A 56921-nucleotide genomic window follows, 5' to 3' on the forward strand; every position below is an offset into this window, starting at 1 on the left:
TCGCCCCGACAGAGGAGTATGTGAGCACAATGGCTCAGGGCACCGTGAAGTGGTTCAACGCCGAGAAGGGTTTCGGCTTCATTGCGCAGGAGAACGGCGGCGACGACGTCTTCGTGCACTACTCGGCGATCCAGACCCAGGGCTACAAGTCCCTGGACGAGAACCAGAAGGTCGAGTTCGACGTCACCCAGGGCCCGAAGGGCCCGCAGGCGGAGAACGTCCGCCCGCTCTGACGTCGTCCGGCCTCACCGCCGGTCGTCGACGAGGCTCCGCTCCCTCCGGGGGGCGGGGCCTCGTCCCCTTTTTCGCCTCCTCACCCGTGCGGGGGTGGTCGGGAGGGCGGCCTGGACTAGTCCCCTCCGAAAGGAGCGGTTTGTCGCCGCCGGACGTGGGGCACTCTGGGTGGGATGACGACGAGCGAGCGGAACGAGGCCAGGGTGCAGGACCAGTTCGACGTGTCCCTCGAGGACTCCGACCTGCTGGGCGAGGTGGAGCTGACCACCTCGCTCATCATCGCGGCGTCCGAGACCGACGAGCACCTCACCCAGGAGCAGATCGACGAGCTCCTCGGCCTCGAGGGCGGCGAGTAGCCCGCTCCGCACGGCTCGACCCCCATGCCGCCCGACCGGCCCCGACGCGTCCGCGTCGGGGCCGGCTGCATGTCGGGGTACTGCATGTCGGGGTACTGCATGTCGGGGCGATGGTCCCGCCGCTGCGGGGGCGTGCGCCCTTGTCTGCATACGGTAGGGGGGTAACCTATCCAGCATGGTCCAGGACGCCGCGCACACCGCCGCACTCGATCCCGAGCTCGACCCCGACCACCACCACGGGTACCTCCAGGCCAAGGAGGACTACCTCAAGCGGCTGCGTCGCATCGAGGGGCAGGCACGCGGGCTCCAGCGGATGGTCGAGGAGGAGCAGTACTGCATCGACATCCTCACGCAGGTCTCCGCGATGACGAAGGCCCTGCACTCGGTCTCGGTGCGGCTGCTCGAGGAGCACATGAACCACTGCGTCCTCGGCGCCGCCCGCGCGGACGAGCAGGCCGGCCGCGAGAAGGTCGCCGAGGCGATCGAGGCGGTCGCCCGCCTCGTCCGCTCCTGAGGCCCTCGACCGGGGGCACCCCCGTTCCACCAGCACTTTCATCAGCACGCTCCTGAGCCAGGCGCAACGAAGCTCCGCACAGATCCAGGAGGACCCATGTCCACCAGCACCTTCCACGTCACCGGCATGACCTGCCAGCACTGCGTCGCCTCCGTCACCGAGGAGGTCTCCGAGCTCCCCGGCGTCACGGACGTCGCGGTCACGCTCGACGACGGCACGCTCGTCATCACCTCCGCCCAGCCCCTCGACCGCGACGCCGTGAGCGGCGCCGTCTCCGAGGCCGGCTACCAGCTCGTCTGATGGGCTCGGGCACCACACCGTCCGTCGAGCCCGTCACCGGCGCCCAGGTCGACCTGGCCCTCACCGGGATGACCTGCGCGTCCTGCGCGCACCGCATCGAGCGGAAGCTGACCAGGCTCGAGGGCGTCACGGCCACGGTCAACTACGCCACCGAGACCGCCCACGTCACCGCGCCGGTCGGCTACGACCTCCAGCGGCTCCTCGACACCGTCGAGGCCGCGGGCTACGGCGCGTCGCTGCCCGAGCCGGAGGCGGAGCCCGCCGACGGTGACCCGGTGCTGGCCGCGCTGGCCCGCCGCCTCACCGTGAGCGCGGTGCTCACGGTCCCGCTCGTGGTCGTCTCGATGGCGATGCCGCTGCACTTCCCGGGCTGGCAGTGGCTGGCCCTCGCCCTGGCCGCGCCCGTGGTCACCTGGGGCGCCTGGCCGTTCCACCGGGCCGCCGTGCTCGGTGCACGGCACGGCGCGACGTCCATGGACACCCTCGTGAGCCTCGGCGTCACCGCCTCCACCCTGTGGTCGCTGGCCGCGCTCGTCACGGGCGCGCACCTCTACCTCGAGACCGCGGCCGTGCTCACCACCTTCCTGCTCGCGGGCAGGTGGCTGGAGCGCCGGGCCCGACGGTCCGCCGGCGCGGCGCTGCGGGCGCTGATGGAGGCCGGGGCCCGCGAGGCCACGCTCCTCGACGGCTGGGCGGCGGGGGCTCCGGGGAGCACGGCGGACGCCGTGGAGCGCACCGTGCCGGTCGCCGAGCTCGCCGTCGGCGACGTCGTGCTCGTGCGCCCCGGCCAGCAGCTGCCCACCGACGGCGTGGTGCTCGAGGGCGCCTCGGCGATCGACGCCTCGGTGGTGACGGGGGAGTCGGTGCCCGTCGACGCCGGCCCCGGCGACGAGGTCGTCGGCGGCACCCTCAACGTGGGCGGGCGGCTGGTGGTCCGCGCGACCGCGGTCGGCGAGCAGACCCGGCTCGCCCAGCTCGCCCGCATGGTCGAGGAGGCGCAGACCGGCAAGGCCGCCGCCCAGCGGCTCGCCGACCGCGTCTCGGGCGTCTTCGTGCCCGTCGTCCTCGTGCTCGCGCTCCTCACGCTCGTCGCGTGGCTCGTCCTCACGGGGGACGCCGGCGCCGCCGTCTCCGCGGCCGTGGCCGTGCTCGTGGTGGCGTGCCCGTGCGCGCTCGGCCTGGCGACCCCCACGGCGCTGGTCGCCGGCACCGGCCGGGGCGCCCAGCTGGGCATCCTCGTCCGCGGGCCCGAGGCGCTGGAGGCGGCCCGGGCCGTGCAGGTGGTCGCGCTCGACAAGACCGGCACCCTCACCACCGGCCGGATGAGCCTGGTCGGGGTCGTCGCCACCGGCGCCGAGCCCGTCGAAGTGCACCGGCTGGCGGGCGCGCTGGAGTCCTCGTCGGACCACCCCGTCGCCCGCGCGATCGCGGAGGACCGTCCCGTCGACGGCGCCCGCGTCACCGACTTCGCCGACCGCCCCGGCGCGGGCGTGGTGGGCACCGTGCTCGAGCCCGACGGCGCCGCCCGGCGGGTGGTCGTCGGCCGCCCCGAGCTGCTCGAGCGGGAGGGCCTGCGGGTCCCGCCGGTCCTGCACACCGCGCTCGACACCTCGCGCGAGCAGGGCCGCACCGCCGTCCTGGCGGGCTGGGACGGGCAGGCCCGCGGGCTGCTGGAGGTCGCGGACACCGTGCGCGAGGGTGCCGCCGAGGCCGTCACCGAGCTGCGCCTGCTCGGCCTGCGCCCCGTCCTGCTCACCGGCGACCACGAGACCGCCGCGCGGGCCGTCGCGCTCCAGGTCGGCATCACCGACGTCGTCGCCGGCGTCGCGCCCGAGGAGAAGGTGGACGCCGTCCGCCGGCTCCAGGCCGACGGCAGCGGCGTGGCGATGGTCGGCGACGGCGTCAACGACGCCGCCGCGCTCGCCACCGCCGACCTCGGCATCGCCATGGGCACCGGCACGGACGCGGCCAAGCAGGCCGGCGACCTCGTGCTCGTCCGCGGGGACCTCGCCGTCGTCCCGGACGCCGTGCGCCTGGCCCGCCGGACCCTTGGCACGATCCGCGCCAACCTGTTCTGGGCCTTCGGCTACAACGTCGCCGCGCTGCCCCTCGCGGCGCTCGGCCTGCTCGACCCGATGATCGCCGGCGGCGCGATGGCGCTCTCCAGCGTCTGCGTCGTCGGCAACAGCCTGCGGCTGCGCACGTTCCGTTGAGGAGGGCCCGCTGAGCCTGTCCCGGGCGGCCTCCGCCGCCCGGGCGGCTCAGCGGCAGGCCGCGAAGAGCACGGGGCCGGTGGAGACGTCGGAGAAGAACGTGCCGTCGACGGGGCTCAGCAGCAGGGTGGCCACGTCGTCGTCCACGGCGGTCTCCTCGACGTTGAACCGGTCGGTGAAGCTGCCGCCCTGGCCGGGGGCGTCCCCCGAGGCCAGGGTCGTGCGGCTGCGGGCGTTCGCCTCGGCGGTGTCGGAGTCGGTGAAGCCCATGGCGACGAGGACGTCGGTCGGGTCCGTGCCGCTGCCCGAGCCGTCCATCGTGGCCATCGCCCAGCCGGTGAGCGGGTCGACCCCGCCGGCGTCCGCGACGAGGCCGTCCGCGGTGGCCTGGTCGGAGGAGTCCGCCTGCGCCATCGAGAGCTCGGTGCAGGCCTGGTCGCCCGTGAGCAGCGAGACGCTGAGCGGGTCGCCCGCGTCGTCCAGCGCGGAGACCACGTCGGTCACGCCCTGGGTGTCGCTGCCGGCGGCCGCGTCGGCGGCGTCGAGCGCGTCGGCGAGGTACTCCCGGTTGTCGCTCGCGAGCACGAGGCCCGCCTGCTCGTCGAGCGCCACGTGCGCCAGCTGCGAGCTGCCCTCGAGCCCGGTGGAGTCCTCGAGGGCCGCCAGCACGTCGTCCCCGCCCACCCAGACGCCCTGGGTGCGGTCGGACGGCGCGGTGTACCCGGCCGCCTCGAGGTCGTCGGCGAGGCCGGCGTAGACGTCGTCCTCGGTGCCGGACTCCACGCGGACGATGTCGACGACGCCCTCCTCGGACTGCGCCAGCACCTCCCACTCGGCGGTCAGCGGCGACCAGCCGAACGAGTGCAGCAGCAGCGGCGCGGCCTCGGTGAGCCCGGACTCCGAGGTGAGGTCGGCGTCGTAGCCGTCGTCGAGGAGGGTCTTGAGCGCGGCCCTGTTCGTGCCGGTGACGCCGAGCCGGTCGCGCACCGCCGACCAGTCGGTGAAGGAGTAGCGCTGGGTGTCGGCCGGGGCGAGGGCCACGGCCTGCGCGAGCGGGGTCGACTTCGGCGCGAGCTGCGTGACGGCCACGAGGACGCCGACCACCACGACGAGCACCAGGAAGGCCAGCGCCGGGGGCGGCAGCGAGAGCAGGCCGCGGCGGCGCTTCCCCTCGGGCGCGGTGGGCGCCGGCGTGCCGCTCGGCGGCGTGCTGGGCGTCGACGGGCGGGGCGTCGACGGGCGGGGCGTTGACGGGCGGGGCTGGCTCCGCGGGCTCACGGGTGGGCCTCCTGGGTCGGTGGGGTGCTCGGGGTGTGAGACTACGGTCATGGAGCGCAGGCAGCCGCGACCCACCACTCGTGACGCGGGCGACGGCTCGTCCAGGGAGGTGCTGGCCGCCGGCGGCGTGGTCTTCCGCAAGGGCGGCGAGGTGCTCCTCGTGCACCGGCCCAAGTACGACGACTGGTCCTTCCCCAAGGGCAAGGTCGACCCCGGCGAGCACCCGCTGGTCACGGCGGTGCGCGAGGTCGAGGAGGAGGCCGGCGTCCGCGTGCGCCTCGGCGACCGCCTGCCCGACCAGCTCTACCCGGTGGCGGCCGGCACCAAGCGGGTGCACTACTGGCAGGCCCGGGTGCTGGGCGACGACGACGTGCGCGGCTACCGGCGCGGCAACGAGATCGACGAGGTCCGCTGGGTCCACCGCTCCGAAGCGCCCGCGCTGCTCACCCACGAGCGCGACCGTGCGCTGCTGCGCGACGCGGTGCCCGGGCGCAAGCGCACCACCCCGCTCGTCGTCCTGCGGCACGCGGCCGCGCGCCCGCGGGTGGAGTGGGACGGCGAGGACCGCCTGCGCCCCCTCCACGTCACCGGCTCCGCCCAGGCCGACGCGCTCGTGCCGGTGCTGGGGACCTGGGACGTCCAGCGCGTCGTCACGTCCTCCTCGACCCGCTGCGTGCGGACCGTCGAGCCGTACGCCGCCGCGCGCAGCCTGCGCCCCGAGGCCGTCGCCGGCCTGAGCGAGGAGGGCTCCACGCGGGACGACGTCCAGCGGCTCGTCGCGCGGGCGGCCCGTGAGGCGGTCGCGGACCGTCGTCCTACCCTGCTCTGCTCGCACCGGCCGGTGCTCCCGTGGGTGCTCGAGGGGCTGGGGCTGCGCCAGGTCGTGCTGGCGCCGGGCGAGCTCGTGGTCGCCCACCTGCGGGCCACCGACGGCCCGGCCGAGGCGCTGGAACCGGGTGGTCCGGTGCCGCCGGAGGGCGTGCGGGTCGTGGGTGTCGAGGTGCACCGGGTCGACTGAGGGGTCGACTGAGAGGCCTACTGAAGCGACCGCTTCGGCGAGGGAGTGACCTGGGTCACGCCTTCCCTGAGTGCTTGCTGATTGTCAAGCCGTTCCTGGGCGAGTTCATCCTCCGTCCTGGCGATCTTTGCTGCCGCGTAGATCAATCGCCAGATCGGGTTCACCCGTCGTTCACCGAGGGCCCCAGAACGCTTCACCTGGCCTCCTTAGCGTCCACGGCGCAACGCAGCATCCATCGAGCTTCTCAGGAGTACCTGAAGTGAAGACCACCTTCCGCCGCGCCATCGTCCCCGGTGTGGCCGTTCTCGCCCTCGCCCTCACCGGCGCGTGCTCGGCCGGCAACGAGTCCTCGGACACCTCGAGCGACAGCAGCGCCAGCCTCTCCGGTGAGCTGGACGGCGGCGGTTCGTCGGCGCAGCAGGCCGCCCAGGGCGCCTGGGCCGTCGGCTTCCAGTCCTCCAACCCCGACGTGACGGTCAACTACGACCCGGTCGGCTCGGGCGGTGGCCGCGAGGGCTTCATCTCCGGCGCGTACGCCTTCGCGGGCTCCGACGCCTACCTGACCAACGACGACGGCGAGCTCGACGCGGCCAACGAGAAGTGCGGCGGCGCCGCCATCGAGGTCCCGGACTACGTCTCCCCGATCGCCGTCGTCTACAACGTCCCCGGCGTCGACGACCTGAACCTCTCGCCCGACACCCTCGCGGGCATCATGTCCGGCGCGATCACCCAGTGGGACGACGCGGCCATCAAGGCCGACAACCCGGACGCCGACCTCCCGAGCGAGCGCATCAATGCCGTCCACCGCTCCGACGAGTCGGGCACCACCGAGAACTTCACCGACTACCTCACCGCCGTCTCCCCGGACGTGTGGGACGCCGGTGTCGTCGAGACCTGGCCGAAGGGCTACGGCGGCGAGGGTGCCTCCGGCACCTCGGGCGTCATCAGCACCGTGTCCGGCTCGGACTACACCATCGGCTACGCGGACGCCTCGCAGGCCGGTGACCTCGGTGTCGCCAACATCGGTGTCGGTGACGAGTTCGTCGCCCCCTCCGCCGACGCGGCCGCCAAGATCCTCGACGTCTCCTCCGAGGCCGACGTCGCCACCGACACCCAGCTGGTGTTCGACCTCGACCACACCACCGAGGAGTCGGGCGTCTACCCGATCGTGCTGACCTCGTACTTCCTGGCCTGCCAGACCTACGACGACGCCGACACCGCCGCCATGGTGAAGGCCTACGCCGAGTACATCCTCTCCTCCGACGGCCAGCAGCAGGCCGCCTCCGAGGCCGGCTCCGCGCCGCTCTCGGACAGCCTGTCGCAGAAGGCGCTGGCGATCGTGGAGAAGATCGGCTCCTGATCACCCCACCGAGAAGGTGACGCGAGGGGCCTGGACCGGCAGCATGGGTCCAGGCCCCTCCGCGCGGGGTGACGTGCCCCGCGCCGAACGCCCCTGAACGAGACCAGGAGAGACCCGGTGTCCATCGCTGACCCCGAGACCGAGATCCCGCCGCCGCTCGGCACCACGAGCAAGGCGGGCGATGCCGTGTTCCGCGGGCTCGCCACCGCCTCCGCCAGCGTGATCCTGCTGGCGCTGGCCGGCGTGGCCGCGTTCCTGCTCGCCCAGGGCCTGCCCGCCCTCGACGGCACGGGCGCCCAGGCGTACGGCTTCGACAACATCTGGGTCTACGTCGGCCCGCTGCTCTTCGGCACCCTGCTGGCGGCCACGATCGCGCTCGTCTTCGCGGCCCCGCTGTCGCTGGGCGTCGCGCTGGTGATCAGCCACTACGCGCCGCGCCGGGTCGCGAAGGGCCTCGGCTGGGCGATCGACCTGCTCGCCGCGATCCCCTCGGTGATCTACGGCCTGTGGGGCATCGAGTTCCTGGCCAAGCAGCTCGTGCCCGTCTACATGTGGCTCGAGGCGCACCTGTCGTTCATCCCGCTCTTCGCGGGCCCCGTGCCGACCTCCGGTCGCACGATGATGACCGCCGGCCTCGTGCTGGCCGTGATGGCGCTGCCGATCATCACGGCCATCTGCCGCGAGATCTTCGCCCAGACGCCGGTGATGCACCAGGAGGCCGCCCTGGCCCTCGGTGCCACCCGCTGGGAGATGATCCGGCTCGCCGTCTTCCCCTACGGCCGCTCCGGCATCGTCTCCGCGGTGCTGCTCGGCCTGGGCCGCGCGCTCGGCGAGACCATGGCCGTCGCGCTCGTGCTCTCCCCGAGCATCGTGGTGAGCTTCAACCTCATCTCGGCCGAGGGCGGGGACTCCTCCTCGACCATCGCCGCGAACATCGCGCTGAACTTCGGCAACGCCTCCGGCTCGAAGATCGACACCCTCATCTTCACCGGCCTCGTGCTGTTCGTGATCACCTTCGCCGTCAACTTCCTGGGCCGCTGGATCGCCGCCCGGGGCGTGAAGAAGGGCTGACCCCGTGACCAACCTGTCCACCGCGCCCACCAGCAGCGACATGGCGCCGCTCCAGAGCGGCCACCTGCCCCGGTTCGCTCCCCTGGCCGTCGGTGTCCTCGCGGTCGCGGTCGGCGTCCTCGTCGGGGGCATGGCCCTGGGCGGCGGCGTCGCCGGTGCCCTCGTCCTCGGCTGGCTCACCATGATCGTCGTGCTGCCGCTGTGGTCGCGCGTCGTCGAGGGCGGTCGCAAGGCCAAGGACCGGCTCGTCACCGTCGGCGTCTGGAGCACCTTCGGCCTGGCGATGATCCCGCTGGTCTCCCTCACCTGGACCGTGGTCAGCAAGGGCTACGGCGCCCTCACGCCCACGTTCTTCCAGAACTCGATGCAGGGCGTCCTCGGCTCCGGCGGCGGCATCTACCACGCGCTGATGGGCACGCTCATCGTCACCGCGGTGGCCACCCTGATCTCGGTGCCGATCGGCGTCCTGACGGCCGTCTACCTCGTCGAGTACGGCAACAAGAACCTCTTCTCGCGGGTCATCACGTTCCTCGTGGACGTCATGACCGGCATCCCGTCGATCGTGGCGGGTCTCTTCGCCTACGCCCTCTTCCAGATCTTCTTCGGCCCCGGCGTGAAGATGGGCTTCGCGGGCTCGGTGGCGCTCTCGGTGCTGATGATCCCGACCGTCGTCCGCTCCTCGGAGGAGATGCTCAAGCTGGTCCCCACCGACCTGCGCGAGGCGGCCTACGCCCTGGGCGTGCCGAAGTGGCGGACGGTCGTGAAGGTGGTCCTCCCGACCGCCGTCGCCGGCATCGTCACCGGCGTGACCCTGGCGATCGCCCGCGTCGCCGGCGAGACCGCCCCGCTGCTGCTCACCGCCGGCCTCACCACCAGCCTGAACTTCAACCCGTTCGAGGGCCGCATGACGACCCTGCCGGTGTTCATCTACTCCTCGATCCAGGCGCCCGGCCTGTACGTGGACGAGATGACCTCGATGGCGTGGGGCGCGGCCCTCGTGCTCGTCGTCATCGTCATGCTCCTCAACATCCTCGCCCGCGTCGTCGGCAGCGTCTTCGCACCCAAGTCGGGTCGCTGAGGCTCCCCTTTCACCAGGAATCAAGGACACTCCACTCATGGCCAAGAGCATCGACGTCTCCGACCTCGACATCTACTACGGCGACTTCCTCGCCGTGCAGGGCGTGACCATGTCCATCAAGGCGCGCGCGGTCACCGCCCTCATCGGCCCGTCGGGCTGCGGCAAGTCGACCTTCCTGCGCTCGCTGAACCGCATGCACGAGGTCATCCCCGGCGCCCGCGCCGAGGGCAAGGTGATGGTCGACGGCCAGGACCTCTACGACGCGGACGTCGACCCGGTGGCCGTGCGCCGCGAGATCGGCATGGTCTTCCAGCGCCCCAACCCGTTCCCGACGATGTCGATCTACGAGAACGTGCTGGCCGGCAAGCGCCTCAACGCGACGCGGCTGAAGAAGTCCGACGCCGACGACCTCGTCGAGAAGTCGCTGCGCGGTGCCAACCTGTGGTCCGAGGTGAAGGACCGCCTCGGCAAGCCCGGCATGGGCCTCTCCGGCGGTCAGCAGCAGCGCCTCTGCATCGCCCGCGCGATCGCCGTCGAGCCGCAGGTGCTGCTCATGGACGAGCCCTGCTCGGCCCTCGACCCCATCTCGACCGCCGCGATCGAGGACCTCATCCACGAGCTGAAGTCCGACTACACGATCGTGATCGTCACCCACAACATGCAGCAGGCCGCCCGCGTCTCCGACGACACCGGCTTCTTCAACCTCAAGGCGACCGGCGAGCCCGGCCACCTGGTCGAGTTCAACCCGACCAAGAAGATGTTCACCAACCCCGACAACGAGGCCACGGAGTCCTACATCTCCGGTCGCTTCGGCTGAGCCGCCGCCCCGGCGCCTGATTCACGGCTGATCCTCAGGCGCCGGACGCTCCCCGCGGCCGCGTGACGCCCCTAGCGTGGGGGCGTCCGTGACGCCTGACGCTGGAGCGCACCCATGCCCGACACCGCACCCTTCACCCTGGTCGACGCCGAGACCGAGCGGCTGCTCTTCGCCCTCGCCCGCCGGGAGCGGCTGGCCCGCGACACCGGCGACTTCGACGGCCTCCTCGGGCTGTACTGGCCGGGCTCGCGGGTGCGGGTGACCTGGTACGACGGCCCCGTCGAGGGGTTCGTGGACGCCTCGCGAGCCTCCGTGAAGCCCGGGAAGGTGGCGGGCTTCCACACGATCGACCCGGTCCGCGCGGAGGTGGCCGGCGACCGCGCCCTCACCGAGAGCCGCGGCCAGGTGCTGCTGCGCCCGCCGGTGGAGGGCGTCGAGTGCGACCTCGTCAGCTGGTGCCGGTTCGTCTCCGGCTACGAGCGGCGTGCCGGGGAGTGGCGGATGGCCTGGTTCGACAACGTCTACGTGAAGGACGTCGTGGTGCCGACCGTCCCCGGCACCGCGCCCGTCACCGACGCCGCCCTCCTGGCCGGCGCGCGGCCGTCCTACCGCTGGCTGACCTACACCAACGTCCGGCGTGGCATCGAGGTCCCCGCCGACCTGCCCGGCGACGACCGCCCCGACCTCGTCGCCGCCTTCTGGGCCGACGCGCACGCGTGGCTGGCTGGCGGCTGAGGCGGGGATAGTCCCTGACCAACGGACCCGATTTCGGGGCGAATTCCGGTCCGTTCGTCAGGGACTATCTCTGCTCCCGGCTCCGCCTGTGGAGAAGGGTGGCGGGCTGCCGTGCCACGGGCAGACCTGTGCCCATGCGGGAGCAGCGGGACACGGTGGGGGTGGCGCACGGGGCGGTGGCCCCGCGACGCATCGACCCGACGGGGGAGCGCGGTCCGACCAAGAGCCAGGCGGCGGGGCGGCACTGGCGGCGGACCGGCAAGGGGCTGTACGTGCCGGCGGCCGTCGTGCTGACACCCGAGCAGCGGATCGCCGAGGTCGGCGCCGGACTGCCGGCGCGCGGCGCGGCGGTCACGGGGTGGGCGGCGCTGCGGTGGCGAGGCGGGTCGTGGTTCGGGGGCCTGGACGCCGGGGGCGACCCGGTCCCGGTGCCCGTCGCGCAGCGGGCTCGTCTGACCCGTCCGCGGCCCGGGCTGCGGCTGTGCGAGGAGCGCCGGGACCCCGGTTCCACCGAGCAGGTGGACGGCGTCCCGACCACGGCGGCCGTGCAGGCGCTGGCCTGGGCGGTGCGGTACGCGCCGACCCTGGCGGAGGCGGTGGTCGCTGCCGACATGGCCCTGTTCGACGACCTGCTGTCGCCGCACGAGCTCGCCGAGTGGGTCTGGAGCCACCCCTCCTGGACCGGCATCGCCCAGGCTCGGACGGTGCTCGGGCTGCTCGAGGAGAACAGCTGGTCGCCGCAGGAGACGCGGATGCGTCTGGCCTGGGTCGATGCCGTGCCGGGCGCCGGGCTGGTCGCCAACCGGCCGGTGTTCGACCTCCACGGCCGGCACCTGGGCACGCCCGACCTGCTCGACCCGGCTGCGGGCGTGTGCGCCGAGTACGCCGGTGACGTCCACCTGACCCGCGAGAGGCGCTCCGAGGACCTGCGCCGGATCGACCGGCTCCGCGCGGCGGGGCTGCGGGTCGTGGACGCCGTGGCCGGCGATCTCGGGCCGCGCGGACCGCTCGGCGCCCGGCTGCGCAGCGCGTACGCGGACGCGGTCGGTGCTCCGGCGTCCGCGCGTGCCTGGACCCTCGAGCCGCCACCCTCCTGGTGCCTCACGCACACCGTGGCCCGGCGCCTGGCCCTGACCCCCGGGGAGCGAGCAGTGTTCCTCCGCTACCGCCGCCCTGTCGATCTGCGGAGGACGGGATAGTCCCTGACGAACGGACCCCTGATCGGGCCAAAACGTGGTCCGTTGGTCAGGGACTATCCCGCTGACACGGGACTCAGGCGAGGCCGAGCACCCGGAGCAGCAGGTACAGGACGGCGGAGAGCAGGGCCGCGCCGGGGAGGGTGAGCACCCAGCCGGTGGCGATGGTGCGGACGATGCCCCACCGGACGGCCGAGAGGCGGCGGGTGGTGCCGACGCCGATCACCGCCGAGGTGATCGTGTGGGTGGTGGAGACCGGGGCGTGCAGGGCGGCCGCGGAGTACATGACGGCGGAGGCGACCGACTCGGCGACGAAGCCTCGGGCGGGGTCGAGGTCGATGATGCGCCGGCCGAGGGTGCGCATGATCCGCCAGCCACCGGCCCAGGTGCCGAGCGAGATGGCGGTGGCGGCGGCGAGGACGACCCAGGTGGGGATGTGGTCGAGGGAGGCGTACCCGCCGACCGAGAGGGCGAGCACGATGACGCCCATCGTCTTCTGGGCGTCCTGGAGGCCGTGACCCAGGGCCATGGCGGCGGCCGAGACGGTCTGCGCGACGCGGAAGCCCCGCTGGGTCGGGCCGGGCGCGCGGTGGCGGAACGCCCACATGACGCCCACCATGACGGCCATGCCGAGGCCGAAGCCGACCAGCGGCGAGAGCACGAGCGGCAGCACGACCTGCTTGCCGATGAGGGCCCAGTGCACCACCGAGCCGCTGGCCAGGGCGGCGCCCACGAGGCCGCCGACCAGGGCGTGCGAGGACGACGAGGGCAGCCCCCGCCACCAGGTGAGGACGTTCCAGGCGATCGCGCCCAGCAGCGCGCACAGCACCACGAGCAGCCCGTGCGCGGGCGTGCCGCCGGGGGTGACGACGCGGGCGATCGTGAAGGCCACGGCCTGGCCGAGCAGCGCGCCGGCGAAGTTCATGACGGCCGCCATGGCCAGCGCGACGCGGGGCGTGAGCGCCCGGGTCGACACGGACGTCGCCACGGCGTTGGCGGCGTCGTGGAAGCCGTTGGTGTAGTCGAAGGCGAGGGCCACGACCACGACGGCGACGATGATCGTCAGGTCCACGCGGACACGCCCTAGGACTCCTTGACCACGATCTGCTCGACGACGTTCGCGACCCGCTCGAACGCGTTGATCGCGGCCTCGAGGGACTCCACGACGTCCTTGAGCTTGAGCACCTCGAGCGCCTTGTACTCCCCGGAGAACAGGTGCGCGAGGAGCCGGCGGTGGTTGCGGTCGCCGGTGTTCTCGAGGCGGTTGATCTCGATCCAGTACTCGTCGAGGTCGCGCAGGGTGCGCAGGTTCGGCATCGCGGCCGCGGTGATCTCGGCGCAGCGGCCGAGGACGTCGACCTGCTCGGTGAGCCCGTCGGGCAGGTGCTTGATCGAGTAGAGCAGCATCTTGTCGACGGCGGAGTCGATGCCGTCCATGACGTCGTCGAGGGCCGCGGCGAGCAGGTAGACGTCCTCGCGGTCGAAGGGCGTCACGAAGGACGAGTTCACCGTGCGGATGATGGCGTGGGTGCGCTCGTCGGCGGCGTGCTCGGCCTCGCGCATCCGCGCGGCGACGTCCTCGCGGTCGGCGCCCGCGCTCACCATCTCCGCGAGCAGGGCGGTGCCGACCTGGAGGTGCTCGGCCGAGGCGGTCAGCTGCTCGTAGATGGCAGCCTGGACCGGTCTGAAGCGCAGACCCACGTCTCCCCCTCCACGTGCCCGCCCTCAGGGGTGAGGCGGGTGCTCACCCGAAGGTTAGGCGGGGTGCACCCCACCCCGCCAACTCGCTTTGCCCGAGACGCGGGTCACACGGTCGCGTGGCCGGGCCGACGCTTGCGCTGCCGCTCGATCAGCTTCTCCTGGAGGTGCACCCCGTCGCTGGCGTGGCGGCTCCACTCGCCGTCCGGTCCGAGCAGCCAGGCGTCCGTCCCCTCGTCGAACGCGAGGTCGAGGACGGCGCCCACCTCGGCCACCGAGCCCTCGTCGGGGAGCCGGACGAGCACCTCGACGCGGCGGTCCAGGTTGCGGTGCATCATGTCGGCCGAGCCGATCCAGCACTGCGGGTCGCCGCCGTTCTCGAACCAGAACACCCGGCTGTGCTCGAGGAACCGGCCGAGGACCGAGCGGACGGTGATGTGCTCGCTCAGACCCGGCACCCCCGGGCGCAGGGCGCAGATGCCGCGCACCAGCAGCTCGACGGACACGCCCTCCTTGGAGGCCAGGTAGAGGGCGTCGATGATCGCCTCGTCCACCACGGAGTTGGCCTTGATCCGGATGCGGGCGGGCCGGCCGGCGCGGTGGTGGCCGATCTCGGTGTGGATGGCGTCCACGAGCCCGGAGCGCACGGAGTCGGGCGCGACCAGCAGCTCGTCGTAGGAGGCGTTGCGCGACCAGCCGGAGAGGTTGTTGAACAGGTGGCCGACGTCCTCGGTCACGGACTCGTTGGTGGTGAGCAGCCCGAGGTCCTCGTACATGCGCGAGGTCTTGGGGTTGTAGTTGCCGGTGCCGATGTGGGCGTAGCGGCGGATGCCGTCGCCCTCCGAGCGCACCACCAGCGACAGCTTGCAGTGGGTCTTGAGCCCGACCAGGCCGTAGACCACGTGGCAGCCGGCGTGCTCGAGCTTGCGGGCCCAGCGGATGTTCGCCTGCTCGTCGAAGCGGGCCTTGATCTCGACGATCACCAGCACCTGCTTGCCGGCCTCGGCGGCGTCGATGAGGGCGTCGATGATGGGGGAGTCGCCGGACGTCCGGTAGAGCGTCTGCTTGATCGCCAGCACGTGCGGGTCGGCGGCCGCCTGCTCGAGGAACCGCTGCACCGAGGTGGAGAACGAGTCGTACGGGTGGTGCAGCAGGACGTCGTGGCGGCGCAGCGCCTTGAACACGTCCACGGGCGCCGCGGACTCGACCTCGGCCAGCCGCGGGTGCGTGGTCGGCACGAACGCGGGGTACTTCAGCTGCTCGCTGGGCAGGTCGGCCAGCCCGTGCAGGCCGCGCAGGTCGAGCGGGCCGGGCAGGCGGAACACCTCGGGCTCGGAGATGTCGAGCTCGGAGACGAGCAGCTCCAGGACGTCGTCGTCGATCGACTCCTCGACCTCCAGGCGCACCGGCGGGCCGAACCGGCGCCGCAGCAGCTCCTTCTCGAGCGCGGCGAGCAGGTTCTCGGCGTCGTCCTCCTCGACCTCGAGGTCCTCGTTGCGGGTGACCCGGAACGTGTGGACCTTGAGGATCTCCATCCCCGGGAAGAGCCGGTTGAGGTGCTCGCCGATGACGTCCTCGAGCGGGACGAAGCGCTGGTTGCCCAGCGGCACGAAGCGGCTGAAGATCGGCGGCACCTTCACCCGCGCGAAGTGCTCCTTGCCGGTCTTGGGGTTGCGGATGAGCACCGCGAGGTTGAGCGAGAGCCCCGAGATGTAGGGGAAGGGGTGCGCCGGGTCGACGGCCAGCGGCGTGAGCACCGGGAAGATGCGCTCCTTGAACATCCGCTTGCACTGCTTCTGCTCGTCGCGGTCCAGCTCGTCCCACCGCAGGAGCTGGATGCCCTCCTCCGCCAGCGCGGGGAGCACGTGGTCGCGGAAGGCGACCGACTGACGCAGCGTGAGCTCGTGGGCGGTGGCCCAGATCTGCTCCAGCACCTCGCGGGGCATCAGGCCGGACGCCGCGCGCACGGCCACGCCGGCCGCGATCCGGCGCTTGAGGCCGGCCACGCGGACCATGAAGAACTCGTCCAGGTTCGAGGTGAAGATCGCCAGGAACCGGCAGCGCTCCAGCAGCGGGAGCGACGGGTCCTCCGCCAGCTCCAGGACGCGCTGGTTGAAGCGCAGCCAGGAGAGCTCGCGGTCGAGGAACCGGTCGTCGAACTCCGCGATCCCGGCCAGGCTGTCGGGGTCGGGCACGTACGGCGGCTCGATGTCGAACGGCTCGTTGGGTGCGGCATCGGCGTTCTCGACGATCTCGGCGGACATGGGCCCATCCTTCCACCTCCCGGCGGCTCGGGGGAGCCGCCCCGGAGGTGGTTCGCCGAGCGTTCGCCCCGGTGTTGACGTGGGGACGACGAGGGGGTCGACGAGGCGTCGACGGGGTGTGCGGGTAGCACCTCCGAGCCCTCGCCGAGGGGGTCCGCGGGGGCGTGCGACCTCGTCCGTGACGGCCCGAACATCAGTGCACGAGAGTGTCCCAGCCGTCTGGACCAATCGTGTGACGGGCGCAACGAAAGGGCGTCACGGGCATCTTCACGTACTCCCACAACCCACAAATCAGGCAAAAAGCCCCTGTCTTCGGCGTGTCCTACCTAGGTTGACGACGGTTGTTGGTGAATACCTAGGGGGGTTCTGTGGTCACGGTCACTGCCGGGACGTCGAGGGGCGTGCGCCGCCGGGCGCGGGTCGCTCTGGCCGCTGCTGCGCTCGCGTGCCCGCTGGCGGTGCCGGTGCTGCTGCCCGCCGCCGCGTCCGCCGAGACGACGCCGACGAGCGGCTCGGTGACGGTCGAGGGCGAGGGCGGTTCGTCGACCTCGGTCCCCGTCCCGGACGGCGTCCGGCTGCGCGGCCTGACCGCCACGCTGTCCGTGGCCGGCACGGCTCCGGCGAGCGTCCGCCTCACCGTCGACGGCCACCAGGTGGCGCGGGTGCGGGCGAAGGACGGCGCGACGGTCCGCCTCCCCGCGAGCACCTCGGACATCGAGGACGGCTACGTCACCGTCGGCGTGATCGTCGGTGACGACGTGTGCGGCGACTCCGACAGCGAGGTCTCGCTCTCCGACTTCACGCTCTCCTACTCCGGCCGGCCCACCGTGCCCAGGACGGTCGGCGACTTCTTCTCCGACGCGGTCACCGACGTGCAGGTGGTGATCCCCAGCGACGCCACGGACGACGTGGTGGAGGCGGGCCTCGCCGCGGTCGCCGCCGTCGCGGACCGCTACCGCGGCGACACCGACGTCACGATGGTGCTCGGCGGCGCGACGAAGGCCGGCCCGCTCGTGCGGCTGGTGATGCTCGACTCCGCGGACTCGCTCTCGGCGAGCGTCCGCACCTCCGGCGAGACGCCCGTGCTCGAGATCGACGGGCAGGACCAGGACCTCGCGGACGCCGCGGCGGCCCTCGACAGCGACGGCCTGGCCCTGGGCGGGACCGGCGCGGTCACCGCGCTCTCCGACCAGGCCTCCGGCGCCACGACGGCGAGCGCGACGGCCGCCGCCGACGGCGAGGACGTGCCGCTGGCCGACCTCGGGATCGAGGACATCACGCTCGACGGCAGCGGCACGGCGTCCAGCTACGACGTCGTGCGCCAGGACGTGTTCGGCGGCTCCGTCGACGGGCTCGACCTGCACCTGACCGGCGTGCACACGGCCGTGCCGAGCGACGTGGACGCCCGGGTGGACGCCTACCTCAACGGTCACCTGGTCGGCTCGCAGGCGCTGGGCGAGGACACCGGCCTCACGCTCGACCTGCACGCCGACGGCGACGACCTGCGCGGCGACAACGCGCTGGAGCTGCGCCTGGTGAGCACCTGCTCGGCCTCGGGCCTGCCGATCGACGTGGAGATCTCCGGCAGCGACTCGACCGTCTCCGCCACCCGCGGGACCGGCGACCTCGGCGCCCTCGCCAGCTGGCCCCAGGTGGCGCCCGGTGCGCTGGCGGTGGCCGTCGGGTCGGCGGCGTCCTCGACGCCCGACGCGGCGGTGGACGCGGCGACCCTGCTCGTGGCCCTCCAGCGGGCCTCGACCGACCAGATCGTGCCCGAGCTCGTCGACGCCTCCGACCTCGAGGACGGCTCGCGCAGCGGCCTCCTCGTGGGCGCGGGGGAGGACGACTCCGACGCCCTCGACGCCGGCCTCTCGCTCTCGGACCTGCGGGTGCTCGACACCGGCTCCGGCTCCTTCGCGCTGGCCAGCAGCTCGCCGTTCGCGGCCCTGCAGTCGGTGCGGGTCGGCAGCCACGACGTCCTCGTGCTCGGCGGGTGGGAGCCCGACAACGCCGACGGCGATGACGTCGCCCTCATGCACACCGTCGCCGCGTGGGTGGGGCGCAAGGGCTGGTCGGAGGTGACGGGCACCTACGTGGTGGCCAACGACGCCGGGACGGTGGCGCAGCTCGCCGCGGACACCGCCACCCCGCAGGAGGCCGTCATCGACCGCACCGGGAGCTCGGTGTGGTGGCTGGTGCTGGGCGGGGCCGCCCTGGCCCTGCTGCTCGCCCTCGGGTGGGTGGCGCGGCGCCGGCAGCGGGTCGCGCTGGCCCGGCTGGTGCACGCGCAGCAGGCGTACGACGCGACCGGGCCGTCGCAGGCGTGACGCGGCGCGGGCTGACGAGCGACTGACGAGCGACTGACGAGTACTGCCCGAGGCACCTGGCTGACGGCACCGGACGACGAGCGGAGGGGGGACATGGACGAGCACAGCGCGGGCGGCGCGACCGGGACGGTCGACGTCGAGTTCCTCGGGCTGCGCGAGGACGACCTCGTCACCGGTGCCGCCCCCGTCGTCGCCCTGGACGGCGTGGTGCCGGCCGTCGAGACCGGGCCGCTGCGGCTGCGGCGGTCGGGTGCGCTGTCGGGTGCGCGGTCGGGTGCTGGCGCCCGGGACGCGCACGCGCCCACCGCGGCGCCGGTGCTCCCGGGCGAGTCGGGCGTGCCGGACGGCGGGCGGGCCGGCGTCCTGCTTGATCCGGCGCTCGATCCCGCGCTGGAGCCTGCGCCCGCGCCCACCCGGGCCGCCGCGCCCCGCTCGCGCGGGCGGCGGGTGCGGGGGACGTGGTGGGTCTTCGCGACCGGCCTGCTCGTGGGCGCCGTGGCCTCCGCGTGGGGGCTGCGCGCCGGGTGGCTGATGGACTACGGCGACGCGATGGCGCACCTGACGATCGCCCGCCGCATCCTCGACTCGCGCAGCCCGGGCATCTCCCAGCTCGGGACGGTCTGGCTGCCGGTGCCGCACCTGGTGCTGCTGCCGTTCGTGCAGTCGCTGTGGCTGTTCCACACCGGTCTGGCGGGCAGCATCGTCAACACGCTGTGCCTGGCGTCGACGGCGACGGCGGTCTTCCGGATCGGGGCCCACCTCGGGCTGGGGCTGCCGGCGCGGCTCGCGGCGGTGGCCGTGGTGCTCACCAACGTCAGCCTCCTCTACGTCGCGACGACCGCCCTCACCGAGCCGCTGCTGCTGGCGCTCATGACGGGCGCGGTCGCGGGCGCGACGGGGTGGGTGTTCAGCGAGCGGAAGCTGAGCGGCGGCGAGCTGACGGTGTTCTGCGGCGTCCCGCTCGGCCTCTCCGTCCTCACCCGGTACGAGGCCTGGCCTCTCGCGCTGGCCTGCGGCATCTACGTGGCGATCGTGGTGCTGCGGCGCGGCGACGGCTGGGGGCGCGCGGTGCGGCTGACGCTCGGGCTGGCCACGCCGTCCCTGCTCGGCATCGCCTGGTGGCTGGCGTACAACCAGGCGGTCTACGGCAGTCCGCTGGAGTTCCTGACCGGCGAGTACTCGGCCTCGGCGTTCGCCGACACGTACGCGGCGCGCGGGCAGCTGACGACCGCCGGCCACCTCGGGCTGAGCCTGCGGGTGATGTGGGCGGCGCTGACCGACACCGTCGGCCTGGTGCCGCTCGTGCTGGCCGGCGCCGGCCTCGCGCTGCTGACCTGGCGCCGCGGGCTCGACGACCGCGCCCTCGCGCTGTGGGTGCTCGGCGCCCCGACCGTCTTCCTCACGTTCTCCCTGTTCGCCGGGCAGCACGTCATGTTCAACGACGCCTCGATCCCCACCGGCGCCTACAACAACCGGTACGTGCTCTCGGCGGTGCCGTGGGTCGCGTGCCTCGTGGCCTACCTCGTGGACGTCGTCTCCATGCCCGTGCTGCCGGGGCGGCTCGCGACGCTCACGACCCGGGTGCTGGGGCCGGTGCGGCTGCGGGGCGCGGTGGTGGCCGGGCTCGTGGCGGTCGGGCTCGTCGGCCAGGTGCTGTGGTGGGCGGGCGACCCGTACGGCCGGATGGTCGTCGTCGAGGAGGGCCACCTGCAGGCCGTCGACTACGTCGACCGCAAGGCCGCCGCGACCTGGCTCGGTGAGCACTACGACGGCGGCGACATCCTCATGGACGAGAGCGCGACCCTCGTCGCGCCCGTCATCGGCCTGCCGCAGCGCGACTTCTGGAACCGAGCCACCGGCGACCTCTTCGACGAGGCCCTCGCCGACCCGTACGACCACGCCCGCTGGGTGTGGGTGCGCGTGGACCTCACCGCCGACGAGCTCAGCAACTCCTCCTCCGCCGACCGCGTCGCTGCCGCCGTCGCCGCCGACCCCGCGCTGCTCTCGCGGTACGTCGTCGCGTACGTGAACGAGGACGTCGCGATCTACCGCCGGATCGGGGACCCGTCGTGAGCGGGGGTTCCGGGGAGCCGCGGGGGGGTCAGCCGCCGCGGGCGCCGCGTCCCGTCTACCGCCCTGCGCCTTCGAAGGGGCCGGGTGGTGCTGGTGCTGGCGCTGCCGGTGCTGCTCCGGCGGGTGCGTCTGGGGGCGGTGCTACGTCGGCCGCCGGCCCCCGCCGTCCTGCCCCGCGTGTGTACCGTCCGGCGCCGTCCAAGCGTGCCCCCGCGGCTGATGAGGCGGCTGCGGCGGCTGCTGCGGCTGCTGCGGCTGCTGCGGCCGATGAGGCTGCTGAGGCCGCTGGTGAGTCGCGGGGGGCTGCCCCGGGGCCGGCCGAGCGTTCGGTCCTCGTGTCCGCGAGGACCGTTCTGGCCCGCGACGAGTCCTCCCACGCTCAGCAGGCACCGGCTGAGGACGCTTCGGTCCTCGCGCCCACGAGGACCGAAGCGGAGCAGCCGCCCGGGGCCGGTGCCGACGCGGCTGGGCCTGGTGCTGGCGGGTCGGCCGGCACTGCTGAGTCCGCTGGTGCTGCTGAGCCCGCTGAGGCGCTGCTGCCGGCCGATCAGCCTTCGGTCCTCGCGGACACGAGGACCGAACGCCTCCCCGACGAGGGTGTCCACGCTCAGGAAGACCCGGCTGCGGAGGCTTCGGTCCTCACGGGGCACGGGAACCGGCTGTCGGGCGGCGCGCTGCCGGCCGGGACACCGTCGGTCGAGGAGCTCACCCAGCAGGTGGCCCGCGAGGTGGCCGCCGAGAACGCGCATCGCCGGGCTGCCGCCAAGGCTGCGGCCGAGCGGCAGGCGGCGAGGCGGCACGACGACTGGGTCGAGGTCGAGCGCCGTGAGCGCGACCGCATCGCGGCCGAGCGGCTCGCCGCTGCCCGGCTCGAGGCGATCGAGGAGGAGCGACTCGCCGCCGAGCAGGCTGAGGCGGAGCGTCTGGCTGCCGAGCGTGCGGAGGCGGAGCGTCTTGAGGTAGCTCGTCGTGAGGCTGAGCGCCTCGCGGCTGAGCGGGCCGCGGCTGCACGGCTGGAAGCGGCTCGGCTTGCCGAGGAGCGGCGGCTCGAGGCCGAGCGCCTGGAGGCTGCACGCCGTGAGGCCGAGCGTCTTGAGGCCGAGCGTCTTGAGGCAGCTCGCCTGGAGGCGGAGCGGCTCGAGGCGGAGCGGCTCGAGGCAGTTCGTCGTGAGGCCGAGCGTCTTGAGGCAGCTCGCCTGGAGGCGGAGCGGCTCGAGGCAGTTCGTCGTGAGGCTGAGCGGCTAGAGGCCGAGCGGCTAGAAGCCGAGCGGCTTGAGGCAGCGCGCCGGGAAGCAGAGCGCCTGGAGGCGGAAAGGCTCGCGGCCGAACGGGCTGAAGCCGAGCGCCTGGAGGCGGAGCGGATCGAGGCTGCCCGCCGTGAGGCAGCCCGCCTGGAGGCAGCGCGCCGCGAGGCCGAGCGGCTGGCCGCCGAGCGGGCCGCGGCGGAGCGGGCCGAGGCGGAGCGGGCCGAGGCCGCCCGCATCGAGGCAGCCCGCATCGAGGCAGCCCGTCTGGCGGCGGAGCGGGCCGAGGCCGAGCGACTCGCCGAGCAGCGGCTGGCCGCGGAGCGCGAGCAGCTGGAGGCGGAGCGTCGTCGGCTGGAGGCGGAGCGGCTCGCGGCCCAGCGCGCCGAGGCGGAGCGCCTGGAGGCGGAGCGCGTCGAGCGCGAGCGCCTGGAGGCCGAGCGGGCCCAGCTGGAGGCGGAGCGCCGGCGCCTGGAGCAGGAGCGACTGGCGGCCGAGCGGGCGGAGGTCGAGCGGCGGGAGGCGGCCGAGGCCGAGGCCCGGCGCCGCGCCGAGGCCCAGGCCGAGCAGGACCGCCTCGAGGCCGAGCGCCGCGAGCAGCAGCGTCGGGAGGAGGCGCAGCAGGCCGCGGCCCGGCGCGACGCCGAGCGGCAGGAGCTGGAGCGCCTCGAGCTGGAGCGCGTCGCCGCCGAGCGCGCCGAGGCCGAGCGGCGCGAGCGCGCCGAGGCCGAGTGGCTCGCCGCGGAGCAGGCAGAGGCCCGTCGCCTGGAGGCCGAGCGCGCGGAGGCCGAGCGCTTCGCCGGCGAGGCCCGTCGACTCGCCGCCGAGGCGGAGCGGCTCCTCCGGGAGGCCGCCGAGGCCGAGCGCGCCGTCGAGGAGGCGCAGCGCGCCCTGGCCGAGCTCGAGCGCGCCGAGCACGAGGCGCGTCAGCGCGCCGAGGCCGAGCACCTCGCCCGGGAGCGGGCCGAGGCCGAGCGGCTGGAGGCGGACCGCCTCGCCCAAGTCCAGGCGGCGGAGGCGGAGGCCGAGCGCCTGGCCGCCGAGCACGCGCAGCAGGCCGAGGCCGAGCGGCTCGAGGCAGAGCGGGTGGACGCTGCGCGGGCCGAGTCCGAGCAGGCCGCCGCCGCGCTGGCAGCGCAGGGGGCGGTCGAGGCCGAGCGCGCCGCCCTCGAGCAGGCCGAGCACGACCGGCTCCTCGCCGAACGCGCCGAGCGGGAGGCCGAGGAGGCTGAGAGCGCCCGCCGACCCAGCCGTCGGGGCGGCCTCCTGAGGCGCCTCCTCGGCACCACGGACACCCCCGGCGCCGGCGCCCCCGGCGCTCCCACGGGCGAGCCGATGGCCGAGCAGCCGGCGGAGCAGACGGCAGCGGGGGAGCCCGGCGACGCGACGGAGCCCTCGGGCGACGGTCCGGACCGACCCCAGTTCACCCTGCTGCGCGGGTTCCTCGAGGACGCCCTCTCCACCTCCGAGCAGGAGGGGCCCGCGGCCGCCGAGGCGTCCGCCACGCCCGCAGCCGAGCAGACGCCCGACGTGCCCGCCCACGACCCGGCCACCGCCGACGTGACCGCGCCCGCCGCGAGCCACGCCGACACCGCGGACGACACCGCCGATGACACCGCCGATGACACCGCGGGCGACACCGCGGGCGACACCGCCGACACCGCCGACACCGCCGCCGCGGCCGACGACCGCGCCGCCGACGAGCCCGACGCCGACGCGACGGCCGAGACCCACACCGACGCCACCACCGACGAGACCCACCCCGCCGCGGACACCCACGCGGACACCCACGCGGACACCCACGCGGACACCCCCGACGACACCCCCGACGACACCCCCGAGGACACCGACGACGACGGCCCCGGCACCCCGGGCACCGGGCTGGGCCGCACCCCCGGCAACGACGGCCCGGCCGGCGGCCACCACCGCCCCGACCCGGGCCTCCTGCACGTCACGGACGGCAGCGGCGCGCTGGCGCTGCTCGCGGACGCACCGGACCTCGACACCGTCCTCACCGACCCGGTCCGGCACCCGCAGGCGCGGCAGGCCCGGCACACCCAGGACGCGTCGGAGCACCGCGCGGACCACACCGGCCTGACCGTCGTCCTCCCGCAGGACGACCAGCCCGACCAGAGCAACAAGACCGACCAGCAGAACAAGACCGACCAGCCCGACCCCTTCACCACCCGGCTGCCCGCGGGCCTGCTGGTGGACCGCGCGGGCACCCGGGCGCCGGGCGACGTCCTCGGCACGGTCGAGGACGACGTCACCCCGGAGCTCCTGCGCGAGCACGTCACCGAGCACCAGCACACGGGGGACGCGTGGCCGCTCACGGCGGCGGACCTGGCGCTGCCCCACCTCGCCCCGCTCGACCTGGAGGCACACCCGGCGGACCCGTACCTGTCGAGCCGCATGAGCTACCGCACCGCCCTGCGCGAGGGCTGGCTGCCGTGGCGGGCGGCGGACGGCGTCCTCGTGGTGGCGACGCTGGGGGAGCCGACCGCGGAGGTCCGGGCGAGCATCGCGGCGCACGTGGCGGCCGACGAGGTGCGGTTCCGCTCGGTGACGAGCGCGCAGCACTGGGCCGAGGTCGAGCGGCTGCACCGGCCGCGGCTGCTGTTCCACGCGGCTGACTGGCTGGCCGAGCAGAACCCCGAGGCGTCCGCCCGCAGCGGCCTGACCCGCTGGCAGCAGTGGGCCCCGCTCGCGCTGCTCCTCGCGCTCGTGGCCGGACTGGTGGCGTCCCCGATGCTCACCACGATCCTCACGCTGACCCTGGCCAGCGTCCTGTTCACCGCCTCGGTCCTGTTCAAGACCGCGGCGGCGGCGCTGGTGCCGGTGCGCCGGCTGCGCGAGCAGCGGGCCCGCCTGGCGGAGATGAAGGCCCGCGAGGCGGAGGGGCTGGCGCCGATCTGGCGCGACCGGGTGCCGGACGACGAGCTGCCGATCTACACCGTCCTCGTGCCCGCGTACCACGAGGCGTCCGTCGTGGAGAAGGTCCTCACGAACGTCGGCGTGCTCGACTACCCGACGGACAAGCTCGACGTGATCCTCCTGCTCGAGGAGGACGACACGGAGACGCTGGCCGTCGCCCGGGCGATGAACCCGCCGGACTACGTGCGGATCGTCGTGGTGCCGGCCGGCTCCCCGCAGACCAAGCCCCGCGCCTGCAACTACGGCCTGGCGTTCGCCCGCGGCCGCTACGCCGTCATCTTCGACGCCGAGGACCGCCCCGACCCCGACCAGCTCCGCAAGGCCGTCGAGGCGTTCAGCCGCGACGAGTTCGAGCGGGCCACCGGCCTGAGCGACCGGCCGCCGCTGGCCGTCGTCCAGGCGTCGCTGCACTACTTCAACGCCGACTACAACGTGCTCACGCGGCTGTTCGCGATCGAGTACGCGCACTGGTTCGAGGCGATGCTGCCGGGCATGGAGATGATGCGTCTCCCGCTGCCGCTGGGCGGCACGTCGAACCACTTCGACACCGAGGTCCTGCGGGCGCTGGGCGCCTGGGACCCCTACAACGTCACCGAGGACGCCGACGCCGGGCTGCGCGTGACCCTCATGGGCTACCGGGTCGGCGTGATCTCCTCCTCCACCGGCGAGGAGGCCTGCTCGGCCACGGCCGCCTGGGTGCGCCAGCGGACCCGCTGGATCAAGGGCTACCTCATGACCACGGCGGTCAACACCCGCCACCCGGTCCGGTTCGTGCGCCGCACGGGCCTCGGGGGCGTCGTCGGCATGTTCGGCCTCGTCGCGGCCACCCCGGTCGCGTTCATGGCCTACCCGCTGGCCCTGCTGTTCAGCCTCGTCATCGGCCTCGGCGTGCACCTGCCGGGCGTCGTCCTGCCGGACGTGCTCGTGCGCGTCGGCACCGTCTCCTTCATCGCCGGCAACCTCGTCATGGTCGTCGCCGCGGGCCTGGCCGCGGCGTGGCGCTACACCTGGCGCATCGGCGCGTTCGCCCCGCTGTACCCCGTCTACTGGCTGCTGCACTCGGTGGCCGCGTGGCGGGCGTTCTACCAGGTCCTGTTCGACCCGCACCGGTGGGAGAAGACCCCGCACGGACTCACCGAGGACTACGAGAGCGATGCCCATGCCTGAGCAGCCCGCCCAGCAGTCGATCCAGCAGTCGAACCACGAGCCGGTCACGCAGCCGACCCCGCAACCGGCCCCCCAGCCGCCCCATCACCCGGCCCCGCCTGCGGTCACGGCCGTCCCGTCGTCCGGGCCGGGAAGCCTCCCGCGCGACGTGCCGGGCCCGGACGTCACGCGCCCGCTGCGCCCCCGCGTCGCCTACGTGCTGCCCGTGTACAACGAGGGCGAGAACCTCGCCTACTTCCACGCGACGCTGGTGGGCGCGCTGCGGGCGCGGCCGGACCTCCAGGTGGAGTTCGTGTACGTGGACGACGGCTCGCGCGACGACTCCCTCGACCAGCTGCTCATGCTGCGCGAGCAGGACCCCCGCGTCACCGTGCTCTCGCTGTCGCGCAACCGCGGCCACCAGACGGCCGTCACCGCCGGGCTCGACGTGGTCGAGGACGCCGACGCGGTGATCGTCATGGACACCGACCTCCAGGACCCGCCGTCGATCAGCCTCGAGATGGTGCACCGCTGGGAGCTCGGTGCCGACGTGGTCTACGGCCAGCGCCGCAGCCGGCAGGACACGCACTTCAAGCGCTGGACGGCGTTCGCCTTCTACTGGGTGCTCGACAAGCTCTCCGACGTCGCGATCCCGCGCAACACCGGCGACTTCCGGCTGATGGACCGCCGCGTCGTCGCCGAGGTGGCCCGCTACCGCGAGCACGACCGCTTCCTGCGCGGCATCGTCGCGCACGTCGGGTTCCGCCAGGAGGCGCTGCTCTTCGACCGCGACGCGCGGTTCGCCGGCACGTCCGGCTACCCCCTGCGCACGATGCTGCGCTTCGCCGCCAACGGCATCATCGGGTTCTCCACCACGCCGCTGTCGATGATCTCCCGCCTCGGCGGGTTCATCTCGGCGCTGTCGGTGCTGGTCGCGGCCTACATCGCCGGGGTCAAGATCTTCACCCCGGAGCACGCGGTGCCCGGGTGGGCGTTCCTGGGCGTCGGCATGTTCCTGCTGTCGGGCCTGCAGATCATGATGATCGGCGTCATCGGGTCCTACCTCGGACGCGTGTACGCGCAGAGCCAGGGCCGGCCGCTGTACTCGCTGGCGCTGTTCGCGCGCGGCGTGCCCGCGGGCACGCCCCGCCGCCCCGACCCGGCCGAGCTGGGGCTGGCCGGGAACGTGGCCAGCAACGTCGGCGCCGGGAACGTCGCGATCAGAGGGACGGCCGCCAGCGACGCAGCTCGCGGCTGAACGCCTCGGCGTCGACCATGCTGCGGTCGACCGTCATGGGCTCCTGCCCGGCGTTCGCCAGCTCGACGCGCCAGCCCCGCGAGCCCGGCTCGCCGGACATCGTCACCGCGGTGGCGCCGTCGTAGACGTCGAAGCGCTCGGCCTCGTCGCGGTGCCGCACGGTGACGACGCCGAGGGAGTCGATCTCCACCGACGCGGGCGCCTTGCGCAGCACCAGCGCCACCACGAGGAGGACGACGGCCACGACCGCCGCGCCCACCATGAGCGGGTGGGCGGAGGCCACGTCGGCGAACGGCTGCGACCAGTCGGCGAGGATCGCGGAGTAGGCGGTGACGCCGGCCGCGACCGCGGCCAGCACCAGCAGCAGCGAGGAGACGGCGTTGCCGCGGCTGCCGGAGACCGCCACGGACGCCGGTCCGGGGTCCACCGCACCGGCGGCAGCGGGCCGGGAGACGGCAGGGGCCGCAGCCGCCGCCGTCGGCTCCCCGCCCCGCGGGCCGGTGCCGGCCTCGGCGGCGCGCAGCCGCGCGGTGACCTCGGCGAGCTGCGCGGTGAGCTCCTCGACGCGCTGCTCGGCGGAGAGCCGGTCCTGGTAAGCACCCTCGACCAGCTCGTGCGCGTGCCGGACGGAGGACTCGACGGCCTGGCGCTCGACCTCGCGCTGGGCCAGGGCGTCCTCGGCCTCGCCGCGCAGGCGTGCGGCTTCGGCGGCCGCGTTCTCGGCGGCGATCCGGGCCTGGACGGCCTCGGCGAGCTCGGCGGCGTGCCGCTGCTCGGCGGAGGCGATGTCCTGCAGCGCCTCGACGGTGCGCTGCTCGGCGGCCTCGCGCTCGGCCTGGGCGGCGGCAGCCGTCTCGGCGGCGGCGCGCGCGGACTCCTCGGCCTCGGCGCGCAGCCCGGCGGCCGCGGCAGCGGCCGCCTCCGCGACGGTGCGGGCCTGGTGCGCCTCGCCGGCCTGGCGGGCCTCGGTCGCGGCGGCGGCCTCGGCGGCGGCGCGGCCCTCGTGGGCCATGCGCGCGGTCTCGGCCTCCTGCTCGGCGGCCCGGTGGGCGGCGGAGAGCGCCGCGGCGGCCGCGGCGGCGGCGACGGCCTGCTCGCGCGCGGACTCCTCCGCGGCGTGCCGCTCGTCCTGGGCGGTGCGGGCCTGCTCGGCGGACGCCAGCGCGGACTGCTCGGCGGCCTGGCGCTCGGCCTGGGCCCGGCCGGCGGCCTCGGTCGCGGCGGCAGTGGCCTGCTCGGCGGCCTCGCGGGCCGCGGCGGCGACGCGGGCGGCCTCCTCGGCCACGGTCCGGGCCTGGTGCGCCTCCGCGGCCAGCCGCAGCTGCTCCTCGGTGGTGGCCTCGGCGGCGGCGCGGGCCTCGTGCGCGGCGCGCGCGGAGCCGGCCTCGGTCTCGGCGATCTGCCGGGCCTCGGTGAGCTCGGCGGCGGCGGTGAGCGCCGCGGTGGCCTGCTGCTGGGCGGCCTCCTCGGCGGCGCGGCGCTGCTGCTGGGCGACGTCCGCGGCCTCGGCAGCGACCAGGGCGGCGGCCTCGGCCCCCTCGCGGGCGGCCTGGGCGCCGGTGGCGGTCTCGGCGGCGGCGCGCGCGGCCTCCTCCGCCTCCCCGCGCAGCCGGGCGGACTCGGCGGCGGCCGCCTGCGCGGCCTCGTGCGCGGCGTGGGCAGCGGCGGCGGCCTCGGCCTGCTCCAGCGCGCGCTGGTCGGCCAGCGTCCGCTCGGCGTGGGCCTGCTCGGCGACCTGCTCGGCGGCGAGGCGCTGCTGCTGGGCGTCCTCGGCGACGCGGGCGGCCTCGGCGGCGGCCTGCTCGGCGCGGGTGCGGTCGCCGTGGGCGGCCGCGGCCTCCTCGGCCCGGGCGCGGGCCTCGGACTCGGCGTGGGCGCGCGCGGCCAGCGCGTCGGCGGCGGCCTGGCCCTGCTCGGCGGCGGTGGTCTCGGCGAGGGCGCGGGCGCTGATCGCCGCGGCGGCGCTCGTCTCGGCGGCCTCGCGGGCGGCGACGGCCTCGGCGGCGGTGGCCTCGGCGGCCTCGCGGGCCTCGGCGGTGGCCTGGGCGCGCTCCTCGGCCATCCGGGCGGCGTGCTCGGCGTTCTCCCGGTCGGAGTGGGAGAGGGTGGCGGCCTCGCCGTGGGCGGTGGCGGCCTGCTCGGCGGCCAGCCGGGCCGTGTGGGCCTGCTCGGCCTCGGCGATCCGGGCGGTGGCGGCCTCCTCGGCGGCCTGCCGGGCGGCGAGGGCCTCCTGGACGGCGGCGGCCCGCTCGGCCGCCTTCTTCTCGGCCTCGCGCTGGGCGTCGGCGGCGGCCGCGGCGGCCTGCTCGGCGTCCGTGCGGGCCCGCTGCGCCTCCTCGAGGGCCTCGGCGGTCTCGGCGGTGCGCTGCTCGGCCTCGTCCCGGCGCTGGACGTGCTCGAGGACGGCGGCCTCGGCGACCTCCCGCGCGGCGACCGCGTCGGCCAGCGCCCGCTCGGCGGCCTCGCGGGCCTGCTGGGCCTCGGCGGCGGCGCGGGCGTGCTCGGCGGCGGCCTCGTCCGCGGCCTGTCGCGCCCGGGCGGACGCGGCGGCGGCCTCCTCGGCGACCAGCCGCTCGGCGGCCTGCTCGCTGGCGGCCTGCTCGGCGCTCACGCGGAGCCCGGCGGCGCGCTCGGCGGCCGCGGTCTGGGCCGCGATCCGCGACTGCATCTCCTCGAGGGTGGGGGCGTCGAGGGGCGTCTCGCCCTTGCGGCGGCGCCAGCGGCTGGAGGAGGCGCCCGAGGCGGGATCGGTGGGCGGCGTCGCGGAGCTGTTCATGGCGGGCTCAGGCTACCGTGGCGGTCCCTTCCGTCACTCCTTCCCCGCCCACTCCGAGGGCGGGGACGGTCACGTCGCGGCGTCGGCCCAGGGGGAGGGTCAGTAGACGAGCGCCTGCACCCCGTCGGCGAGGACCTCCTCGGCGAACACCGCGGCACCGGCGATCCGGACGCCGGGCAGGGTGTCGGCCTCGCCGATCGAGCGGCGCGCGGCGCACTGCCCGCACACCGTGACCGTGCCGAGCTCGCGCACGAGCCCGATCAGCTCGTCGACGTCCGTGGCGTGGGGGAGGTCGAGGCTGCGCCCGTGGTCGGGGGTGCCCCACCACGCGGACTCGCCCGTCAGCCACAGCGAGACCTGCGCGCCCGAGGCGGCCGCCGCCGCGGCCACCGTGAGGCCCTGGTTGGCGCGCTCGGGGGCGTCGGCTCCGGCGGTGACCTTGAGGACGAGGGGACGCATGGGGCGAGCCTAGGACGTGGCCCTGACCGGCCCCTCGAAGCAGACCGCTCAGCCTTTACCTCCGCGCGGGCGTGACGGCGCCACCGCTGGGTAGACACCTGTTCGGTGGCCGCCGCCGGCCGCCCGCAGCGGCCCCGGCCGCTGCCCACGGACGCGCCGTGGGCCCCTGCCCACAGCGCGCGGCGACGGCACGGACGCGGCGGAGGGGTTCGCATCCGGCCGTCGCCCCTTCCCCGGCCGCCTCCTCGGCGGGTGCCGGGGGAGGGGCTCCCGGGCGTCGGCACGCTTGGCCGGGTGAGGCGGGTGTTCGTTAGGCTCCTCGGGTGCCCATCGAGCTGCCCCCGAACCTGCACCTGAACTGCGCCCCCGTCGTCTGGCTGCTGGGGACGTGGCGCGGCAACGGCCACGGCGACTACCCGACCATCGACGGGTTCCAGTTCGGGCAGGAGATCGTCTTCCAGCAGGACGGCCGCCCGTTCTTCCACTACTTCGCCCGCTCCTGGATCGTCGACGAGCAGGGCAAGAAGGTCCGCGACGCCGCCCAGGAGACCGGGTTCCTCCGCTGCCCCGAGCGCGGCAAGGTCGAGCTGGTCATCTCGCACTCCAGCGGCATCAGCGAGATCTGGTACGGCGTGGCCGAGGACGGGAAGATCGAGATGCGCACCGCCGGCGTCTCGTACACCGAGTCCGCCAAGCCCGTCACCGGCGGCCACCGCCTCTACGGGAACGTCGACGGCGACCTGCTCTACGCCTACGACATGGAGGCCGTCGGCCAGGAGCTCCAGCCGCACCTGTGGGCGCGGCTCCAGCGGGCCTGACCGTTTCCACAGGGCGGGGCGCAGCGCCCCGGCCGCTCCTCCCGCCTGGCAGGATGGCGTCCGTGGAGGACGAGGACCTGCGTGACCGGCTCCGCGGCAGCGGCTACCGGATGACGCCCCAGCGCGAGCTCATCCTGCGCGCCGTCCAGGCCCTCGAGCACGCCACCCCGGACGAGGTGCTCGCCGAGGTCCGGCAGCACTCCGCCGCCGTCAACGCCTCCACCGTCTACCGCACCCTCGAGGTGCTGGAGACGCTCGGGCTGGTCCGCCACGCCCACCTCACCGATCGCGCCCCGACCTACCACGTCGTCGAGGAGCACGAGCACTTCCACCTCGTCTGCCGCGCGTGCGGCAAGGTGACGAGCGTGGACGCCGAGCAGGCCGCCGCGTTCGTGGAGCAGATCCGCGCCGGCCACGGCTTCGTGGTCGACCGCGGCCACCTCGCCGTGTTCGGCACCTGCGAGGTGTGCCCGCCGCCCGGGGCCGAGGACGAGCAGGAACACTCGCACCACGCGTCCCGTTAGGACTGTCATGCCCGACCCCAGCCCGCAGCCCAGCCGGCAGCCCAGCCCCCTGCTCGCCCTTCCCGGCGCGGTCGCCGGCGACGGCGTCGACGCCCCGGTGGCCGCCCACTACGGCTCCTTCCACGCCGAGCAGCGGCGGCTGGTGGCGAGCGAGGGCTTCGTGGACCTCTCGCACCGCGACGTCCTGCGCATCTCCGGCCCCGACCGCCTGACCTGGCTGCACGACCTCACCACCCAGTTCTTCCGCGACCTCGCGCCCGGCCGCTGGACCCACGCCCTCCTGCTCTCCCCGCAGGGCCACGTCGAGCACGCCTTCACCGGCGTCGACGACGGCGAGGCGTTCACGCTGCACACCGAGCCCGGCCGCGGCGAGGCGCTCCTCGCGTTCCTCACGCGGATGGTCTTCTGGAGCAAGGTCGAGCTCGAGGACGTCACCGACGAGCTGGCGGTCACCTGGCGCGCCAAGCCGGGGGTCGCCGTCGCGGTCGAGGACGCCGAGGAAGCCGGCGTCGAGCCGCACCGCCAGGGCTACGACCTGGTGCCGCGCGAGCAGCTGGCGTCCTACGCGGCCGCGGCCGGCCCCGCCGCCGGGCTCTGGGCCTTCGAGGCGCTGCGCATCGAGCGCGGCGAGCCGCGGCTGGGGATCGACACCGACGAGCGGACCATCCCCAACGAGGTCGGCTGGGTCGGCCCCGCCGTCCACCTGGACAAGGGCTGCTACCGCGGCCAGGAGACCGTCGCCCGCGTGCACACGCTGGGCCGGCCGCCGCGCCGGCTGGTGATGCTGCACCTCGACGGCACCGAGAACCGGCTCCCCGCGGCGGGCTCCCCGCTCACCGTGGCCGGGGACGAGCGCGGCAAGGAGATCGGGTTCGTCGGCTCGTCCGCGCGCCACCACGAGCTGGGCCCGATCGCGCTGGCCCTGGTCAAGCGCAACGTCCCGATCGACGCGACCCTCGTCGTCGACGGGATGCCCGCCGGCCAGGAGGTCGTCGTCGACCCGGAGGTCGGGCTGCACGTGCGGCCGACGCTGCGCTGAGCCTTCTCGCTCTTCGTGGGGGCCGGGCTCAGCCGCGCCGGTACATCACGTGCGTGTCGGTGGGGGCGTGGGTGAAGCCCAGCTTGTCGCGGTAGACGCGGACGGCGGGGTGGTTGTCGGACTCGACGTAGAGCAGCACCTCGGCGACCCCGAGGCCGTGCAGGTGGTGCAGCCCGGCGAGGGTGAGCACCGCCCCCAGGCCCCGGCCCTGCGCGGCGGGGGAGACCCCGACGACGTAGACCTCGCCCGTCGCGGCGTCGTGCTGCTTGGTCCAGTGGAAGCCGAGGAGCTCGCCCTCCCTGCCGCCCTCCCTGCCGCCCTCCACGGAGCGTGCAAGCAGCAGGCCGTCGGCCGAGAACCACGGCTCGGCCATCCGCTCGGCCAGGTTCGCGGCGTCCATGCCCCCCTGCTCGGGGTGGTGCGCGAAGGCTGCCGCGTTGACGGCGAGCAGGTCCTTGGCGTCGGCGGGGTTGAGACCGTCGTAGCCGCGGACGACCACGCCGTCCGGGACGACCAGCGGGGGCAGGGGCTCGCTCGTCGGGCGGCGCATCACCCAGAGCTCGCGGACGCGGTCGAAGCCGCGGCTGCGGGCCAGGGCGGCCGCGGCCGGGTGGTCGGCGTGGGACCAGGCGGCGAGCGGCTGCCCCGCTGCCTGCCCGGCGGGCTGGTCGTCCGCCTGAGCGAGCAGCGCGTCGAGCAGCCGCCCGCCCACGCCGGCGCCGCGCGCGTCCGGGTCGACGACCAGCGTCACCTCGCCGCCGCTGAGCAGCGCGAACCCGGCGTCCTCGACGAAAGCGGCGACCTTCTCCGGGTGCAGTCGCAGCGTCATCCGCGTGGCCTCGTCGAGCGGGTCGACGCCGTCGTGTCGTGCGGCGGCCCGGGCGACGTGGTCGATGCGTGCGTCCATGCCCGCCAACCTAGTCAACGCGTGATCGGGGTGGATGCGGTGCATCAGCTGCACCGCATCCACCCCGATCACGCACCGGCCGTCACGGCGGCCCTTCCGCCGCTACGGGGTCGCCGAGCGGCGGGCACGGGGCGGGTGCGGGGAACCGGCCGCGGGGCTACGGGGTCGGGGCGGGACGGACCTCCTCGCGGCGTCCCCGGTGCCAGGATCGGGGCCGCGCCGGGCCGCACCGTCCTGTCGCGCCCGCAGTCAGGAGCCCGTGCATGTCGCCAGACCCGTCCACCCCCCAGCGCACCCAGAGCCGAACCCCGAGTCGAGCGCAGAGTCGAGCCCGGCGGCGCCCGCTGCGCGCGGTCCTCGCGCTCGTCCTCGCCCTGACGGCGGCGCTGACCCTGGACGCGACGGCCGGGGTGTCCCTGGCGGGCAGCGCCAGCGCCGCGACGTCCAGCGTGACCGCCGTGACCCCCCTGGCGGGCGCGACCACGGGCGGCACCACGGTCACGGTCACCGGCACCGGGCTGACCGACGCCATGGTGATGATCGGCCCGCAGATCATGACCCTCACGGAGAGCGACGACACCCACCTGGTGTTCGTCACCCCCGCGTCGGCCGCCGGCATGCAGCCGCTCCAGGTGCTCACCACCGGAGGGACCTTCCCCTTCACCTACACCTACGTCGACCCGACCGTCACGGGCGCGAGCCCGGCCTCGGGGACGACCGCCGGCGGCACCGCCGTCACCGTGACCGGCACCTACCTCGAGGGAGTCACCTCCGCGACGATCGGCGGGGTGGCCGCGTCGCTGGTCTCGGTGGCCTCCGACCACGTCGTGCTCACGGCCCCGGCGGGCAGCGGCGCCAACCTGTCGCTCGTGCTCAGCCGCGGCGCGAGCCTCGTGGGCGCCACGACCTGGAGCTACGACGCCCCGGTGATCACGTCGGTCTCCCCGGACCACTCCGCCTCCTCCGGCGGCGGCACCGTGACGATCACCGGCACCGACCTCGGCCCCTCGCCGTCGGTCACGATCGGCGGGACGTCGGCGGCGATCGTGTCCGCGAGCCGGACCGAGATCAAGGCCACCGTGCCCGTCGGTGAGCCCGGCAGCGCGCCGGTGGTCGTGACGGTGGGCGGTCAGGCCTCGAATGCGGCCGCGTTCTCCTACGACGCACCCACCGTCACAAGCGTCTCCCCGAGCGCGGGGATCACCGCCGGTGACACGCTCACGATCACCGGCACGAGCTTCGGGACCTCGCCCACGGTGCGGATCGGCGGGGCGTCCGCCACGCGCGTGAGCGCGTCGCACACTCAGATCGTGGTGACGGCGCCCGGCCACGTCAGCGGGGCGTCGAGCCTGGTGGTGACGTCGAACGGGCAGTCCTCGGCTGCCTTCCCGGTGACCTACGGCGGGCCCGTGGTCACGGCGATGAACCCCGCGACAAGCTCGACGGCCGGAGGCGGCACGGTGACCCTCACCGGCACGGGCCTCGCCGGTGCGAGCGTGACGGTCGGCGGTGGGAGCGCGCTCGTGAGCTCGTCGTCCGAGACCTCCCTGACGTTCACGGTGCCGGCCAGCGCGTCCGGCGGGACGGCGGACGTGACCGTCACCAACGACGGGCTCACCTACGACGCCGGCGACCTCACCTACGACGCCCCCGAGGTGACCGCGCTGTCGGAGGCCTCCGGGCGGGCCGGCGACACCCTCACGCTCACCGGCACGAGCCTCGGCACGGCGCCGACCGTCACGTTCGACGGCGTGGCGGCGAGCGTGGTGTCGGCGACCCACGGCCAGGTGGTCGTCACGGTGCCCGCGCACGCGGCCGGTGCGGTCGACGTGGTCGTCACCCACGACAGCGGCAGCTCCGACCCGGTCACCTTCACGTACCTGGGCGACCCGCCGACGCTCCGCAAGCTCAGCGCCGGGCTCGGCCCGCTCAGCGGCCGCACCGTCGCGATCACCGGCACCCACCTCGAGGACGCCACCTCCGTCACGATCGGCGGCGTCGCGGCGGCGTTCACGGTGAAGAGCGACACGCGGATCGTGCTCACGGTGCCGGCGGGCAAGGCGGGGCTCGTGGACGTCGTGGTGACCAGCCCGACCGGGACGTCCAACGCGCTTCCGTTCCGCTACCTCCCGCGACCGAAGGTGACGTCGCTGAGCCGGGCGCACGGTCGTGCCGGGCAGCGCGTCCGGGTGCGGGGCACGGCGCTGAAGTACGCCACCGCCGTGACGGTGGGCGGCAAGGCGGTGGTCTTCGACGGCTCCATCACCGGGCGCGTCTCCTTCGTCCTGCCGAAGCACGCCCCGGGGTGGGTCGCCGTGCGCGTGACCACCCCCGGCGGCACCTCGCGGGTCACGACGGTGAGCCGGCTGCGGTACCTGGCCGGCTGAGTGCCCCTGCCTTCCGGGCCCCTCTGCCCGCCGGGGCCGCCCATGGGGTGCGGCCCCGGCGCCCTGGCGCCCCGGTGAGCGGCCGGGCTGCTGGTGCCGCAGCGGCCTGACGCCCACCGGGGGAGGAACGGGGTGGATGCGGTGTGTCCGATGCACCGCATCCACCCCGTTGTGCTGCTTGCCGGGGTTGTCCACGGCTCGGGGGCGGACCTTCGTGGCGGACGCGTCGGGCGACCACCCCGCTGCTGACCGGCGGTGTCCCAGCAACGTCGTCGGCCTGCCTGCCGGTTGCTGGCACACCGCTGCACCGCGCCGCAGCTGACCGGCGGTGTCCCAGCAACCCAGTGCGCGTGCCGCGAGGTTGCTCCGCCACCGCCGGCCCGGGACGTCATACGAATCGGCCCTGCAGGACGCCCGGATGTATGACCTCCCGGGCCGCTGCTGACCGGCGGTGTCCCAGCAACGCCGTCGGTCTGCCGTTCGGTTGCTGGCACACCGCCGCACCGGCCCGCAGCGGCCTGACGCCCCGCGGGGGAGGAACGGGGTGGATGCGGTGTGTCCGATGCACCGCATCCACCCCGTTGTGCTGCTTGCCGGGGTTGTCCACGTGCGTGGCGGACGCGCCGGGCGGGCAGCGTCCGGGCATGGACGACGCGGACCTGGCCGACTGCCTGGCGGCGCTCGCGCACCAGGACGGTGTGGTGAGCGCGCGCCAGCTGCGCGAGCGCGCGCCGGTCGACCGCCCGTTCACGGTCGCCGACAGGCAGCGGTGGGAGCGTCGTCGGCTGCTCGCGCGCGTCCACCCCGGCGTCTGGGTCGACCACACCGGCCCGCTCACGGACCGCCAGACCCTCTGGGCCGCGGTGCTCGCGGTGTGGCCGGCCGCGCTGTACCTGGAGTCGGCCCGCGACCCGACCCACCGACCGGTGCACGTGGCGGTCGAGCACGGGCGGCGGCTGAGCGCGCCCGCCGGCGTGCGGCTGCACCGGGTCCGCGGGCTGGCCGCGGTCACCCGAAGCACCGCGTCGCCGCCGCGGGTGGTCGTCGAGGCGAACACTCTCGCGCTGGTGGCGCGGGCGCGCGACGAGACGCAGGTGGTCAGGCTCCTCTCGGACGTGGTGGGCGACCGCGTCACCACGCCCGACCGGTTGCGCGAGGCCGCGCGCGCGTGCCCGCGGCTGCCGCGGCGACGGTTCGTCGAGGCGGTGCTGGACGACGTGGCGGCCGGCGCAAGCTCGGTCCTCGAGCGGCGGTACCTGCGACGCATCGAGCGGGCCCACGGGCTGCCCCGCGGCGTCCGCCAGGCGCCCCGGCCGGGCGGGGCGGGGCTCCAGGACGTCCTGTACCTCGACGGGGCCTGCGGGGTGGAGCTCGACGGCGGCCTCAACCACCACGGGTGGGACGCGCAGGGCAGGGACGCGCGACGCGACCTCGAGGACGCGGCGGCCGGGCTGCACCGGGTGCGGCTGCGCTGGGGTCAGGTCGAGGGGGCGGAGGCGTGCCGGACGGCCGCGCTGCTGGCCTGCGTCCTCGCGCGGCACGGCTGGGCCGGGGCGCCGAGGCCGTGCGGCGCGGGCTGCGTGGTGGGCTGCGTGGTGGGAACGGCCGCCGGCGGACAGACAGCCGAAAAACAGACGTGGCGCCAGGCATCCCGAGAGGGTTCCTGACGCCGCGTGCTGGAGGGGAGGCGCGTGCCCGGTGGTCGGGCGGGGGGTTGCGTCGTGGATCAGGCCTCGACGGCCAGGTCGTCCGCGAGCCGGGCGGCTGCGTCGTCCATCTTGGCGTCCTTCGTCGGCAGCACGAAGCGGTACCCGACGTTGCGGACGGTGCCGATGAGGGTCTCGTTCTCCGGGCCGAGCTTGGCGCGGAGGCGGCGGACGTGGACGTCCACGGTGCGGGTACCACCGAAGTAGTCGTAGCCCCAGACCTCCTGGAGCAGCTGCTGGCGGGAGAAGACCCGGCCGGGGTGCTGCGCGAGGAACTTGAGCAGCTCGAACTCCTTGAAGGTGAGGTCGAGCGGGCGGCCGCCGATCTTGGCCGTGTAGGTGGCGTCGTCCACGAGCACCTCGCCGGAGCGGATGACGTGGGCCTCGGGGTCGGCAGCCTCGCGGCTGGCGGTGAGACGGCCGATGGCCAGCTTGATGCGGGCCTCGAGCTCGGCGGGGCCGCAGGTGTGGAGGACGACGTCGTCCATGCCCCAGTCGTGGCTGACGACGGCCAGGCCGCCCTCGGTCGTGACCAGGATGACGGGGACGTCGGTGCCCGTGGTGCGGATGAGCCGGCACAGGTCGCGGGCGTGCGCCAGGTCCTGGCGGCCGTCCACGAGAAGCAGGTCGGACTCGGGGGCCTCGAGGAGGGCCGAGCCTTCGGAAGGCAGGATGCGCACGTGGTGACCGAGGAGCGCGAGGCCCGGCAGGACCTCGGCAGACGGTTGCAGTGCGCTGGTGAGAAGCAGGAGCGTGCTCATGCGGTGGGTGTCTCCTCCCATGGGGTGTGGAGAGTTCCGAAACGCAACATTGAGCCTCGGCCTGGTGACTGCTGGTGAATATTAACGAAACGTCCCCGTCACAGTGGAAGGTCCGAACCAGTGAATGAGACGCAGATCATCACCGTCAGGTACTGGGCGGGCGCCAAGGCCGCCGCGGGCACGGATCGTGACGTTCTCGTGACGGACTCGTCGTTGACGGTCGCCGACGTGGTGGCTCGCGCGGTCGACCTCCACCCCGACTCGCGTCTGGGAGAGGTCGTCAAGGCGTGCTCGGTGCTCGTCGACGAGCAGCCGCTGGGCACGCGCGACCCGACGTCCGTGGAGGTGCTCCCCGGCCAGTCGGTGGAGCTGCTGCCGCCGTTCGCGGGCGGCTGAGGCGCGGGCAGGGTCCGGACGGCGTCCGGTGATCGTCCTGGACGCTCGTGACCTGCTGGGTCAGGCGGGAGTGCGAGCGGTCGGCCGGGTCTCTGGGTCCGGCCGACCGCTCGCAATCTCGTGCCCCTGCCCGGCCTTGAAGGCGCGGCCGACGGCCACGGCCACCGGTACGGGCAGGACGGCCCAGAGGACGGTGAGGACCAGGGCGGTCGCCGCCCAGCCGAATGTCAGGTCCATCTCCGTGCTCCTCCTCCGGGTTGTCTTGGTGTGACTCAGGACACGCCCGATGCTAGGTACCCCAGCGGGTACGCCGCGAGGTTCCTGCCGAGCATCTGTCGGCCATGCATGAAATGGCCCGACGGGGTCTGTATGAATCCTGTGTTTCCGGAGCACGTGGCCGCTGGGCGAGATGTTTCATCCCGCTGTCAGCGTACGCTCAGGTCAGGGACAGGTTCGGGCGCGGCTCCGGGGTGCGCTGGGTGCGCCGGGGTGCGCCGGGTGCGCCTCGGTCAGGCGGCGTCGGCGAGGCCGGTGCCCTCGCCGCGGTCCATGGTCGGGCGCGGCCGGAACGGGATCGGCTCGGGGAGGTCCTCCTGGCCCCGGGCGAAGGCGCGGCCGACGGCCACCGCGATCGGGAACGGGACGACGAGCCAGAGGAACAGCACCACCGCGACAATGACCGGGATCATGGCCCCCTGTTCGGAACAACCCGACCCGACCTGAGGTTTTCGCAGACATGGATTCTGGAGTCGTCATCGCGGTCGCCGCCGTCGTCCTCGCGCTGGGGTTCGGCGGGTACCGCGCCCTCACCGACGGGCGCTTCCGCGGCACGCGTCAGATCAGGCAGGACGCCGGGGTGCCGGCCGTGCCCGCCGACGACGCTCTCGCCGCGACTGGTCCCGGCGGTGCGCCCGAGACGGCGGTCGCGCCCCCGACCGCCTGGACCCACGTCCTCGCCGCGATGCCCGACGCCCAGCTGGGGGAGCGGGCCACCCTGCTGCAGTTCTCCAGCGCGTTCTGCGCCCCGTGCCGCACCACTCGGCGGGTGCTCGGCGAGGTCGCGGAGGTGGTTCCCGGGGTCGCGCACCTCGAGGTGGACGCCGAGCAGCACCTCGACCTCGTCCGCGAGCTCGACGTCACCCGGACCCCCACCACGCTCATCCTCGACGCCACCGGCGCCGAGACCAGCCGCGCCGCGGGCGCTCCGCGCAAGGAGACGGTGCTCGGTGTGCTCGCCGGGGTCGTCGAGTGACCCGCTGAGCCGGTCTTCTGCCTGATCGGGGTGGATGCGGTGCACCAGATGCACCGCATCCACCCCGATCTCGCGTTTCGGTGCTCGCGGACGCTCAGTCGTACGAGAACCCGGCCGCCGTGAGCCGCGGGGTGGCCGTCCGGACGGTCAGCGTCTGCGCCGGGCCGGTGGTCGTCACGGTGCCGTCCACGGGCTGCCAGTCGCCGGTGCCCTCGCGCCACCGGGCGGACCAGGTGGTGTCCACCGAGACCGAGGCCTTCTGCGCGGACGCGTACTCGTGCGACACGTACGCCGTCGCCGGCAGGGCGCTGTCGTAGGGCTGACCGGGTTCCGTCGTGCTCAGCGTCGTCCCGTCGCCGAAGTGCCAGGTGTAGCTGTCCGGGCTGATGTCCAGCGTGATCGACCGCCCCAGCAGCGTCACCGTCCGCGTGAACGGCTCGGCCTCCGTGCGGACCAGCGTGGCGATGTTGACCAGCGTCTCGCCCCCGGGCGGTTGCACGATGATCGTGGACGTCGGGAGCTCCACCTCGCGGAACGCCTGGGCGATCATCGCCGCGGTGAGCACCACGGGCGCCCCAGGAATGTCTGCCGCTTCAGCGGGGGTGAGGCAGAGGGTCTGTAGGTACTCAAGCCCCGTCGGCTGGACGGCGTACTGCTGGTAGACGATGCCCCCTGCCCCACATGTAAGCGGGGTCACGCAATTCGAGCCATCGGGGGACAAGTCGACACCAAGGTTGGCGCAGACCAGGTGGAGTTCTGTCTGGACTCCGCCGGTGCCAGCTCCGCTGTCGACCACAGGCTCTGCGGAGTCATCGTCCGTGCAGGCGACCCCGGCGTTGAACACGTCTTGGTCCGCGTCCGCGTCCGCAGTACACGTGTCTGCCCGGGCGGGACCTGCGATCACGACCTGGAAGCAGGCCAGCAGCAGGAACAGGGTGAGGATGTGCCGAGTCACGACGGGAAGTCCCAGCTGGCCATCCGCCAAGCGTTCGCCTGCCACCTCAGGCCGGCGATGAACGTGGCCATGCCGCCGTCGTAGGTCTCACGACCGTTGGGACTGATGACGATCTGCGGGGACTGGTGAAGTCGTACAGCGAAGCCTGTTAGTCCCGGCTTGGCGTCAATGGGCACGATCTTCGGCCGCAACCAGCCATCGGATCGGAGCTTGCCGTCGGCGTAGATGCCCTCGGTGATGTCGATCAGGTTGGCGCATGTCTCGCAGTCAGCGGTGTTCAGCGAGGCGAAGCCTGCCGTATCCCCGGTCTGCTGCATGTCGTTGAAGACATCCAGCCAGTGCTTCACGAACGCAACGGCCCCCGCATCGGTGTGCTTCTGCCACGCAGCATCACTGGCACCGGCACTTGGCGACACGTCCGCCGAGCTGCTGACCGCACTGGGCGTGGTGACGATGGGGGTGGCGCTGCCACCGTCGGCAGCGCAGCCGGACGCGAGGAGCGCGGTGGCGGCCACGGCGGCCGCGAACGGTCGGAGGGTCATGCTCTGCCTTCCCGAGAGGTGCGTCCCGGCAGTGGACGCCCGACAACTCTCGCAACCTTTCCCGCGTCAGGCCAGCCCGAACCGTCCAGGCTGTGGATATTCCCCCACCTGCGGTAACGCTGATGTCGACCGCGTGACCAAGGTCCCGACATTTGCGTACATTCACGCTGACGCGACCGTACAAATCTCATTATTCAGACACGAGTCTCGGCATGTGGAATCGCGATTGGGAGATCCCCGAATCGCCTGCGTATGGTTCTGGACATGCTCACGACCTGGCTGACGAAGCGACGCGCAGTGGACCACTGCCGCGTGCGCTCCTCCCTGTGTCGAATGCTCTGACGCGCCTGCTCCCGTTCTGACGACGTCCTTCGCGGACGCTGGGAAGCCGGCGCCGGTCGCGGCCCTGCCGCGCCCGTAGATCGCCCTCGCAGCGCCGGCATGCCCGCACGGCGTCACGAGCACGAGTCCTCCCGGCCGCGTCCAGCGCGGTGCGCGAGGCAGAGCGGGCGCCCACGCCCTCCTCCAGGAGAGACATGTCCACGCTCCACGCCCCGGCCGCCACCACGGCCCAGGCTCCGCAGCAGGCAGCCCCCCAGGCCGCCACCCCGGCCAACCTGGCCACCCCGAACGCCCCGAAGGGCATCGACCCCCGCGCCCCGCAGGTCAACGCGATCATCACCGCGCTGGTCCTGGTCGCGATCCTCGTGACGCCCACGCCGGTCGCGCTCGCGCTGACCGCCCTCCAGACGCTGCTCTTCGCCAACGGCGCGATCCGCGGCGTCCAGCGCACCCCGCACGCCTGGTTCTTCAAGCGCTTCGTGAAGCCGCGCCTCGCGCCGCCGACCGAGCTCGAGGCCCCGGAGCCGCCGCGGTTCGCCCAGGCGGTCGGCCTGGTGTTCACCGCCGTCGCGCTGGTCGGGTACGCCACCGGCGTCCTCCTGCTGGGCCAGGTGGCGATCGGGTTCGCGCTCGTCGCTGCCACGCTCAACGCCGTCTTCCGCTTCTGCCTCGGCTGCGAGCTCTTCCTGCTCGTGAAGCGCGCCGCGGCCACGCGGATCGCCTGAGCGCCCGCACCCCCAGCCATACCCCCGGCGGCCACAGCCGCCACCCCCGGCGGCACCAGCCGCCACCCGAGGCGGCACCAGCCGCCACACACCCAGATCCCCGCGACGTCCACGGTGGGCCGTCGCGCATGAAAGGAAACTCCATGAGCCGCGAGAACGTGCTGGTCACGGCCCAGTGGGTCGAGGACCACCTCGACGACCCGTCCATCGTGCTGGTCGAGGTCGACGAGGACACCTCGGCCTACGACAAGGGCCACATCAAGGGCGCCATCAAGCTCGACTGGACGACGGACCTGCAGGACCAGGTCGTCCGCGACTTCGTCAACAAGCAGCAGTTCGAGGCGCTCCTGAGCAGCCGCGGCGTCGCCAACGACCAGACCGTCGTCCTCTACGGCGGCAACAACAACTGGTTCGCCGCCTACGCCTACTGGTACTTCAAGCTGTACGGCCACCAGGACGTCCGCCTGCTCGACGGCGGCCGCAAGAAGTGGGAGCTCGACTCCCGCGAGCTCACCTCCGAGCTCCCCGAGCGCGAGGCCACCACCTACGTCGCGCAGGACCAGGACAACACCATCCGCGCCTTCCGTGACGACGTCGTCGCCGCCATCGGCGTGCAGAACCTCGTCGACGTGCGCAGCCCCGACGAGTACGCCGGTCGCCTCCTCGCCCCGGCCCACCTCCCGCAGGAGCAGGCGCAGCGCGCCGGCCACGTGCCGACCGCCGCGAACGTCCCGTGGAGCAAGGCCGCGAACGACGACGGCACCTTCAAGTCGGACGCCGACCTGAAGTCCATCTACGAGGCCGCCGGTGTCGACTTCTCGAAGGACACCATCGCCTACTGCCGCATCGGCGAGCGCTCCTCGCACACCTGGTTCGTGCTCAAGGAGCTCCTGGGCCAGGAGAACGTGAAGAACTACGACGGCTCGTGGACCGAGTACGGCTCCCTCGTCGGCGTCCCGGTGGCCCTCGGCGACGAGGCGGGCGAGGCCTGATGTGCGGCGCGACTGAGGGCGGCCTGTCCCTGGACGGCGTCGACGTGAAGAAGGAGGCGGTCGTGCAGGGCCAGGTGGTCCGCGAGGGCGCCCCCGTCCCGAACGCCTACGTGCGTCTCCTCGACGCCACCGGCGAGTTCACCGCGGAGGTCCCCACCTCCGCCAGCGGCCACTTCCGCTTCTTCGCCGGCAACGGCGAGTGGACGCTCCGCACGCTCGCCCCCAAGGCGGACGTCGTGGACAAGAAGGTCGTCGCCGCCGTCGGCTCGGTCGCCGAGGTGACCATCAGCCTCTGAGGCGGCCGCTGAGCCTTCTCGCAGTACCTGCTCCACCTCGCACGGCCCGTCGCACCCGCGGCGGGCCGTGCGGTTGCTTTTCCTGGACGTCGCGGGCCGGCCGGGCCCGCGGAGGCAATCGCTCGCAGCCGGCCCCGGGACCGCCGCCGTCCGCATCGTGGGCGGTCCAGCCCGGTGACGTCGGCGACTTGGCAATACCGCGCATCGGGTAACAGTGACGCGCCATCATGCCTCCCGGGGCATGCCGCCGTAAGGCCCGGAGGGGTGCTGACCTGCAGTGACGGAGGGATTCCACGCCTCGACGCACCGTCAGACCCCGACGCCGATTGTTACGTTCATGTTTCGTCCGGCAGGGGGAGGTGACAATCACGCGTCGGCTCCCACCTGACGCGCCATCGAGGCGGTTTTGGCAAAGGATCTGTGATTGACTGCCACCTGCCAATACGCCCCGGCACTTGCTCCAGTGCCCGGAACTGGGAGTCTCTGAATGAAGAAGCTGATCGTCGGTCTGCTGATGGCCGTGCTCATGAGCGCGGGCTTCGTCGCGACCACTGCTACCACCGCTAACGCGGCCTGCCCCTACACCAACTGCAAGGCCACCAAGACCCACGTGGTCTCGGCGAAGTCGCCGAAGGCCGGCAAGCTCGTCGTCAAGGCGAAGGTCACCTCCGCCGCCAAGGCCAAGATCGTCGGCAAGCTGGTCATCACCATCACCAAGGGTGGCAAGACCAAGAAGAAGACGGTCGCCTACACCGGCTCCGCCAAGACCGTGTCGTGGACCGGCCTGGCCAAGGGCAAGTGGAAGGTCACCGTGACCTTCACCCCCAAGTCCGGCAGCGTCTACAAGAGCAGCAGCGCCTCCAAGACGGTCACCGTCAAGGCCAAGAAGAAGAAGGGTCGCGGCTGATCCTCGCCGCCCCGACGCTCAGCTGCGAGGCGGGTCTCCCCTCGGGAGACCCGCCTCGTGCTGTCCCCGGACCCTCGCCGACCGGACGTCACGATCCGGACTCGGTCGGGTCCCGCCTGGTGGGTTCGCCCGCGCAGGTGCTCGCCGCTGAAATAGGTTGACCGCATGCTGCTTCGCCCCCGGCGCCTGATCCTGGGTGCCCTGGCGCTCCTCGTCCTGCTCGTCGTCGCCTGGTACGTCTACCTGGCGCTGCGCATCGCCACGGACCTCAACGCCGCCGTCGACGATGCCGACCGCGCCAAGGCGGCGGTGGCCGCCGGCGACGTGAAGAGCCTGGACGAGCCCCTCGCTGACCTCGCCACCCACAGCAGCGCCGCCGCCGATCGGGCGAACGGCTTCTCCTGGGGCCTCCTCACGCACCTCCCCTTCGTCGGTGACGACGCGCGGGGCATCCAGACGGCGTCGGACGTGGTGAGCACTCTGTCCGACGGCGGCCTCGACGACCTGCTGACCGCCGCCGACCAGCTCGACTCGCTCGTCCCGCAGGACTGGAAGATCGACGTCGCCGCGGTGACCAAGCTCCAGGAGCCGATCGCGAACGCGGACGCGGCGCTGAGCGACGCGCAGGCCGAGCTCGAGGCGCAGGACTCCTCGGGCTTCTTCGGCCGGCTCAAGGTCCAGTACGACGAGCTCACCTCGCAGGTGCGGCAGGCGTCGTCGGCGATGAGCGCCGCCGACACCGCCGTCCAGGTGCTGCCGACCATGCTCGGGAGCGACGGCCCGAAGACCTACCTGCTCATCTCCCAGAACAACGCCGAGGTCCGCGCCACCGGCGGCCTGCCGGGCCAGGTCTCGGTCATCAAGGTGGACGACGGGCGCATCCGGCTGACCCGCACGGTCGCCGGCAACAGCTTCGGCACGCGCGCCGAGCCCCTGCCCCTCTCCGACGGGGAGCTCAACCTCTTCGGCCGCGTGATGGGCACCTACTTCCTGGACGCCAACTTCACCCCCGACTTCCAGCGGGCCGCCGAGCTGTGGACCCAGCGCTGGGACGAGACCTACCCCGACACCCAGGTCGACGGAGTGCTCTCCCTCGACACCGTGGCGCTCTCCTACCTGATGCAGGGCATGGACCCGGTCGACGTCGGGGGAGTCGAGCTCACCAGCGGCAACGTGGTGGACGAGCTGCTCCACGAGGTCTACGTCCGCTACGAGGACCCGAACGCCCAGGACGCCTTCTTCCGCAAGGCGGCCTCCGCGATCTTCGCGAACGTCACGGCCGGCGCCGTCTCGCCGGACGCCCTGCTGCCGGCGCTGGCGCAGGCCGCCTCCGAGGGACGCGTCGAGCTGGCCGTGGACGACCGAGAGGTCTCCGACGAGCTGGCCGGCACCGCGGTCGCCGGCGTGAGCCTGGACGACGAGAGCGCCGACGACTCCTCCGACGACAGCGCGGACAGCACCAGCAGTGCCGACGTCCCCGACCTCTACGTCACCCTCAACGACGGCACCGGCGCCAAGATGTCCTACTACCTGCGCGCGGACACCCGCGTGAGCGCCGCCTACTGCACCGACTCCTCGGCGGGCGAGCAGCAGGCCTACACGGTGAACCTCACGCTCACCTCCACCGCTCCCGCCAACGCGAAGAAGCTGCCCGCCTACATCACCGGCGGCGGCGAGTACGGGATCAAGCCCGGCCACACGTTCACCACCGTCCGCCTCTTCTCGCCCGACGGCGGCCAGATCGGCGCCGCCGAGGTCGACGGCATGGACGCGGACGTCGCGGTCCGCGAGTTCGGCGACCGCGTCGTCTCGCAGATCGACGTCGACCTCGCGCCCGGCGAGACCGCCGACCTCTCGTGGCGGGTCGTCTCCGGCGAGGGCCAGGGCGGCGACACCAAGGTCTGGGTGACGCCCACCATCGACGGACCCGCCGGCTACGACACGGTGGCGTCCGCCTGTGGCTGAGCAGCGCACCATGGGGTGGGGCGGTCGCACGGCCGTCCGACCGCTCCGCAGCACCGAACCACGCAGCACCGAAGCAACCACGACCGAAGCACTCACGACCGCGCTCCCCGACGCGCGGCCCCGCACCTCTAGGACCATGACAGGGAGGCTCCTGTGGAGCTGAAGGACTACCTGCGGATCCTCCGCGTCCACTGGCTGATGATCGTCGCGATCACGGTGCTCGTCGTCGCGGCGGCCGCCGCGTTCACCGCGCTCCAGACCCCGATGTACACCTCGTCGGCGAAGCTCTACATCGCCTCCTCCGGCGGCGACGACTCCACGTCCTCGCTCTACCAGGGCAGCCTCTACTCCGAGCAGAAGGTGCTGTCCTACCAGGACTTCGCGACCGGCCTGGAGCAGGCGCAGCTCGTCATCGACGACCTCGGCCTGGACATGAAGCCGGAGGACCTGGTGAAGGAGGTCTCGGCCTCGGTCGTCACCGACACCACCAACCTCGTCCTCACCGTCACCGACCCGAACCCGCAGCAGGCCAAGAACCTCGCGCAGGCGTACGCGGAGACGATGCAGGACCGCATCCGCGAGTACGAGACGCAGGACGGCCAGCGCACGGCGAGCATCAAGGCGGAGATCGTCGAGAGCGCCGTCGTGCCGGACGCCCCGTCCTCGCCGCAGCCGGTGCGCAACATCGGCCTCGGCCTGGTGCTGGGCCTGCTGCTCGGTGCGGGCCTCGCGGTGCTCCGCGACGTCCTCGACACGACCGTGAAGTCCCAGGCCGACCTCGAGGCCCTGGACCTGCCCATCCTCGGCGCCGTGCCGTTCGACAAGTCGGTGAAGCGGACGCAGATCGTCACCGACCTGCCCGCTCACGCCCCGCGCACCGAGGCGTTCCGCGTGCTGCGCACCAACCTGCAGTTCATCGACGTGGACGCCGAGAAGCGGGTCTTCGTCGTCACCTCGGCCGTGCCGGCGGAGGGCAAGACGTCCACCGCCGTGAACCTCGCGCTCACCCTGGCCCAGGCCGAGCAGAAGGTGCTGCTCATCGAGGGCGACCTGCGCCGCCCCAAGGCCAGCGGCCCGCTCGGCATGGACAACGCCACCGGCGTGACCACCGCGCTCGTCGGCAAGGTCGGGTGGAAGGACGCCGTGCAGACGCACCGCAGCGGCCTCGACGTGCTTGCCAGCGGCACCATCCCGCCGAACCCGGCGGAGCTGCTCCAGTCGCAGGCGATGGCGACCCTCATCTCCGAGGTCCGCGAGGCCTACGACGTGGTCATCATCGACGCCCCGCCGCTGCTGCCCGTCGCCGACGCGGCGCTGCTCTCCACGCAGGTGGACGGCGCCATCATCGTGGCCCGCTTCGGCACCACGACCCGCGACCAGCTCACCGGCGCGGTCAACCGCATGCGGACCGTCGGCGCGCACATCTCCGGCAGCGTGCTCAACATGACGCCGGGCACCTCCCGCCGCTTCGGCTACGGGTACGGCTACGGGTATGGCTACGGCTACGGGTACGCCCCCGACGCCCAGCCGCCGAAGCGCAAGAAGGACGACTGACCCCACCCACCGGTGGTCGAGGTGCGGCGCCCCACCGGTGGTCGAGGTGCGACGAGCGCCAGCGAGGAGCCTCGAGACCCGAGACCCGAGCCGCCACAACGCAAGAGGGCCCGACCTGATGGTCGGGCCCTCTTGCGCTAGGGGGACTAGTGGTGGTGCGTCCGGCGTGGGGCGCCGGCGGTGGTGCTGGGTGCTGCTGGGGATGCCTGGAGCGGGGGAGCTCAGGCGGTGAGCGCGCCGGCGGCGATGGTCTCGCTGCCGCGGCCGTAGTCGTCCTGGAGGCGGCAGATGTCGTCCTCGCCCAGGTAGGAGCCGAGCTGGGTCTCGATGACCACGAGCTTCTCGTCGTGCATGTTGGTGATGCGGTGCGGCTGCTGGACGTCCACGGTGATGGACTCGCCCGCGCGGACGATGACCTCCTCGCCGTCCACGATCGCGGTGCAGGTGCCCTTGGCGATCGTCCAGACCTCGGCACGGTGCTCGTGCGTCTGGTAGCTCAGGCGCTGGCCAGGGTTGACCTCGATGCGCTTGATCTTGAAGCCGTCACCCTCGTCGAGCACGTGCCACGTGCCCCACGGGCGGACGTCGAACTCTCCGACCATGTCGTTGAACCTCCCGGTGTGGAGGGGCCCGTCCTGCCCCTCGTTGACTACAAGGTACGAAAATCCCTCATACGGGGGTGGGTATCTCCGAAAATTAACGGCGCCGCAACCCCTGGAGTGCCGGCCGGACGTCGGCCAGGTAGACCAGCGTGGCGATGAGGAAGCCGATCCGGACGATGAAGATGCTGAGGAGCAGGTCCACCAGCAGCGCCCCGACGAGGACCGAGACCCACACGACCTTCGTCGACTTGCCCGCCGCCTCGTACGCCGCGGCCGGGAACGTCAGCGCCGTCACCAGCGCGAACACGGTCACGGCGAAGACCGCGAGGTAGAGCAGGGACCAGAAGTCGAAGCCGATGTTGAGGCCGAGGAAGCGGATCACGACCTGACCATAGGTGACCTCGGGGCGCCCTCACAGGGGAGAGGAAGAGCTCTCGCCGTCTTGTTGACGGGTTGTGGGCGAGTCGAGTCGATCCCGTTCCTCCCGAGCATGCCCGTCCACTGAAATGACCCCGGAAAAGCGCGCGGGCGCCGGGACCAGGAGGTCCCGACGCCCGCGCGGGGATAGAGCAGGGATCGAACGGGGGACGATCAGTCGCCGATCTTCTTGGCGGCCTCGGTGACGGCCGTGGTGGCGGCCTCGGCGGTCTTCTCGGCCGCGGTGACGGTCGCCTTCGCGGATGCCTCGGCCGGGGCGGCCGCCTTCTTCGCGGTGGTGGTCGTCTTCTTGGCGGCGGTCTTCGCGGCGGTGGTGCCGGTGGACGTCGTCTTCTTGGCGGCCGTCTTCTTCGTGGTCGTCTTCTTCGCGGCGGCCTTCTTGGTCGTCGTCGTGGCGGCCTTGGTGTTGGCGGCGGCGGCCTTCTTGGTGGTGGTCGCGGCCTTCTTCGCCTGGGTGGCGGTGGTCTTCGCCTTGGCGGTGGTGGTCTTGGCGTCCTTCAGGGTCTCCTTGGTGGACTCCTGCTGACGGATGCGCTCGACGAGCACCTGGCCGCGCTTGGCGAAGTCGCCGTAGGCGGCGGTCGCGGCGGCGGTGGTGTCGTCCACGAAGGTCTGGACCTTGGCCGGGAAGGCCTTCGCCTCGGTCTGGAGCTCGGCGACGCGCTTCTCGATCTGCTCGCGGCGGGCCTTGGCCTCGGCGGTGAGGGTCTCGACCTGGCTGTTGACGACGCCCATGGCCTGGTCGCGCAGGGCGGTCGGCTCGAGGTCGAGATCGGAGACGGACTTCTGCACGCCCTCGAGCTTGCTCTCGGCGTCGGTCTTGAGGTCGGTCAGCATCTTCTGGCCGTCCGTGAGCTTCTTCTGGCCCTCGGTGACGTAGGGGGTCACGTAGCCGCGGACGGTCTCGACCGCGAGGTCGAGGACGCCGACGCCGGCGTAGAGGGTCTTGGTGGCCTCTGCCTTGAGGTCGAGGTCCTTGAGGTCGATGGTGGGGAACTTCGCCATGGTGATCACTCCTGAGGTGAACGGCGCCGGCGCGGGCGCGGGAAGGGTGGCTGGGTGCGGGGGATCAGTCGTCCACGTCGGACGCGGCGCCCGGCTCGGCCGCGGCGTTCATCGCGAGGAAGGACTGGTAGACGTCGAGAAGCGACTGCTTCTGCCGCTCGGTGAGCTGGGTGTCGCCGAGGACGGCCAGCTCCACGGAGCCGCCGACGCCGTCGTCCGGGCTGACGATGCCTGCCCGCACGTAGAGCTGCTCGGCCGAGATGCGCAGCGCCTTGGCGAGCTGCTGCAGGACCTCGGCGGAGGGGCGTCGCAGCCCACGCTCGATCTGGCTCAGGTACGGGTTCGAGACGCCGGCCTGCTCGGCGAGCTGACGCAGCGTGAGCTGCGCACCGGTGCGCTGCTCCCGCAGGTACTCCCCGAGGGACTCGACGGTCTTGCCGACCTTGGTCTTTGCCATGTCTCCACCGTGCTAGCAACTGCTAGCAAAAACAACCCCTCCTGCTAGCAGTGTGAGCCGTTCGATACGGACCGCACCGGTGTGGCAGGGGCGGCTCAGACGAGCGCGCGCAGCTCCCCGACGACCTCCCCGCCGCCGTGCAGCAGGTGCGTGCCGGTGGCGAGGGCGGCGGATCGGTCCAGGTCAGGGCCCTCGAGCCAGCCGAGCCGGTCCAGCACTGCGGGCATGAGGACGCTGCGGGCCCGGTCGCCCCCGTCGTCGATCTTGAGCGCCACGCTGCGCCCGTCGCGCAGCGCGAGCGCGTAGACCGCCTCGGCCCCGAGCTTGCCGATCGCCCCGGGGATCGCGGTGAGCAGGGCGCGCTCGTCGCGGTCGCTGCCGGAGACGAGCTCGGGGTGGGTGCGGATGGCGTCGGCGACGCGGCTCATCGGGCCGTGGGAGGCGAGGGCGAGCTCGGAGAACGCTCGCGCGAGCCCGACCAGGGACGTCGCGAGCAGCGGCGCCCCGCAGCCGTCGACGGCGTGCCGGGCGACCGGCTCGCCGGTCATCCGCTCGAAGGTCGTCACGATCGCCTGCTGCAGCGGGTGGGTGGGGGAGAGGTAGTCGTCGGTCGACCAGCCGTTGGCCACGCAGGTGGCGAGCATGGCGGCGTGCTTGCCGGAGCAGTTCATCTGCAAGCGGGTGCGCTCGCCGCCGGCGCGCAGCACGTCGTCGCGGGCGGCCGCGCCGTACGGCCAGTCCGGCGGGCACTGGAGCGCCTCGACGGTGAGGCCCGCGGCGTCCAGGATCTCGGTGACGACCTCGAGGTGCATCGGCTCCCCGGAGTGGCTGGCGCAGGCCAGCGCGAGCTGGTGCGGGGGCAGGTCGAGCCCGGACTCGACCATCGCGAGCGCCTGGAGCGGCTTGCTCGCGGAGCGCGGGTAGATGGGCCCGGTCGCGTCGCCGAGCGCGAGGGCGGTCTCGCCGGTGGCGTCGAGGGCGACGACGGAGCCGTGGTGGCGGCCCTCGACGAGCCCGGAACGGACGATCTCCACGACGGGCACCGGTGCAGCCATGGGAGGCACGCTACTGGGCGCCCGGGCTGCGCCGTGCGCCACCGTGCGCCGCCGCGCACGGTCAAGCGTCAGGCGTGGAATTACCCCATCTGTGGGGAGACCGACACGGAGGACGTGAAACTGCACCAAGTCTGTCAAGATAATCGCCGTGAGCACCTCCGCCCCGCAGTTCTGCCCCTCGCCGCGCGAGCTCGACGACCTCGAGCTGCTGGTCTCCGGCGCCCTCGCGCCGCTGGCCGGCTTCGCGCTCGACGGCGAGACCGCAGACGCGCCCATCACCCTCACCCTCCCCGCCGACGTGCGTGACGCCGCCGAGGCGGCCGGCTCCGTCGAGCTGGTCGACCCCGAGGGCCTCCCCCTCGCGACGGTCGCCGTGCCCGGCGGCGCGGTCACCGCGCTGACCCACGCGCAGTACGGCCCCTTCCGCCGCTACTACCTCACGCCCGCCCAGGCCCGTGAGCAGTACGCCGGCCGCACCTGGGTCGCCGTCACCGACGCCCTCACCGAGGAGCAGGTCGCCGCTTTGGCCGCCCACGGCCCGGTCGCCCTGGTGGCGCTGGTCGGCGACGGCACGCCCGAGCTCTCCGCGGTGGCGCTGATCCGCGCCACGCTCCTGGCGGCCGAGCGGCTGGCGGACGCGGTCGTGGTCGCCGTCCCCCTTGCCTCGCACGGGGACGCGGAGACCGACCACGCCCTCGGCCTCGCCGTGCTGGCGACCTACGCCGGCCCCGACGCCGTCGTCGGCCTGCCCGAGGCGAGCGACGACGACTTCTACGCCGACGACGTGGCCGCCGTGGTGGCGCACGACCAGCCCGCGCCGTCCGAGCAGGGCCTCGTGCTCTTCTTCACCGGCCTCTCGGGCTCGGGCAAGTCCACGCTCGCCCGCGCGCTGATGGACAAGATCCTCGAGCAGGGCCTGCGCACCATCACCTCGCTCGACGGCGACGTGGTGCGCCGCAACCTCTCCAAGGGCCTCACGTTCTCCAAGGAGGACCGCGAGACCAACATCCGCCGCATCGGCTGGGTGGCCGCGGAGATCGCCCGCCACCAGGGCCTCGCGATCGTCTCCCCGATCGCGCCGTTCGACTCCACGCGGCAGGACGTGCGGCAGATGGTCGAGGACGCCGGCGGCGCGTTCTTCCTCGTCCACGTCGCCACCCCGCTGGAGGAGTGCGAGCGCCGCGACCGCAAGGGCCTCTACGCCAAGGCCCGCCGCGGCGAGATCCCCGAGTTCACCGGCATCTCCAGCCCGTACGAGGTGCCGGACGACGCCGACGTCGTCGTCGACACCACCGGCCGCACCATCCCCGACGCCCTCGAGGACGTCGTGCAGGCGCTCGCGGCCTCGGGCTACCTGGACCTCACGTCCCCGGTGGTCGAGGTGCGAGGAGCGCAGGCGACGAGCCTCGAGACCGCCCCCGCCTCCGAGAAGCCCCTCGACGTGCTCATGGTGTGCACGGCGAACATCTGCCGCAGCCCCTACATGCAGCTGCTGGGGCAGCGCCTGGCCGGCGACAGCCTGACGATCCGCTCCGCGGGCACGATGGGCTTCGACGCCCACCCGATGGACGACGTCATGGCCCAGACCCTGGCCTCGCGGGGCGTGGACGCGGCGGCGGTCGCCAACTTCCGCTCGCAGCCCGTGCGGCGCTCCCTCATCGAGGAGGCGGACGTCGTGCTCACGGCCGAGGCCGCGCACCGCCAGGTGATCCTCGACGAGCACCCGGCGGCGTTCCGCAAGGTGTTCAGCCTCGGCCAGTTCGTCCAGGCCGCGGCGGCGCAGCCCGGCCTGCACGGCCGGGATCTGCTCGAGGCGGTCGGGGCGCAGCGCGGCGTCGCGTCCGCCGACCTCGACGTCACCGACCCCTACCGGAAGGGTCCGGAGGCCGCCGAGGCGGCCGCCGCGCACCTGGAGGGTCTGCTCCGCGACGCGGTCACCGCGCTCGCGCCGGCTGAGAAGAAGGCTGAGAACTGATGGAGTACATCACCTGGGCGGCGGTCTCGATCGTCATCGCCGGTTTCGTCGTGGGTGTGGTCGTGGGCCTCACCGGCATGGGCGGCGGCGCGCTGATGACGCCCGCACTGCTGTTCCTCGGCGTCGGCGGCGGCGAGGCCGCCACCGTCGTCACCGCGGACCTCACCGCGGCCGCGATCTACAAGTCCGGCGGCGCGGCGATGCACTACAAGGAGGGCTCGCCGAACCTCAAGCTCGCCGGGTGGCTGATCCTGGGCTCGGTGCCGATGGCGTTCATCGGCCCGTTCCTCGTGCGGCACCTGACGAGCAGCCCGGACGAGCTCGACTTCGTCCTCAAGGTGGCCATCGGCTTCGCGCTGCTGTTCGCGGCCGCCACCTACGCGCTGCGGCTCTACATCAACCTCAAGCGCGTGCGCTCCGGGGGCGACCCGGGTGACCCGGACCCGCGCATCCGCCCGCTGCCCACCTTCCTCGTGGGCGCGCTCGGCGGCCTGCTGGTCGGCGTGACCAGCGTCGGCTCGGGCTCGGTCATCATGATCGCGCTGCTCATGCTCTACCCGGGCCTCTCCGCGGTGAAGCTCGTCGGCACCGACCTCGTGCAGGCCGTGCCGCTCGTGCTCGCGGCGGCGATCTCCAACATCAGCCTCAACGGCCTCGACCTCTCCCTGACGATCCCGCTCGTCATCGGCTCCGTGCCGGGGACGCTGCTGGGCGCGAAGATCGCCCCGCACGTCCCGCAGTCGCTCATCCGCCGCGGCATCGTGGTGGTCCTGGCGATGTCGGGCGAGGCGCTGCTCGACAAGTCCGGCTGGTCGGTCATGGGCACGGACACCTACAACCCGTGGCTCACGCTGCTGACCGGCCTGGCCGTCGTCGTCCTGCTGCCCGTGGTGTGGGGCTTCCTGCGCCGCCGCGAGGGCCTGCCGTTCCGCGGCCTGCCGACGGTGACCGAGCTGGACACCTGGAACTACGCCGGCGCGCCGGAGAAGCGGGAGTAGCACCCGCCCGGCACGCCCGCGCAGGGGCCGGTCAGGACGTCGTGAGGACGCCCGGACCGGCCCCTTTCGCGTCCCTACTTGCCGACCGTGTTGGTCGCCCAGACGGCCTTGCCCGCCGACGTGTAGATGACGACGTTGCCGTCGCTCTGCACGCGGACGTAGGTGCCGCCCTTCCCGTTGGTCGCGGTCGACCACACGGCCTTGCCCGCGGACGTGTACTGGACGAGGTTCCCGTCCGACTGCATGCGCACGTACGCGGCTCCCTTGCCGGTGGTCTTGCTCGACCAGACGGCCCGCGCGGTGCTCGAGATGTTGTAGAGCACCAGGTTGCCGTCGGACTGCTGGATGAGCTTGTAGACCCCGTTGGGGGAGTAGAGCGCGGAGCCGTTGTAGAGCTTCGAGTCCGCGGACAGCCGGTCACCGAGCAGCGAGGTGACGGTGGCGGTCGAGGAGGACGTCTCCGACACCGTCGTGTAGCCGGTGCCCGACCCGGTCACCCGCACCACCAGGGTCTTCCCGATGTCCTTCTCGTTGACCGCGTAGGTGCTGCCGGTGGCCCCCGAGATGGCGGTGCCGTTGCGCAGCCACTGGTAGGACTTCGTGACCCCGGACGTCCAGCCCGTCGTGACCGCGGTGAGCGTGCTGCCCTGCTTCGCGGTGCCGCTGATGGTCGGGCGCGGGTGGTCCATCGGGAGGGAGGTCACGGTGGACGTCGGGCTCGAGGCCCGGGTCTCCGTGCGGTAGCCGGTCTCGACGCCGGTGACGGTCACGGCCAGCGTGTGCCCGATGTCGGCGCTGCCGAGCGCGTAGGTCTGCCCGGTGGCCCCCGACACCGCAGAACCGTCGCGCAGCCACTGGTAGTTGAGGGTCACGTCCTCGGGCGCCCAGGCCCCGGCCTCCGCGGTGAGGGTCTCGCCGTACTGAGCGGTGCCGGAGATCGTCGGCGTCGTCGCGGTAATCGAACCGGCCGTGACCGCCGAGGTGGGCTCGGAGGTGGTGGTCGTCTTCGCGTAACCGCTCTTCGTGCCGGTGACGGACACGGAGATCTGGGCATCGATGTCGGCCTGGCCGAGGACGTAGCTGGTGCCGGTCGCCCCGCTGATGGCGACGCCGTTGCGGAGCCACTGGTAGCCGAGGGCCACGGGAGCGGGCTCCCAGTCGCCGGCGTCGACCGTGAGCGTGGAGTCGACGACGGGCTCACCGGAGATGACCGGCGTCGGGGTCGCGTCCAGCGGAGTGCTGCTCGCGACCGCGGCCGTCGAGGCGGAGGTGAGGACGCTGCTGGTGTAGCCGCTCTTGGCGGCGGTCTCGCGCACGCTCAGCGTCTTGCCCTCCTGGGCGTCGGTGACGACGAACGTCGAGCCGGTGGCGCCCGTGATGGTCGCGCCGTTGGCCAGCCACTGGTAGCTCACGGTCGTGGGGGTGGGGCTCCACGCGGGGCGGCTCGCCGTCAGCGTCGAGCCGATGAGCGGCGTGCCGGTGATGGTGGGGGTGCCGGAGGTGGAGAAGGTGCCCGGGGCGACGGCGCCGGTTGTGTTCGAGGTGGCCGTCGCGGTGTTGTAGCCGGACCTCGACGCCGTCACGACCACCTTCATCGTCTTACCGACCTGCGAGGACGTGGGAGCGAAGGTGCTGCCGGTCGCCCCGCTCACAGCGGTGCCGCTCGCGTACCACTGGTACTTGAAGGTGAGGCTGCTCACCGACCAGGTGCCCGCGGTCGCGGTCAGCGTGGAGCCGACCTTGGCCGTGCCGCTGACCTTGGGTGCCGCCGTGCTGAACACGGCGAACTTCTTGGGCCGCAGGTAGCCCAGGAGTCCGGTCTTGGACAGGCTCATGTAGTGGGCGGGCCCGGGGTTCTGGCTGAAGATCGGGACGGACGATGCCGACCCGGTCGTCGTCGCGGTCACGATGGCGACGTGCCCGTAGTCGCTGTAGGTGTAGCCGGAGCTGTAGCCGCCCCAGACCGCGACGTCG

At 73.4% G+C, this 56921-nt stretch carries 49 protein-coding genes (1 of these 49 only partly in view); 31 read left to right on the forward strand and 18 right to left on the reverse strand.

The window, feature by feature from the left end; all coding sequences use genetic code 11:
- Nucleotides 1–29: 29 nt before the first annotated feature.
- The 5 genes from E8D37_RS17725 (at nucleotide 30) to E8D37_RS17745 (ending at nucleotide 3617) form a co-directional block, all read left to right on the forward strand.
- Nucleotides 30–233: a cold-shock protein gene (locus E8D37_RS17725; protein ID WP_121807198.1), complete on the forward strand. Its 204-nt coding sequence runs from the start codon at nucleotides 30–32 to the stop codon at nucleotides 231–233.
- A gap of 174 nt (nucleotides 234–407) precedes the next feature.
- Nucleotides 408–590: a hypothetical protein gene (locus tag E8D37_RS17730; protein ID WP_136571140.1), complete on the forward strand. Its 183-nt coding sequence runs from the start codon at nucleotides 408–410 to the stop codon at nucleotides 588–590.
- A gap of 175 nt (nucleotides 591–765) precedes the next feature.
- On the forward strand, nucleotides 766–1104 hold the full coding sequence (locus tag E8D37_RS17735; protein ID WP_136571141.1) for a metal-sensitive transcriptional regulator: 339 nt from the start codon (nucleotides 766–768) through the stop codon (nucleotides 1102–1104).
- Between the two features lie 96 nt (nucleotides 1105–1200).
- The gene (locus E8D37_RS17740) at nucleotides 1201–1404 is read left to right on the forward strand and encodes a cation transporter (RefSeq protein WP_136571142.1); all 204 of its coding nucleotides are present in this window, start codon (nucleotides 1201–1203) and stop codon (nucleotides 1402–1404) included.
- Nucleotides 1404–3617, forward strand: coding sequence for a heavy metal translocating P-type ATPase (locus tag E8D37_RS17745; RefSeq protein ID WP_136571143.1), 2214 nt, complete (start codon nucleotides 1404–1406; stop codon nucleotides 3615–3617). The genes E8D37_RS17740 and E8D37_RS17745 overlap by 1 nt, the downstream gene beginning before the upstream one ends.
- A gap of 48 nt (nucleotides 3618–3665) precedes the next feature.
- Here the strand turns inward: E8D37_RS17745 and E8D37_RS17750 are convergent, their stop codons facing one another.
- Nucleotides 3666–4895 carry a hypothetical protein gene (locus E8D37_RS17750; RefSeq protein WP_136571144.1) on the reverse strand — a complete coding sequence of 410 codons (1230 nt, stop codon included), beginning with the start codon at nucleotides 4893–4895 and terminating at the stop codon, nucleotides 3666–3668.
- A gap of 49 nt (nucleotides 4896–4944) precedes the next feature.
- On the opposite strand from E8D37_RS17750, the gene E8D37_RS17755 reads away from it, so the two are divergent.
- The 7 genes from E8D37_RS17755 (at nucleotide 4945) to E8D37_RS17785 (ending at nucleotide 12173) form a co-directional block, all read left to right on the forward strand.
- On the forward strand, nucleotides 4945–5913 hold the full coding sequence (locus E8D37_RS17755; protein ID WP_136571145.1) for an NUDIX hydrolase: 969 nt from the start codon (nucleotides 4945–4947) through the stop codon (nucleotides 5911–5913).
- A gap of 259 nt (nucleotides 5914–6172) precedes the next feature.
- Nucleotides 6173–7273, forward strand: a complete 1101-nt coding sequence (gene pstS / locus E8D37_RS17760; RefSeq protein WP_136571146.1) for a phosphate ABC transporter substrate-binding protein PstS — start codon at nucleotides 6173–6175, stop codon at nucleotides 7271–7273.
- Between the two features lie 117 nt (nucleotides 7274–7390).
- Complete coding sequence (pstC, locus tag E8D37_RS17765; RefSeq protein WP_240770532.1) at nucleotides 7391–8344, forward strand: phosphate ABC transporter permease subunit PstC; 954 nt, start codon at nucleotides 7391–7393, stop codon at nucleotides 8342–8344.
- Nucleotides 8345–8348: 4 nt separating this feature from the next.
- The gene (gene pstA, locus E8D37_RS17770; RefSeq protein WP_240770533.1) at nucleotides 8349–9422 is read left to right on the forward strand and encodes a phosphate ABC transporter permease PstA; all 1074 of its coding nucleotides are present in this window, start codon (nucleotides 8349–8351) and stop codon (nucleotides 9420–9422) included.
- Nucleotides 9423–9459: 37 nt separating this feature from the next.
- On the forward strand, nucleotides 9460–10239 hold the full coding sequence (gene pstB, locus E8D37_RS17775; RefSeq protein WP_136571147.1) for a phosphate ABC transporter ATP-binding protein PstB: 780 nt from the start codon (nucleotides 9460–9462) through the stop codon (nucleotides 10237–10239).
- 114 nt (nucleotides 10240–10353) lie between these two features.
- Complete coding sequence (locus tag E8D37_RS17780; protein ID WP_136571148.1) at nucleotides 10354–10974, forward strand: nuclear transport factor 2 family protein; 621 nt, start codon at nucleotides 10354–10356, stop codon at nucleotides 10972–10974.
- 134 nt (nucleotides 10975–11108) lie between these two features.
- Nucleotides 11109–12173: a hypothetical protein gene (locus tag E8D37_RS17785; RefSeq protein ID WP_136571149.1), complete on the forward strand. Its 1065-nt coding sequence runs from the start codon at nucleotides 11109–11111 to the stop codon at nucleotides 12171–12173.
- A gap of 73 nt (nucleotides 12174–12246) precedes the next feature.
- Here the strand turns inward: E8D37_RS17785 and E8D37_RS17790 are convergent, their stop codons facing one another.
- The 3 genes from E8D37_RS17790 to E8D37_RS17800 all read right to left on the reverse strand — a co-directional run bounded on the left by E8D37_RS17790 (nucleotide 12247) and on the right by E8D37_RS17800 (nucleotide 16132).
- Nucleotides 12247–13242 carry an inorganic phosphate transporter gene (locus tag E8D37_RS17790; RefSeq protein ID WP_136571150.1) on the reverse strand — a complete coding sequence of 332 codons (996 nt, stop codon included), beginning with the start codon at nucleotides 13240–13242 and terminating at the stop codon, nucleotides 12247–12249.
- Nucleotides 13243–13253: 11 nt separating this feature from the next.
- Complete coding sequence (locus tag E8D37_RS17795) at nucleotides 13254–13871, reverse strand: DUF47 family protein (RefSeq protein ID WP_240770534.1); 618 nt, start codon at nucleotides 13869–13871, stop codon at nucleotides 13254–13256.
- Between the two features lie 104 nt (nucleotides 13872–13975).
- Nucleotides 13976–16132, reverse strand: coding sequence for an RNA degradosome polyphosphate kinase (locus E8D37_RS17800; RefSeq protein WP_136571151.1), 2157 nt, complete (start codon nucleotides 16130–16132; stop codon nucleotides 13976–13978).
- 368 nt (nucleotides 16133–16500) lie between these two features.
- Between E8D37_RS17800 and E8D37_RS17805 the strand changes: the two genes are divergently transcribed.
- From E8D37_RS17805 to E8D37_RS17820, 4 genes are all read left to right on the forward strand, one after another.
- Entirely contained in the window at nucleotides 16501–18459 is a 1959-nt protein-coding gene (locus tag E8D37_RS17805) for an LPXTG cell wall anchor domain-containing protein (RefSeq protein WP_136571152.1), read from the forward strand.
- A 93-nt stretch (nucleotides 18460–18552) separates the two neighbouring features.
- Nucleotides 18553–20532, forward strand: a complete 1980-nt coding sequence (locus tag E8D37_RS17810) for a hypothetical protein (protein WP_136571153.1) — start codon at nucleotides 18553–18555, stop codon at nucleotides 20530–20532.
- Between the two features lie 716 nt (nucleotides 20533–21248).
- A complete protein-coding gene (locus E8D37_RS20650; protein ID WP_136571154.1) occupies nucleotides 21249–25877 on the forward strand; it encodes a glycosyltransferase in 4629 nt (1542 codons plus the stop codon).
- Nucleotides 25870–27114, forward strand: coding sequence for a glycosyltransferase family 2 protein (locus E8D37_RS17820; RefSeq protein WP_136571155.1), 1245 nt, complete (start codon nucleotides 25870–25872; stop codon nucleotides 27112–27114). Before E8D37_RS20650 ends, E8D37_RS17820 begins: the two co-directional genes overlap by 8 nt.
- Here E8D37_RS17820 and E8D37_RS17825 read toward each other — a convergent pair.
- Nucleotides 27077–29890, reverse strand: a complete 2814-nt coding sequence (locus E8D37_RS17825; protein ID WP_136571156.1) for a hypothetical protein — start codon at nucleotides 29888–29890, stop codon at nucleotides 27077–27079. The two genes, E8D37_RS17820 and E8D37_RS17825, sit on opposite strands and share 38 nt — an antisense overlap.
- Nucleotides 29891–29989: 99 nt before the next feature.
- Nucleotides 29990–30349: a DsrE family protein gene (locus tag E8D37_RS17830; RefSeq protein WP_136571157.1), complete on the reverse strand. Its 360-nt coding sequence runs from the start codon at nucleotides 30347–30349 to the stop codon at nucleotides 29990–29992.
- Between the two features lie 323 nt (nucleotides 30350–30672).
- Between E8D37_RS17830 and E8D37_RS17835 the strand changes: the two genes are divergently transcribed.
- From E8D37_RS17835 to E8D37_RS17845, 3 genes are all read left to right on the forward strand, one after another.
- On the forward strand, nucleotides 30673–31167 hold the full coding sequence (locus E8D37_RS17835) for an FABP family protein (protein WP_136571158.1): 495 nt from the start codon (nucleotides 30673–30675) through the stop codon (nucleotides 31165–31167).
- Nucleotides 31168–31229: 62 nt separating this feature from the next.
- Nucleotides 31230–31691 (forward strand): Fur family transcriptional regulator, encoded by a 462-nt coding sequence (locus E8D37_RS17840; RefSeq protein WP_240770535.1) that lies wholly within the window; start codon nucleotides 31230–31232, stop codon nucleotides 31689–31691.
- Nucleotides 31692–31698: 7 nt separating this feature from the next.
- Nucleotides 31699–32730: a folate-binding protein YgfZ gene (locus E8D37_RS17845; protein WP_136571160.1), complete on the forward strand. Its 1032-nt coding sequence runs from the start codon at nucleotides 31699–31701 to the stop codon at nucleotides 32728–32730.
- Nucleotides 32731–32758: 28 nt separating this feature from the next.
- Here the strand turns inward: E8D37_RS17845 and mshD are convergent, their stop codons facing one another.
- A complete protein-coding gene (gene mshD / locus E8D37_RS17850; RefSeq protein WP_136571161.1) occupies nucleotides 32759–33637 on the reverse strand; it encodes a mycothiol synthase in 879 nt (292 codons plus the stop codon).
- Between the two features lie 263 nt (nucleotides 33638–33900).
- Between mshD and E8D37_RS17855 the strand changes: the two genes are divergently transcribed.
- Nucleotides 33901–36024, forward strand: coding sequence for an IPT/TIG domain-containing protein (locus E8D37_RS17855; RefSeq protein WP_136571162.1), 2124 nt, complete (start codon nucleotides 33901–33903; stop codon nucleotides 36022–36024).
- 644 nt (nucleotides 36025–36668) lie between these two features.
- Entirely contained in the window at nucleotides 36669–37691 is a 1023-nt protein-coding gene (locus E8D37_RS17860; protein WP_136571163.1) for a hypothetical protein, read from the forward strand.
- A gap of 59 nt (nucleotides 37692–37750) precedes the next feature.
- On the opposite strand, the gene E8D37_RS17865 is transcribed toward E8D37_RS17860, so the two are convergent.
- The gene (locus E8D37_RS17865; RefSeq protein WP_136571164.1) at nucleotides 37751–38491 is read right to left on the reverse strand and encodes a response regulator transcription factor; all 741 of its coding nucleotides are present in this window, start codon (nucleotides 38489–38491) and stop codon (nucleotides 37751–37753) included.
- Nucleotides 38492–38611: 120 nt separating this feature from the next.
- Here E8D37_RS17865 and E8D37_RS17870 point away from each other — a divergent pair, with 120 nt between their 5' ends.
- Nucleotides 38612–38887, forward strand: coding sequence for a MoaD/ThiS family protein (locus E8D37_RS17870; protein WP_206055837.1), 276 nt, complete (start codon nucleotides 38612–38614; stop codon nucleotides 38885–38887).
- Between the two features lie 60 nt (nucleotides 38888–38947).
- On the opposite strand, the gene E8D37_RS19965 is transcribed toward E8D37_RS17870, so the two are convergent.
- The gene (locus E8D37_RS19965; RefSeq protein WP_168929810.1) at nucleotides 38948–39124 is read right to left on the reverse strand and encodes a hypothetical protein; all 177 of its coding nucleotides are present in this window, start codon (nucleotides 39122–39124) and stop codon (nucleotides 38948–38950) included.
- 272 nt (nucleotides 39125–39396) lie between these two features.
- Nucleotides 39397–39576 (reverse strand): hypothetical protein, encoded by a 180-nt coding sequence (locus E8D37_RS17875; RefSeq protein ID WP_136571165.1) that lies wholly within the window; start codon nucleotides 39574–39576, stop codon nucleotides 39397–39399.
- 47 nt (nucleotides 39577–39623) lie between these two features.
- Between E8D37_RS17875 and E8D37_RS17880 the strand changes: the two genes are divergently transcribed.
- On the forward strand, nucleotides 39624–40139 hold the full coding sequence (locus tag E8D37_RS17880; RefSeq protein ID WP_136571166.1) for a thioredoxin family protein: 516 nt from the start codon (nucleotides 39624–39626) through the stop codon (nucleotides 40137–40139).
- A gap of 94 nt (nucleotides 40140–40233) precedes the next feature.
- On the opposite strand, the gene E8D37_RS17885 is transcribed toward E8D37_RS17880, so the two are convergent.
- Nucleotides 40234–40707, reverse strand: a complete 474-nt coding sequence (locus E8D37_RS17885) for a hypothetical protein (protein WP_136571167.1) — start codon at nucleotides 40705–40707, stop codon at nucleotides 40234–40236.
- A gap of 383 nt (nucleotides 40708–41090) precedes the next feature.
- The gene (locus tag E8D37_RS17890; RefSeq protein ID WP_136571168.1) at nucleotides 41091–41636 is read right to left on the reverse strand and encodes a DUF6318 family protein; all 546 of its coding nucleotides are present in this window, start codon (nucleotides 41634–41636) and stop codon (nucleotides 41091–41093) included.
- Between the two features lie 536 nt (nucleotides 41637–42172).
- Here E8D37_RS17890 and E8D37_RS17895 point away from each other — a divergent pair.
- The 6 genes from E8D37_RS17895 to E8D37_RS17920 all read left to right on the forward strand — a co-directional run bounded on the left by E8D37_RS17895 (nucleotide 42173) and on the right by E8D37_RS17920 (nucleotide 48417).
- On the forward strand, nucleotides 42173–42703 hold the full coding sequence (locus tag E8D37_RS17895) for a DUF4395 domain-containing protein (protein ID WP_136571169.1): 531 nt from the start codon (nucleotides 42173–42175) through the stop codon (nucleotides 42701–42703).
- Nucleotides 42704–42846: 143 nt separating this feature from the next.
- Nucleotides 42847–43695 (forward strand): sulfurtransferase, encoded by an 849-nt coding sequence (locus tag E8D37_RS17900; RefSeq protein ID WP_136571170.1) that lies wholly within the window; start codon nucleotides 42847–42849, stop codon nucleotides 43693–43695.
- Nucleotides 43695–43991: a DUF1416 domain-containing protein gene (locus E8D37_RS17905; protein WP_136571171.1), complete on the forward strand. Its 297-nt coding sequence runs from the start codon at nucleotides 43695–43697 to the stop codon at nucleotides 43989–43991. Before E8D37_RS17900 ends, E8D37_RS17905 begins: the two co-directional genes overlap by 1 nt.
- Before the next feature lie 487 nt (nucleotides 43992–44478).
- Complete coding sequence (locus E8D37_RS17910) at nucleotides 44479–44898, forward strand: hypothetical protein (protein ID WP_136571172.1); 420 nt, start codon at nucleotides 44479–44481, stop codon at nucleotides 44896–44898.
- A gap of 165 nt (nucleotides 44899–45063) precedes the next feature.
- Complete coding sequence (locus tag E8D37_RS17915; RefSeq protein WP_136571173.1) at nucleotides 45064–46863, forward strand: DUF4012 domain-containing protein; 1800 nt, start codon at nucleotides 45064–45066, stop codon at nucleotides 46861–46863.
- Nucleotides 46864–47016: 153 nt separating this feature from the next.
- Nucleotides 47017–48417: a polysaccharide biosynthesis tyrosine autokinase gene (locus tag E8D37_RS17920; protein ID WP_136571174.1), complete on the forward strand. Its 1401-nt coding sequence runs from the start codon at nucleotides 47017–47019 to the stop codon at nucleotides 48415–48417.
- 221 nt (nucleotides 48418–48638) lie between these two features.
- Here E8D37_RS17920 and E8D37_RS17925 read toward each other — a convergent pair whose 3' ends face one another.
- From E8D37_RS17925 to E8D37_RS17945, 5 genes are all read right to left on the reverse strand, one after another.
- Nucleotides 48639–49019 (reverse strand): phosphomannose isomerase type II C-terminal cupin domain, encoded by a 381-nt coding sequence (locus E8D37_RS17925; RefSeq protein WP_136571175.1) that lies wholly within the window; start codon nucleotides 49017–49019, stop codon nucleotides 48639–48641.
- A gap of 94 nt (nucleotides 49020–49113) precedes the next feature.
- Complete coding sequence (locus E8D37_RS17930; protein ID WP_136571176.1) at nucleotides 49114–49401, reverse strand: DUF2516 family protein; 288 nt, start codon at nucleotides 49399–49401, stop codon at nucleotides 49114–49116.
- Nucleotides 49402–49610: 209 nt separating this feature from the next.
- A complete protein-coding gene (locus tag E8D37_RS20165; RefSeq protein WP_206055838.1) occupies nucleotides 49611–50462 on the reverse strand; it encodes a hypothetical protein in 852 nt (283 codons plus the stop codon).
- A 64-nt stretch (nucleotides 50463–50526) separates the two neighbouring features.
- Nucleotides 50527–50919 (reverse strand): helix-turn-helix transcriptional regulator, encoded by a 393-nt coding sequence (locus E8D37_RS17940; RefSeq protein ID WP_136571177.1) that lies wholly within the window; start codon nucleotides 50917–50919, stop codon nucleotides 50527–50529.
- 95 nt (nucleotides 50920–51014) lie between these two features.
- A complete protein-coding gene (locus tag E8D37_RS17945) occupies nucleotides 51015–51974 on the reverse strand; it encodes an asparaginase (RefSeq protein WP_136571178.1) in 960 nt (319 codons plus the stop codon).
- 148 nt (nucleotides 51975–52122) lie between these two features.
- Between E8D37_RS17945 and cysC the strand changes: the two genes are divergently transcribed.
- Both cysC and E8D37_RS17955 read left to right on the forward strand, forming a co-directional pair.
- Nucleotides 52123–53949, forward strand: coding sequence for an adenylyl-sulfate kinase (cysC, locus tag E8D37_RS17950; RefSeq protein ID WP_136571179.1), 1827 nt, complete (start codon nucleotides 52123–52125; stop codon nucleotides 53947–53949).
- Nucleotides 53949–54947, forward strand: a complete 999-nt coding sequence (locus E8D37_RS17955; protein ID WP_136571180.1) for a sulfite exporter TauE/SafE family protein — start codon at nucleotides 53949–53951, stop codon at nucleotides 54945–54947. Before cysC ends, E8D37_RS17955 begins: the two co-directional genes overlap by 1 nt.
- Nucleotides 54948–55021: 74 nt before the next feature.
- On the opposite strand, the gene E8D37_RS17960 is transcribed toward E8D37_RS17955, so the two are convergent.
- Nucleotides 55022–56921: the 3' portion of a CHAP domain-containing protein gene (locus E8D37_RS17960; protein ID WP_136571181.1), read on the reverse strand. It continues 371 nt past the right edge of the window; the window shows 1900 of its 2271 coding nt (coding positions 372–2271); the start codon falls outside the window, past its right edge — the gene reads right to left on this strand; its stop codon occupies nucleotides 55022–55024.

It is taken from the genome of Nocardioides sp. GY 10127, from assembly GCF_004919085.1.
In the GTDB taxonomy this organism is placed as follows: Bacteria; Actinomycetota; Actinomycetes; order Propionibacteriales; family Nocardioidaceae; genus Nocardioides.

What these genes read in the sequence shown, in the direction of transcription:
- E8D37_RS17725 (WP_121807198.1), top strand. Translation starts at nt 30, where the DNA reads ATGGCTCAGGGCACCGTGAAGTGGTTCAACGCCGAGAAGGGTTTCGGC.
- E8D37_RS17730 (WP_136571140.1), top strand. Translation starts at nt 408, where the DNA reads ATGACGACGAGCGAGCGGAACGAGGCCAGGGTGCAGGACCAGTTCGAC.
- E8D37_RS17735 (WP_136571141.1), top strand. Translation starts at nt 766, where the DNA reads ATGGTCCAGGACGCCGCGCACACCGCCGCACTCGATCCCGAGCTCGAC.
- E8D37_RS17740 (WP_136571142.1), top strand. Translation starts at nt 1,201, where the DNA reads ATGTCCACCAGCACCTTCCACGTCACCGGCATGACCTGCCAGCACTGC.
- E8D37_RS17745 (WP_136571143.1), top strand. Translation starts at nt 1,404, where the DNA reads ATGGGCTCGGGCACCACACCGTCCGTCGAGCCCGTCACCGGCGCCCAG.
- E8D37_RS17755 (WP_136571145.1), top strand. Translation starts at nt 4,945, where the DNA reads ATGGAGCGCAGGCAGCCGCGACCCACCACTCGTGACGCGGGCGACGGC.
- pstB (WP_136571147.1), top strand. Translation starts at nt 9,460, where the DNA reads ATGGCCAAGAGCATCGACGTCTCCGACCTCGACATCTACTACGGCGAC.
- E8D37_RS17780 (WP_136571148.1), top strand. Translation starts at nt 10,354, where the DNA reads ATGCCCGACACCGCACCCTTCACCCTGGTCGACGCCGAGACCGAGCGG.
- E8D37_RS17785 (WP_136571149.1), top strand. Translation starts at nt 11,109, where the DNA reads ATGCGGGAGCAGCGGGACACGGTGGGGGTGGCGCACGGGGCGGTGGCC.
- E8D37_RS17800 (WP_136571151.1), bottom strand. Translation starts at nt 16,132, where the DNA reads ATGTCCGCCGAGATCGTCGAGAACGCCGATGCCGCACCCAACGAGCCG.
- E8D37_RS17810 (WP_136571153.1), top strand. Translation starts at nt 18,553, where the DNA reads ATGGACGAGCACAGCGCGGGCGGCGCGACCGGGACGGTCGACGTCGAG.
- E8D37_RS17820 (WP_136571155.1), top strand. Translation starts at nt 25,870, where the DNA reads ATGCCTGAGCAGCCCGCCCAGCAGTCGATCCAGCAGTCGAACCACGAG.
- E8D37_RS17825 (WP_136571156.1), bottom strand. Translation starts at nt 29,890, where the DNA reads ATGAACAGCTCCGCGACGCCGCCCACCGATCCCGCCTCGGGCGCCTCC.
- E8D37_RS17830 (WP_136571157.1), bottom strand. Translation starts at nt 30,349, where the DNA reads ATGCGTCCCCTCGTCCTCAAGGTCACCGCCGGAGCCGACGCCCCCGAG.
- E8D37_RS17845 (WP_136571160.1), top strand. Translation starts at nt 31,699, where the DNA reads ATGCCCGACCCCAGCCCGCAGCCCAGCCGGCAGCCCAGCCCCCTGCTC.
- mshD (WP_136571161.1), bottom strand. Translation starts at nt 33,637, where the DNA reads ATGGACGCACGCATCGACCACGTCGCCCGGGCCGCCGCACGACACGAC.
- E8D37_RS17855 (WP_136571162.1), top strand. Translation starts at nt 33,901, where the DNA reads ATGTCGCCAGACCCGTCCACCCCCCAGCGCACCCAGAGCCGAACCCCG.
- E8D37_RS17860 (WP_136571163.1), top strand. Translation starts at nt 36,669, where the DNA reads ATGGACGACGCGGACCTGGCCGACTGCCTGGCGGCGCTCGCGCACCAG.
- E8D37_RS17865 (WP_136571164.1), bottom strand. Translation starts at nt 38,491, where the DNA reads ATGAGCACGCTCCTGCTTCTCACCAGCGCACTGCAACCGTCTGCCGAG.
- E8D37_RS19965 (WP_168929810.1), bottom strand. Translation starts at nt 39,124, where the DNA reads ATGGACCTGACATTCGGCTGGGCGGCGACCGCCCTGGTCCTCACCGTC.
- E8D37_RS17875 (WP_136571165.1), bottom strand. Translation starts at nt 39,576, where the DNA reads ATGATCCCGGTCATTGTCGCGGTGGTGCTGTTCCTCTGGCTCGTCGTC.
- E8D37_RS17880 (WP_136571166.1), top strand. Translation starts at nt 39,624, where the DNA reads ATGGATTCTGGAGTCGTCATCGCGGTCGCCGCCGTCGTCCTCGCGCTG.
- E8D37_RS17890 (WP_136571168.1), bottom strand. Translation starts at nt 41,636, where the DNA reads ATGACCCTCCGACCGTTCGCGGCCGCCGTGGCCGCCACCGCGCTCCTC.
- E8D37_RS17895 (WP_136571169.1), top strand. Translation starts at nt 42,173, where the DNA reads ATGTCCACGCTCCACGCCCCGGCCGCCACCACGGCCCAGGCTCCGCAG.
- E8D37_RS17900 (WP_136571170.1), top strand. Translation starts at nt 42,847, where the DNA reads ATGAGCCGCGAGAACGTGCTGGTCACGGCCCAGTGGGTCGAGGACCAC.
- E8D37_RS17905 (WP_136571171.1), top strand. Translation starts at nt 43,695, where the DNA reads ATGTGCGGCGCGACTGAGGGCGGCCTGTCCCTGGACGGCGTCGACGTG.
- E8D37_RS17910 (WP_136571172.1), top strand. Translation starts at nt 44,479, where the DNA reads ATGAAGAAGCTGATCGTCGGTCTGCTGATGGCCGTGCTCATGAGCGCG.
- E8D37_RS17915 (WP_136571173.1), top strand. Translation starts at nt 45,064, where the DNA reads ATGCTGCTTCGCCCCCGGCGCCTGATCCTGGGTGCCCTGGCGCTCCTC.
- E8D37_RS17925 (WP_136571175.1), bottom strand. Translation starts at nt 49,019, where the DNA reads ATGGTCGGAGAGTTCGACGTCCGCCCGTGGGGCACGTGGCACGTGCTC.
- E8D37_RS20165 (WP_206055838.1), bottom strand. Translation starts at nt 50,462, where the DNA reads ATGGCGAAGTTCCCCACCATCGACCTCAAGGACCTCGACCTCAAGGCA.
- E8D37_RS17940 (WP_136571177.1), bottom strand. Translation starts at nt 50,919, where the DNA reads ATGGCAAAGACCAAGGTCGGCAAGACCGTCGAGTCCCTCGGGGAGTAC.
- E8D37_RS17945 (WP_136571178.1), bottom strand. Translation starts at nt 51,974, where the DNA reads ATGGCTGCACCGGTGCCCGTCGTGGAGATCGTCCGTTCCGGGCTCGTC.
- E8D37_RS17955 (WP_136571180.1), top strand. Translation starts at nt 53,949, where the DNA reads ATGGAGTACATCACCTGGGCGGCGGTCTCGATCGTCATCGCCGGTTTC.